Source organism: Streptomyces sp. ISL-98 (genome assembly GCF_018614055.1).
In the GTDB taxonomy this organism is placed as follows: Bacteria; Actinomycetota; Actinomycetes; order Streptomycetales; family Streptomycetaceae; genus Streptomyces; species Streptomyces spiramyceticus.
The window spans coordinates 168,470-224,973 of the sequence record NZ_JAGGPB010000001.1; the positions used below are offsets into that span (position 1 = coordinate 168,470).

Consider the following 56,504-nt stretch of genomic DNA (forward strand, 5'->3'; position numbering starts at 1 on the left):
GTGTTGATCTTCTCGCCGCGGAACATGGCGTCCCGCAGCTCCGCGACCCCGGCCCCGGCGGCCAGCTCGCGCAGCAGCCTCAGCGTCTCGTCCGTCACCAGGTGCTTCGAGTAGTCGAGATAGAGGTCGCCGACCTTCAGGGTGTACTCGCTGCCACGCTCGGGACCGGCGGCGAACAGTTCTCGCAGATGCGTCTCGCCCAGCTGCTCACGGTGCTTGCCCAGTGCGGTCCACTCGGGCATCCGGTTGAGCCTGGTGCGGCTTTCTGCGTTCATCTCGGACATCAGCCCACTTCTTCTCGTACCTGCGTACTTGCCCTATGCCCCCTGGCATCCCCAACCTAATTGATCTGAACGCGAAAGCGGTCCGGCCGGACGCCCTGAGGCGTCCGGCCGGACCGCAATTCCTAGATCTCGCCGCGCAGTTTCGCGAGCGCCTCGGCGAGAATCGCCTCGCCGTCCGCGTCGCTGCGCCGTTCCCGTACGTACGCGAGGTGCGTCTTGTACGGCTCGGTGCGCGGCGGGTCCGGCGGATTGTCCCGGTCCTGGCCGGCCGGGAACCCGCAGCGCGGGCAGTCCCAGTTCTCCGGAACCTGTGCGTCGCTGGCGAAGCTCGGCTGCGTCTCGTGCCCGTTCGAGCACCAGAAGGAGATGCGGAGGCGGGGCGCGGACTCGCCACGCTCGGCCTCACCCATCGGCCCCGCTCCGACCCGGCTTCCCCGGATCGCGTTGCCACTTGCCACGGTCGTAACTCCCTGCGTGATGGTGCTCGAAGATGCCCCAGTCTACGTAAGGCCCAACGCGCGTCCAGTGATTGGAGTTACACCCCATCCGAGAACGCGGAACGGATGACTCAGCTGTCCAGCTTCATCAGCAACGCAAGAACGACAATGCACGCGAACCACAACAGACCGACTACCACCGTGATGCGGTCGAGGTTGCGCTCGGCGACCGAGGAACCACCGACGGACGACTGCATGCCACCGCCGAACATGTCGGAGAGACCACCGCCCTTCCCCTTGTGCATCAGAACCAGCAGCATCAGCAGCGCGCTGAAGACGATCAGGGCGATCGAGAACCCCATAACCACGGCTGGACCAACTTCCTCGGACTTCGGACTTCGCGAACGGACGACGGGGGCCGGACGGCTGCTGCACAGCCACCACGGCCCCCGCCAGGGTACGACGGATCGGCCCTACGGCCTACTCACTGGTCGCGGAACCGGACGATCTTGACGAACTCGTCGGCGTCCAGCGCCGCGCCGCCCACCAGGGCGCCGTCGACGTCGGGCTGCGCCATGATCGCGGCGACGTTTCCGGCCTTGACCGAGCCGCCGTACTGGATGCGGACCTTGTCGGCCAGCTCCTGCGAGTACAGCTCCGCGAGACGGCCGCGGATCGCCCCGCAGACCTCCTGCGCGTCCTCGGGGGTGGCGACCTCGCCGGTGCCGATGGCCCACACCGGCTCGTACGCGATCACGATGGACTCGGCCTGCTCGGCCGGGATGTCCTTCAGGCCGCCGTCGAGCTGCGCGAGCGTGTACTCGACCTGATTGCCCGACTTGCGGATTTCGAGGCCCTCGCCGACGCACAGGATCGGGGTCAGGCCGTGCCGGTACGCGGCCTTCACCTTGGCGTTGCAGAGCTCGTCGGTCTCGTTGTGGTACTGCCGGCGCTCGGAGTGCCCGACGGCGACGTACGTGCACTTGAGCTTGGCCAGCATCGCGCCCGAGATCTCGCCGGTGTACGCACCGGAGTCGTGCGCCGAGAGGTCCTGGGCGCCGTACTTGATCTTGAGCTTGTCGCCGTCGACCAGGGTCTGTACGGACCGCAGGTCGATGAAGGGCGGCAGGACCGCGACCTCGACCTCGTCGTAGTCCTTGTCGGCCAGCGCGAAGGCGAGCTTCTGGGTGTGGGCGATGGCCTCGAGGTGGTTGAGGTTCATCTTCCAGTTGCCCGCCATCAGCGGGGTGCGCCCTTGAGTAGGAGCAGTCATTGCGGGTCAGTCCTCCAGTGCGGCGAGGCCGGGAAGCGTCTTGCCCTCGAGGTATTCGAGGCTGGCGCCGCCACCGGTCGAGATGTGGCCGAATGCGTTCTCGTCGAAGCCCAGGATGCGGACGGCAGCGGCGGAGTCGCCACCGCCGACCACCGTGAAGGCGGAGCTGTCGACGAGGGCCTGGGCAACCGCCTTGGTGCCCTCGGCGTAGTCGGGGTGCTCGAAGACGCCCATCGGACCGTTCCAGAAGACGGTGGCCGCGTCGGCGAGCTTCGATGCGTACAGCTTGCGGGTCTCGGGACCGATGTCCAGACCCTCCTGGTCGGCCGGGATGGCGTCCGACGCGACGGTCGTCGGGTTGGCCGGGGCCTTCGTCTTCAGGTCCGGGAATTCCGCGGAGACCAGGACATCGACGGGGAGCACGAACTCCACGCCCTTCTCCTTGGCGCGCTTCAGGTATTCCAGGACCGTCGGGATCTGGTCCTTCTGGAGCAGCGAGATGCCGACCTCGTGGCCCTGGGCCTTGAGGAAGGTGTACGCCATGCCGCCGCCGACCAGGATGCGGTCGGCCTTCTCCAGCAGGTGGTCGATCACGCCGAGCTTGTCGGAGACCTTGGCGCCGCCGAGGACCACGACGTACGGGCGCTCGACGTCCTCGGTGAGCTTCTTGAGGACGCCGACCTCGGTGGCGATGAGGCCGCCCGCGGCGTGCGGGAGGCGGGCCGGGAGGTCGAAGACCGAGGCGTGCTTGCGGTGCACGGCGCCGAAGCCGTCGCCCACGTACACGTCGGCGAGCTCGGCCAGCTCGTCGGCGAACGCGCCGCGCTCGGCGTCGTCCTTCGAGGTCTCACCGGCGTTGAAGCGGAGGTTCTCGATGACGGCGACCTGGCCGTCATCGAGGCCCGCGACGACGGCCTTGGCGGACTCGCCGACCGTGTCGGTCGCGAAGGCGACCTCGGCCTTGAGGAGTTCACCGAGGCGCGCGGCGGCGGGGGCGAGGGAGAAGGCCGGGTCCGGGGCGCCCTTCGGGCGGCCCAGGTGCGAGGCGACGACGACCCGGGCGCCCGCGGCGGCGAGCTTCTCGATCGTCGGCTGGACGGCGCGGATGCGGCCGTCGTCGGTGATGGTGGTGCCTTCGAGCGGCACATTGAGGTCGGCGCGGACGAATACCCGCTTGCCCGCGACCCCTTCGGCGAGAAGTTCGTCGATCGTCTTCATCTTTTTACTGGACTCCTTGGAGACAAAACACGTGACAGGGCCCGGACAGCGCCGCGTTGCGCTGCCCGGACCCTGTGCTCACATCGAGGTGCCTGCCGTACGGATCAGAGCTGGCTGCCGACGAAGACCGTGAGGTCCACAAGGCGGTTGGAGTAGCCCCACTCGTTGTCGTACCAGCCGATGACCTTCACCTGGTTGCCCTCGGCCATGGTCAGCGAGGAGTCGAAGGTGCAGGAGGCCGGCTCGTTGACGATGTCGGAGGACACGATCGGGTCGACCGTGTACTCGACGATGCCCTTGAGCTCGCCCTCCGCGGCCTTCTGGAAGGCCGTGTTGATCTCGTCCTTGGTGACCTCGCGCTCCAGCGTGATGACCAGGTCGGTGACCGAACCGGTCGGGACCGGGACGCGCATCGCGATGCCGTCGAGCTTGCCCTTGAGCTGCGGAAGGACCAGCGCGGTGGCCTTGGCGGCACCCGTGGTGGTCGGGATGATGTTCTCCGCGGCGGCGCGAGCGCGACGCAGGTCGGAGTGCGGGAAGTCCAGGATGCGCTGGTCGTTGGTGTACGCGTGCACCGTCGTCATCAGGCCCTTGACGATGCCGAAGTTCTCGTCGAGAACCTTGGCCATCGGCGCCACACAGTTCGTGGTGCAGGAGGCGTTGGAGATGACGTGGTGGTTCGCCGGGTCGTACTTGTCCTGGTTGACGCCCATCACGATGGTGATGTCTTCATCCTTGGCCGGAGCCGAGATGAGGACCTTCTTGGCGCCACCGGCGATGTGCTTCTCGGCATCGGCCTTCTTGGTGAAGATGCCGGTCGACTCGATCACGACGTCGACGCCGAGCTTGCCCCACGGAATGTCCGCCGGGTTGCGCTCGGACAGCACCTTGATGGTGTGTCCGTCGACAGTGATGGTGTCCGCCGTGTGCGAGACGTCGGCCTTGAGACGGCCGAGGATGGTGTCGTACTTCAGAAGGTGTGCCGTGGTCGCAGTGTCACCCAGGTCGTTGACAGCCACGATCTCGATGTCCGCACCCTGCTCCAGCAGCGCCCGGAAGTAGTTGCGCCCGATGCGGCCGAAGCCGTTGATGCCTACGCGGATCGTCACGAACCGATCTCCTCGTTGGTACGCCGGGTTTCGACGCCGGCGAGATGTATGGGATGTCCCCGACCGGTTCCGACCCTACCCCTCCGTGGACCTCGGGGTGACATCGAGAGGGCCGTGACGCGGTCCGGCGACCCCTACTCCCCAGTAGGAGTACGGGCCGCCGGGCCTCGGGGGCCTTGCCGGCTCCAGTCACTCAGAGTCAGCGCCGGAGCGAACTCAGCGCCTTCCCGATCAGTGCTGACCGGTCCCCGGCGCCGGGCACATGCTCCAGGCCGAAGCCGAACAGCACGGTGTCATGTGTCGTGACCGCCGCATAGGACTTGAACAGCTCACCCGACCGGGCCCAGTCGCCCCCGGCAGCGGGACTGCCCGCCGGTGCTCCCGGGACCGTCCAGGCCCCCAGCGAGGTCTCGAAGCCCTCGCTCTCCTTGTCGGCCCCGCCGACGGTCAGGCGCGCGTCGTCGACGAAGACGCCGCGGCCGCCGCTGCCCGGGTCGGTGATGGAGCTCAGCGACAGCTCGACCTTCTTGCCCGCGTAGGCGCTGAGGTCGAAGGAGACCTGCTTCCAGCCGCCGGAGGAGCCGGTGAAGCTGTTCCAGGCTCCGCTGGTGCCGGTCGCCCTGCAGCCGCCCGCCTCCAGGGTGAGGTAGTGCTTCAGGAAGGGGTGGCCATTGATGAAGTAGCCCTGGTCGCACTCGGCCGGAACGGCGGTCTTGGTGGCGCCGCCGGCCTCAGGAAGGGTGGTCCAGTCCTCGGCGCCCGTTGTATGGGCCTCCAGGACGGCGTGGTCGTAGGCGGTCTCGGTGTTCCAGTTGAGGGCGAGGCGCAGCTGCGGCTTGTCGGCCGCGCTCACGCCGGTGAGGTCGATGGTGCGGGTGAGGCGCTTCCAGTCGTTGTCCTCGTGCGAGGCAGCGCCCATCCAGTCCCCTGCGTACGGGGCGTACGGATTGATGACGCCGGTGTACCGGCCCGCCTGTGCGCTCCGGAACTGCGGGAACTGCGCGGGCGGCAGCGTGTCCGACGTGACGGTGTACGCCCCGGGCGCGTCCAGCGGGTTGCCGGGGGCGCCTGTCAAGGTGCTGTCCGCCCCCGCGAGCGGTCCGGTGCCGGTGAATCCGGTGGCGCCGGTCCCGTTCGTACGCCCGTAGGCGCCGAGGTAGTACTGGCTGAAGTCGTTGGTGGTGGCCGGTCCGACGACCGCGTTGCCGCCCGCCAGTTCACCGGCCTCGATCAGCTTTCCGCCCTCGTTGAGGAAGCCGCGTACGGCCAGCTGAGTGGGGCCTGTCGGCGCCTTGACGCCCGTGTAGTGGACGGCCGTACGGAAGTGGGAGAGGACGCCGAGGGTGTGCGGGGCGCCCTGTGCGGCGACGTCCCAGACCGCTGCGGTACGGCCGTTCGCCTTGAGGGCGTCGACGTACGTCTGGGCGTGCTGGGCGGGTGCGCCCTCCTCGGCGATCACCAGGGTGTCGGCGCGGGGGCGCTCGGCGACGGTGTAGGTGAAGTGCTCGCTGGACGTGCGCTTGCCTGCCTTCGTACGGCCGCTGAACCAGACCTCGACCTTGTCGCCCGGATCGGCGCCCTCGACCTCGGCGCGGTACTCGGCGAACCAGAGGCTGTCTTCGCCGCCGTAGGTCTCGCCGCCCTTCCAGCGCTCCAGGTCCTCGTCGTGCGTACGGCCGCCGTTGATGCGGTAGTTGAGCTCCTTTCCGCGGACCGACTTGCGGGCCGTGACGGCGACGCTCTGGTCACCGCCGCGCGCGTAGGAGGTGGTGAAGGGGTCGACGGTGAAGTCGGGGGCGGCCATGCCGACGGAGGACGACGGCTGGTCGGGGTGGGCGGCGGTCTCGGCGACGGAGAGCGCGAAGGGGATGTTCTTGGCGAACTCCGCCTGGATCAGCTTCTCGTCGTCGGGGAAGTTGAAGCCGGACTGACAGTCCTCGGGCTTCCACCGGTCGTCCGGGTCGATGTTCGACGCCGTCTGACAGGTGGTCATCTCCGGGGTGAACATCATGGTGCCGTTGATGTTGGACGCGTGGCCGTCGGCCTCACCGTTGGTGGTGTAGAGCTCGGAGGAGACCTGGGGGTGATAGCCGGGGACCGCGGGGTTCTCGGGCGTACCGGCGAGGGCCTTGTAGAGCACGTCGTCGGGGGTGGGCGTCGCGACCTGCCAGCCCACGCCGTAGAGGATCAGCTCGGCGGCGGAGTGGTAGTTGATGCCGTATTCGAAGCCGATGCGCTTCTGGAAGCGGTCGAGGACCTGGGTTTCGGGCTCGGACATGGGGGAAGCGCCGCGGTAGGTGGCGCTGGCGGGGTTCGGGGACGAACCCTCGTTGTCGTAGCCCCACTTGTAGGCGAAGTTGCGGTTGAGGTCGACGCCGTCGCTCGGGGTGTACTTGCCGTCGGCGTCGATGTCGCGCATGTTCTTGCGCCACAGGCGGTCGCCGGCCGGGTCGTGGGTCCAGTCGTAGCCGTCCGGGTTGGCGGAGAGCACGAACCACAGCTCGGTGGAGTCCACGATCTTCGTGATGCGGCGGTCCTTGCCGTACTGGTCCAGATAGTGGTGCATCAGCCGCCGGGTCATCTCGGGGGTGATCCACTCGCGGGCGTGCTGGTTGGACAGGTACAGCACGGAGGGCTTGGCGCCGTCCTTGGTCTTCCTGGCGCCCTTGGTGAGCTTCAGGGCGAGGATGTCCTTGCCCTGGAGGGTCTTGCCGATGGAGACGACCTTGGTGAGGCCGGGGTGCGCCTGGCCGGTCTTGACGATCTCCTCCTGGAGATTGCCCTTGCCTCTGTACGGGCGGTAGACGCCGTCGCCTGCGGCGGCGATGCGCGCCTCGGTCTTCGCCGAGACCTTGCGCTCCGTGACGTTCTTGACGCCCTTCTTCGCCAGGTCGGCGGCCTGGGCGTCGGTGAGGAAGAGCTCGACGCGCGCCGTGCCCTTCTCGGGGGCCCGCTCGCCCATTTCGTGGGCGTCCTGGCCGGCCGCGAGGAGCAGGGGTATCTGCTCCTTCGTGACATCGGCGTTGTAGACCTTGACTGCATCCGTGCCGGCTTCGGCCCCCTTCTCCGAATTGGCCGCTCCGGTCCCGCCCGCCCCCTCGGCCTGAGCCACCGGTGCCACAGCCACGCCGCCGAGCAGCAATGCGCCCGCTGCGAGGATCGATCTCGCTCTGCGTCTCATGAGCCCCCCTTGCTGTTGTCTGCCACGTAAGTGAACAGACGCCAGGCTCATGACAGTTCATGGTCATGTCAATAGCACGTGAGGGGTACGAAAAACCGCCGCCGACGTCCCAAAGGGACGCCGACGACGGCACGTTGAGCGAGCGAGCGGACTCAGCCGACCAGGCCGTCCGCCATTTCCTCGGTGATGGTGGACTCCGTACCGGGAATGCCCAGGTCCTGCGCCCGCTTGTCGGCCATCGCCAGCAGACGGCGGATACGGCCCGCGACCGCGTCCTTCGTCAGCGGCGGGTCGGCCAGCGCGCCCAGCTCCTCCAGCGAGGCCTGCTTGTGGTCCATGCGCAGGCGGCCGGCGGCGGCTAGGTGCTCGGGCACCTCCTCGCCGAGGATCTCCAGCGCGCGGCCCACCCGGGCGCCCGCGGCGACCGCGGCCCGTGCGGAGCGGCGCAGGTTCGCGTCGTCGAAGTTGGCCAGGCGGTTGGCGGTGGCACGGACCTCACGGCGCATCCGCCGCTCCTCCCAGGCCAGTACGGACTCGTGCGCGCCGAGGCGGGTCAGCAGGGCGCCGATCGCGTCCCCGTCCCGTACGACGACACGGTCCACGCCCCGGACCTCGCGCGCCTTGGCCCCGATGGAGAGCCTGCGGGCGGCGCCGACCAGGGCGAGGGCGGCCTCGGGGCCCGGGCAGGTCACCTCCAGCGAGGACGAGCGGCCCGGCTCGGTGAGCGAGCCGTGCGCGAGGAACGCACCGCGCCAGGCGGCCTCGGCGTCACATGTGGCGCCGGAGACGACCTGCGGGGGCAGACCGCGGATGGGCCGGCCCCGGCCGTCGACCAGGCCGGTCTGGCGCGCGAGCTGGTCGCCGCCCGCCACCACCCGTACGAGGTAACGGGAGCCGCGGCGCAGCCCGCTCGGTGCCATCACCACCAGCTCGGAATGGTGTCCGAAGATTTCGAGAATGTCCTTCTTGAGCCTGCGCGCCGCGAAGCTCACATCCAGCTCCGCCTCGATCACAATCCGGCCGCTCACCAGGTGCAGCCCGCCCGCAAACCGAAGAATCGCCGAGACCTCCGCCTTCCTGCAGCAGGTCCGGGTGACGGGGAGCCGGGAGATTTCGTCCTTCACCGCTGCCGTCATCGCCATGGGCCGATCCTTCCATGCATCCGAAAAATACGGTCGTACGCGGCGGCCAACAGCTCCGGGTCGTGCTTCGGAGAGCCATCGGGCGCGGCGACCGGCGCCAGCTCGACCGCGGCACCGAGCCGCTTGGCGGCATCGGCGAGGGACTCGCGGTCGGGCACGGCGGCCTTGTCGGCCAGCACCACGTCCAGGGCGAGTTTAGGGGCGTGTCGTCCCAAAACCTCCAAATGACGCTGCGGAGAGAAGCCATCGGTTTCTCCGGGTTGCGGCGCGAGGTTGAGGGACAGGACCCGGCGGGCCTTCGTCTCGATGAGCGCGTCGAGCAGCTCGGGCACGAGGAGGTGCGGGATCACGGAGGAGAACCAGGAGCCGGGACCGAGCACCACCCAGTCCGCGTCGAGGACCGCCGCGACGGCCTCGGGGACCGCCGGCGGGTCGTGCGGGACGAGGTGCACCGACTGCACCTCGCCCGGGGTGAGCGCCACGGTCGCCTGGCCCCGGACCGTGTCGACGTGGTCCGGGCGCTTGGGGTCGTGCCCGCGTACGAGCGCCTGGAGCTCCAGCGGCACGGCGGACATGGGCAGCACCCGGCCGTGCGCGCCGAGCAGCTTGCCGACCAGGTCGAGGGCCTGCACATGGTCGCCGAGCTGCTCCCACAGGGCGACGATCAGCAGATTACCCACGGCATGGTCGTGCAGGTCGCCGCGGCTGGAGAAGCGGTGCTGGATGACGCGGGACCAGGTCTGGCCCCAGTCGTCGTCGCCGCAGAGCGCGGCGAGCGCCTTGCGGAGATCACCGGGCGGCAGCACGCCGAGCTCGTCGCGCAGCCGTCCGCTGGAGCCGCCGTCGTCGGCAACCGTGACCACGGCGGTCAGGTCGCCGGTGATCCGGCGCAGCGCGGTCAGCGACGCGGACAGGCCCATGCCGCCGCCGAGGGCGACGACCTTGGGCTGGGCGCCCCGTTTGCGGAACGGCCGCGTGGGGTCGCTGCCGCGCAGCCGCCGCAGGCGGAGATTGCGTCCGGTCACTCGCGCCCCATGTCCCGGTGGACGATGACGGTCTCGACGCCTTCGGAGGAGAGGCGGGCGGCCAGCTTCTCCGACATGGCCACGCTGCGGTGCTTGCCGCCCGTACAGCCGACGGCGATGGTCACGTAACGCTTGCCCTCGCGGCGGTAGCCGGACGCGATGAGCTGGAGCAGCTCGGTGTACTGGTCGAGGAACTCCTTGGCACCCGGCTGGTTGAAGACGTACCCGGAGACCTCTTCGTTGAGGCCGGTGAAGGGGCGCAGCTCCGGGACCCAGTGGGGGTTGGGCAGGAAGCGGCAGTCGACGACGAGGTCGGCGTCGACGGGCAGGCCGTACTTGTAGCCGAACGACATGACGGTGGCGCGCAGCTGCGGCTCGTCGTCGCCCGCGAACTGGGCGTCCATCTTGGCGCGCAGCTCGTGGACGTTGAGGCTGGAGGTGTCGATGACCAGGTCGGCGTCGCCGCGCAGCTCGCGCAGCAGGTCGCGTTCGGCCGCGATGCCGTCGGTGATCCGGCCGTCGCCCTGGAGCGGGTGGGGTCGGCGTACGGATTCGAAACGGCGTACCAGGGCGTCGTCCGAGGACTCCAGGAAGACGATGCGCCGGGTGACCTCCTTGGCGTCCAGGTCGGCCAGGGACTCGCGGAGGTTGTCGAAGAACCGTCTGCCGCGTACGTCCACGACCACGGCGATACGGGCGACATTGCCCTGCGAGCGGGCTCCGAGCTCCACCATGGTGGGGATCAGGGCGGGCGGCAGGTTGTCGACGACGAACCAGCCGAGGTCCTCCAGGCACTTGGCGGCGGTACTGCGGCCCGCTCCCGACATGCCGGAGATGATCACCAGCTCGGGGATGGCCGGCTCGGTCGCCTCACCGTTGTGGCCGGTCTCACCGTTGTGGGCGGTGTCACCGGTTTGGCCGGTGTCACCGATCTCTCGGGGCTCCCCGGTCGTGCCCGTACTCACGTGTGCTCCGTCTCCGTCGTGCTCAGTCATTCCTGCTGCCCCCGTTCCGGCGGGGAGGCCGCGGGTGCGGCTCCCGCGGTTCCCGCAGCTTCCTCGTCGTTTTCAATGATCTCTCCTGTCGCCGTGTTCACGGCGGGTGCGGCCGGTGCCGCCTGTGCGAGGGCCGCGGCGACGGTCTCGGCCGTCTTGCGGCCTATCCCCGGTACCTCGCAGATCTGGTCGATTGTCGCGGATCGCAGCTTTTTCACCGAACCGAAGTGCTTGACCAGGGCCTGCTTGCGTGTCTCGCCGAGGCCGGGGACCTCGTCGAGCGGACCGGCCCTGAAGCGCTTGGCGCGCTTGGTGCGCTGGTAGCGGATGGCGAAGTCGTGGGCCGTGTCGCGGACGCGCTGCAGGAGGTAGAGGCCCTCGCTGCTGCGGGGCAGGACCACCGGGTCGTCGTCGCCGGGCAGCCAGACCTCTTCGAGGCGCTTGGCGAGGCCGCAGACGGCGATGTCGTCGATGCCGAGCTCGTCGAGGGCGCGCTGGGCGGCGGCCACCTGGGGCTGTCCGCCGTCGACGACGACGAGCTGGGGCGGGTACGCGAAACGCTTCGGCCTGCCGTCGTCCTCCACCTGCGGCTCGGCAGGCACCTCCGTGGCCCCGTTCGCCTCGATCCACTCCCCCGTCCTCTCCTTCTCCTGGAGATAGCGCTTGAAGCGGCGGGACAGCACTTCGTGCATGGACCGGACGTCGTCCTGGCCCTCGAAGCCCTTGATCTGGAAGCGGCGGTACTCGCTCTTGCGGGCCAGCCCGTCCTCGAAGACGACCATGGACGCCACCACGTCGTCGCCCTGGAGGTGGGAGATGTCGAAGCACTCGATGCGCAGGGGGGCGGAGTCCAGGTCGAGAGCCTGCGCGATCTCCTCCAGGGCGCGGGAGCGGGTGGTCAGGTCGGACGCGCGCTTGGTCTTGTGCAGGACAAGGGCCTGCTGTGCGTTGCGCTGGACCGTCGCCATCAGGTCCTTCTTGTCGCCGCGCTGCGGGATGCGCAGCGACACGTTCGAGCCGCGACGGTCGGCGAGCCACTGGGACACCGCGGTGCTGTCCTCGGGGAGGGCCGGTACGAGGACCTCCTTGGGGACGGCGTCGCCCTGCTCGTCGCCGTACAGCTGCTGGAGCGCGTGCTCGACGAGGCCCGCCGTGTCGACGGCCTCGACCTTGTCGGTGACCCAGCCGCGCTGGCCGCGCACCCGCCCGCCGCGTACGTGGAAGATCTGGACGGCGGCTTCCAGCTCGTCCTCGGCGACCGCGACCAGGTCGGCGTCGGTGGCGTCGTTGAAGACCACCGTGTTCTTCTCCAGGGCGCGGCGCAGGGCCCCTATGTCGTCGCGCAGGCGGGCCGCCTTCTCGTACTCCATCTCCTCGGCGGCCTCGTGCATCTGCTGCTCGATGCGCTTGAGGTACGTACCGGTGCGGCCGGCCATGAAGTCGCAGAATTCCTCTGCCAGTTCGCGGTGCTCCTCGGGGGTGACACGGCCGACGCAGGGCGCGCAGCACTTGCCGATGTAGCCGAGGAGGCAGGGGCGCCCGGTCCTGGCGGCGTTCTTGAAGACACCGGCGGAGCAGGTGCGTACGGGGAAGACACGGAGCATCAGGTCGACGGTCTCGCGGATGGCCCAGGCGTGTCCGTACGGACCGAAGTAGCGCACGCCTTTCTTCTTGGGGCCGCGCATGACCTGGACCCTCGGGAACTCCTCGTTGAGGGTCACGGCGAGGGACGGATAGCTCTTGTCGTCGCGGTACTTGACGTTGAAGCGGGGGTCGAACTCCTTGATCCAGGAGTACTCCAGCTGGAGCGCCTCCACCTCGGTGGAGACGACCGTCCACTCGACGGACGCGGCGGTCGTCACCATGCTCCGGGTGCGCGGGTGGAGATTGGCCAGGTCCTGGAAGTATGAGGAGAGGCGCGGGCGCAGGCTTTTGGCCTTCCCGACGTAGATCACCCGGCGGTGCTCGTCGCGGAATTTATAGACCCCCGGCGAGTCGGGGATCTGTCCCGGCTTGGGGCGGTAGCTGGAGGGGTCGGCCATGTCACACACCCTACTGGCGGGCAGTGACAGTGCGGGGTCGCCCGGGGGTGGGAGGTGTGTGCGTGGGCCTCCCTCCCACCCCCTGGCCGCTACCCGCTCTGGGCTGTGCGGCGGCGTATCCGGAACGCGGTCGTGATCAGGGCCAGGGCGGCGATGCCCCCGGCGCCTGCGGCCAGTGGGGCGACGAGCGACGGCTCGGGGGCGGCTGTGGCGGCAGCCTTTGTCGCGTAGCCGCCGGCCTTGCCCTTCTTCGCGTACGCCGAACCGGGGAGCTTGTCGCCGTACGCCTTCTCGACGCGGGCCTGGTAGGCGGCGAGCGTGGTGCCGTCGGCGCCCACGGCCCGTACCGCGTCCTCGTCCAGAGGCAGCACGCGCGCCTTGCGCTGCACGTACCAGGCGTCGGTCTGCGGCTCGTGGAAGACGGTGCCGCCGGGGAGCTTGCGGGCGCCCTGTGCGGCGTAGCGCGTCTCGTCGTCGCCGGTGGCGATGTTCACCACCTGCCAGGAGCTGTCGTTCTTGGGCACCATCCACAGGGATGCCTTCTGGCCGTCGGACGAGACGGCCTTGCCCGCCAGGTACTCCAGCCGCGCGACCGGGGCGCCCTTGCGGCCCGCGACGAAATCGGGGGCGAGGGTGTAGACGGGCACGGTGCCGGCGTCGACGCGGGGGTCGGCCGCCGCCCTGGTGACCGCGCCCTCGCGGGCGAAGAAGCGGGCCAGGGTATCGAGGGTGGCGGGGGCCGCTGCCGCCTTGTGTGCGGCGGCGCGGTGCTCGGCAGAGGGGGCGGAGGGAACGGCGGGAGGGGTCGGGTTCTCGACGGCGGTGGCCTGTGGGGCGAGGCCGAGGAGGAGGGTGGTGGCGGCCGCGGCGACCATCGCCCGCGAGAGCGCCCGGGTGGCGTGTCCGGTCATCGCTGTCACGCCCCTATCCGGTAGAGCGAGTGGGTCCACGAGAAGGAGTTGTTGTTGACGTACCAGCTGTGGGAGGCCCAGTTGTAGCGGTCGCTCGTGGCCCATGGATCGCCCCAGTAGACCCAGCTGTTGGCGGTGTCGTAGCCGTAGATGACGTGCATGTGGCCGCCGCCGCTCTGCCACTGGATGCGGGTCTCTATGGGCCGGTCGGCGTTGACCTCGGTCTGCACGGTCGGGTAGCGGAGCCAGCCTGTGACGTACGAACCGGGGTTGATGCCCGCCCATGCGAGACCGTTCTGGACGTTCCCGAGGGTGGCCTGGTTGTTGGGGCATTCGGTGCCTTGCTGGCGGCCGAAGGCGGCGTTGCAGAACTGGTTCTGGCTGTAGTTCCTGCCGAACCAGGCGGCGATGGTGTTGCCGCCTGCCGCCCAGCACCAGTTGGTCTTCTGCTGGGCCTGCATGGTGATGTTCAGGCGCTTGGAGGCGAGCGTCACCGATGGGTTGTCGGTGGCGGTCGTGGTGGTCGGGGTGACGGTGGTGGTTGCGGCGGCGGCTGTCGCGGTTGTGGCGGGCACGCTGAGCAGGGCTGCGGCGATCCCGGCGGCGAGGGACAGCCGTCTCTTTCGGTTACGCATCGCGTTCCTCCCGAAACGGGGGGTGGGGGGTGATTGGAGGAGCGCGTCCGGACGCTGTTGAAAGGAGCATCAAGTGTTGTCGGGGACTGGTCAACACGCTTGAATGCGGGGTGGCGCAGTGCTGTGAACGGTGTGGCCGCGGTGTGAACGCCCCCGCCCGCCCAACCTGGCCGAAAATCCCCGCAGGCGCACCGTCGCGCCGGCTCCTCGTGAACGTTCACTGGAGGAATCCGATGCCGCAGATCCTGAAGCCGGGGACGGACACCGTGGGCAGTGCGGGCACCGCAGGCACTGCTGAGACCGCGGGCCGCCCTGCACAGGCCGATCTGGAGCAGGCGCTGCACACCGGCCCCTTCCACCTGGCCCTGCGCGCCGCCCTCGCGGTGCGCGGCCTGCCGCTGCAGCGTGTCCAGCACCACCTGGCGAGCCGTGGGATCAAGGTCGGTGTCACCAGCCTCAGTTACTGGCAGCAGGGCGCGCGCCGCCCGCAGCGCCCCGAGTCACTGCGGGCCGTACGCGCCCTGGAGGAGCTGCTGAAGCTGCCCGGCGATTCGCTGATCCGGCTGCTCGGCACAGAGGGCTCGCGCGCAGACGGGGAGCGCCCCACCGCGCGCTCGTACCGCACCCTTGTCGAGCCCTCCGACGCCCTGGAGCAGCTGCTCGCCGAGCTGGAGTCCCCGGCCGACGGCGGGCTCCACACCGTCGGCCACCATGAGCGCGTACGGATCGGAGCGGCGCGGGAGCTGCTGGGGCGCGAGTCGCAGCATGTCGTACGTTCCCACCGGGACGGCATCGACCGCTATCTGGCCATCCACCACGGGGATCCGGGGTGTGATCCGGGGCGGGTCGTCGTGCGGGCCGGGGAGAACTGCCGGACCGGGCGTGTGCGGTGGGACCAGGAGACGGGGGTTCTCGTGGCCGAGCTGCTCTTCGACGCCCGGCTGAGGGCCGGTGAGACGTACCTCTTCGGTTACGCCGTCGAGGACGGCACCGGCGGCCCCAGCAGCGAGTACGTCCGCGGCTTCAGTTACACCGGCGGCCAGTACGTACTCCAGGTCCGCTTCGACGAGCGGGCGCTGCCGGTGCGGTGCCGCCGCTTCACGCAGACCTCGGCGGGCGCAGCGCGCGGTGCCCGGAAGGACCTGACGCTGAGCGGACGGCACGGGACGGTGCACCTGGTCGAGCAGGGGGTGCGGGCCGGAATCCTCGGAATCGACTGGGACTGGGAGTGACGTCAGGCCTTGGGACCGGCCTTCGAACCGCCCTCCGGGTTGGCGACCAGCTTGCCGCCCTGGACCTTGACCGGGATGGCGGGCAGCGGCACGGTCGCCGGGCCCTGCAGCACCTCGCCGGTCGCCACATCGAAGAGGCTGCCGTGGCAGGGGCAGTTGCCCACGTCCTTCTCGATCTTGTCGAGGACGCAGCCCGCGTGCGTGCACTGCGCGCTGAACGCCTTGAACTCGCCCTTGGCCGGGCAGCTCACGAGGATGCGCTGCTCGCGGTAGAGCTTGGCGCCACCGACCGGAACCTCGTCCGCCGCGCCCAGGTCCACGGGCGTGCTCGGCAGCGGCTTGGCGTGGCCGAGCTTCGATTCGGTGGAGCAGGCCGCCACGCCCAGTCCGGCCGCGCCGGCGAGGACGACGCCCTTCAGCACGGTACGGCGGGGGGCTGGCTGGCCGGACATGCGGTCTCCACTGGTCAGAGGGTTCGGTGACAGACCCGACGATACCGGCGGAGATCGGAGCCCCTCGCGCGGGCTGTCGTAATCGAACGGCGATGGGTTACGTTCTGGCCCGTGATCGTCGTCGCCGGAGAGTCCCTGATCGACCTGGTGCCGCAGGGGCAGGAGGCGGGCCCGCTGGCCCCGCTGCTGCCGCGCCTGGGCGGCGGACCGTACAACACCGCTGTCGCGCTGGGCCGGCTCGGCGCCCCTGCCGCGTTCTGCTCGCGCATCTCGACGGACGGCTTCGGCGAGGCTCTCGTCGACGGGCTGCGGACGGCCGGGGTGGACACCTCGCTCGTCCAGCGCGGTCCGGAGCCGACGACGCTGGCGTTGGCGACGCTGGGCGCGGACGGGTCGGCCGGATACGGCTTCTACGCGCAGGGCAGCGCGGACCGTCTCTTCGAGCTGCCGCCCGAACTTCCGTCGGAGGTACGCGCATTGGCGCTGGGCACGTGTTCTCTGGTGCTGGAGCCGGGGGCGAGTGCGTACGAGGCGCTGCTGCGGAGGGAGGCGGGGCGCGGGGTGTTCACCCTGCTCGACCCGAACATCAGGCCCGGCCTGATCCCGGACCCGGACGCCTACCGGGCCCGCTTCCGGAGCTGGCTGCCGTACGTCACGCTGCTGAAGCTGTCGGAGGACGACGCGGAGTGGCTCGGCGGGGCCGTGGAGGAGTGGCTGGCGGCCGGCCCTGCGGCGGCGGTGCTGACGCGGGGCGCGGGCGGGCTGGCGGTACGGACGCGGGCCGGGGTGAAGGCCGACGTCCCGGCGGTACGGGTGGCTGTCGCCGACACGATCGGCGCGGGCGACACGGTGAACGCAGCGCTGCTGCACCGGCTTTCGGGCCACGGTGCGCTGTCGGCGGACGCCCTGGATGCGCTGGGAGCGGGCGCCTGGGCCGACACGCTGGGCTACGCGGCGAAGGCGGCCGCGATCACCTGCTCGCGCCCGGGAGCCCAGCCACCGTACGCAGCGGAACTCACCCCCTGACGCACGCTGCGCGAAGCTTTTCCCCTACCCGCCCTTCCCGGCTGTGGCACCCCCAGAAGGGCGTCCGGGGCCTGCGGGCTTGCCACCCCCATTCGGCGGCAGCCGCAGAATGTCACAGCGGAAGGGGCGGGGCGGGGAACAAGCCCGCCGCAGGCGCCCAACGAACGCGACCCCCCACCCAGGGTCGGGTGAGGGGCCGCAGCAACTACGTACCGGGTGAGGCTCAGCGGGAACGGGTCGCCTTCGCCGGGGCCTTCTTGACCGGCGCCTTCGCCGTCTTCCGCGAGGACGCCGACTTCGCCGCCACCGCCTTCTTGACCGCGACCTTCTTCGCCACCGCCGCCGCCTTCTTCACCGGCGTCGCGTCGCTCACCCGGTCGCCCAGGATGTCCCGGAGGAACTTGCCCGTATGGCTGGCCGGTACGCCCGCCACCTGCTCGGGCGTGCCCTCGGCGATGACGAGACCGCCGCCGTTGCCACCCTCCGGGCCCATGTCCACGACCCAGTCCGCCGTCTTGATGACGTCCAGGTTGTGCTCGATGACGATCACCGAGTTGCCCTTGTCGACCAGTCCGGACAGGACCGAGATGAGCTTCGAGATGTCCTCGAAGTGCAGACCCGTGGTGGGCTCGTCCAGGACGTACACCGTGCGCCCCGTGGACCGCTTCTGGAGCTCCGAGGCGAGCTTCACGCGCTGCGCCTCACCGCCCGACAGCGTCGGCGCGGACTGACCGAGCCGGACGTAACCGAGACCCACCTCGGTGAGCGTCCTCAGGTGACGGGCGATCGTCGGTACGGCCTCGAAGAAGGCCAGGGCCTCCTCGATCGGCATGTCCAGCACCTCGGCGATGGACTTGCCCTTGTAGTGGACTTCCAGGGTTTCCCGGTTGTAGCGCGCCCCGTGGCAGACCTCGCACGGGACGTACACGTCCGGCAGGAAGTTCATCTCGATCTTGATGGTGCCGTCGCCCGAGCAGTTCTCGCAGCGGCCGCCCTTGACGTTGAAGGAGAAGCGGCCCGGCAGATAGCCGCGCACCTTCGCCTCCATCGTCTCCGCGAACAGCTTCCGCACGTTGTCGAAGACGCCGGTGTACGTCGCCGGGTTCGACCGGGGCGTGCGTCCGATCGGCGACTGGTCGACATGGACCACCTTGTCGACGAGGTCGTCGCCGTCCACCCTCGTGTGCCGCCCCGGCACCGTGCGGGCGCCGTTCAGTTCGCGCGCAAGGTGGGTGTAGAGAATGTCGTTGACCAGCGTCGACTTTCCGGACCCGGAGACGCCGGTGACGGCCGTCAGGACGCCGAGCGGGAACGACACGTCGATGTCTTGCAGGTTGTTCTCGCGGGCGCCGTGGACGGTCAGCCGCCGCGTGGGGTCTATCGGGCGCCGGATGTCCGGCATGGCGATGGCCCGCTTGCCGACCAGGTACTGACCGGTGATCGACTCGTCGTTGTCCAGCAGCTCCTTGAGGGAACCGCTGTGCACGACCCTGCCGCCGTGCTCGCCCGCACCAGGGCCGATGTCGACGACCCAGTCGGCCACCTTGATGGTGTCCTCGTCGTGCTCGACGACGATCAGGGTGTTGCCCATGTCGCGCAGCCGGACCAGCGTCTCGATGAGGCGGTGGTTGTCGCGCTGGTGCAGGCCGATGGACGGCTCGTCCAGGACGTACAGCACGCCGACGAGGCCGGAGCCGATCTGGGTGGCGAGCCGGATGCGCTGCGCCTCGCCGCCGGACAGGGTGCCGGCCGCGCGGTTGAGCGACAGATAGTCGAGGCCGACGTCGACGAGGAACCTCAGCCGCTCGTTGACCTCCTTGAGCACGCGCTCGGCGATCTTCTTGTCACGGGCGTTCAGCGTCAGCCGGCCCAGGAACTCGGCGCATTCGCTGATCGACATGGCGGCGACCTCGGCGATGGACTTCTCCATGACCGTGACCGCGAGGACCAGAGGCTTCAGGCGTGTGCCGCTGCAGGTCGGGCAGTGCACCTCGCGCATGTAGCCCTCGAAGCGCTCCCGGCTGGAGTCGCTCTCGGCCTCGGAGTGCCGGCGCTTGACGAACGGCACGGCGCCCTCGAAGGACGTGGTGTACGCCCGCTCGCGCCCGTACCTGTTCCGGTAGCGGACCTCGATCTGAGTCTTGTGGCCGTGCAGCAGGGCCTTCTTCGCGCGCTGCGGCAGGCCCGCCCACGGGATGTCCGTACGGAAGCCGAGGGCGTCGGCGAGGGCGCCGACCAGGCGTGCGAAGTAGTCCTTGGTATGCCCGTGGGACCACGGGTTGATCGCGCCCTCGTCGAGGGACTTCTCCTCGTCGGGGACGATCAGGTCCGGGTCCACCTCCATGCGCGTGCCGATGCCCGTGCAGTCCGGGCAGGCGCCGAAGGGCGAGTTGAAGGAGAAGGAGCGGGGCTCCAGCTCCTCGAACGACAGGTCGTCGTACGTGCAGTAGAGGTGCTCGGAGTACATCCGCTCACGCTCGGGGTCGTCGGCGGGGAGGTCGACGAAGTCGAGGATGACCATGCCACCGGCCAGCCCGAGGGCGGTCTCCACCGAGTCGGTGAGCCTGCGCTTGGCGCTGTCCTTCACCGTCAGGCGGTCGATGACCACCTCGATGGTGTGCTTCTCCTGCTTCTTGAGCTTGGGCGGCTCGCTCAGCTGGATGGTCTCGCCGTCCACCCGCGCACGGCTGTAGCCCTTGGTCTGGAGATCGGCGAAGAGGTCGACAAACTCGCCCTTGCGCTCACGCACGAGCGGCGACAGGACCTGGAAACGGCTGCCCTCGGGCAGCTCGAGCACCTTGTCGACGATGGCCTGCGGCGACTGGCGCGCGATGGGCCGGCCGCACTCGGGACAGTGCGGCTTGCCGATACGGGCGAACAGCAGTCGGAGGTAGTCGTAGACCTCGGTGATGGTGCCGACCGTGGACCGGGGGTTGCGCGAGGTCGACTTCTGGTCGATGGAGACCGCGGGCGACAGGCCCTCGATGAAGTCCACATCGGGCTTGTCCATCTGGCCCAGGAACTGCCGGGCGTAGGAGGAGAGCGACTCGACGTACCGGCGCTGCCCCTCGGCGAAGATCGTGTCGAACGCGAGGGAGGACTTGCCCGACCCCGACAGCCCGGTGAACACGATGAGGGAGTCACGCGGGAGGTCGAGCGAGACGTTCTTGAGATTGTGCTCGCGAGCGCCACGAACGATGAGACGGTCGGCCACGCCGGTCCGCACCTTTCTTGTAGAGAGGCAGAGTGGACAGAGCCCCCGGTTCTTCAGACTACGGGGGTAACCACACCGATCTTGTATGGATTCCTGGATGCCTCTGACGAGCGTATAGCACGTGCATTCGATTTACGGCCATCACCAAACGGCTTCACCCGATCGAGTGGCCGGACTATCGTCGGGCCCATGAACGATCACGTGCGCGACCTGGCCTCTGTACGCGAAGCAACCGACCGGCTCCTCGCTGCGACGGGCAAACTGGACAACGCCGCTGTGGCGCAACCGTCACTGCTCCCCGGCTGGACCCGCGGTCATGTACTGGCCCATCTCGCCCGTAACGCGGACGCTCTCGTGAACGTCCTGACCGGCCTGCCCATGTACGCGAGCGCCGAAGCCCGCAACGCCGACATCGAGCGCGACGCCCCCCGCCCGCTCGCCATACAGCTGGACGACGTACGCGACAGCGCGGCCCGCTTCCAGGAGGCCGCCGCTTCCCCCGCCGACTGGAACCGTACGGTCGCCCTGCGCAACGGCGTGACGGACTCGGCGTCCCGCATCCCCTTCCGCCGCCTGATCGAGGTCGAGCTGCACCATGTCGACCTGGGCATCGGCTACGAACTGGAAGACCTGCCGGAGGACTTCACGGGGCGCGAGATCGCGTTCCTCACCGACCGCTTCGCCGGAAACCCCGACGTGCCCGCGACACTGCTGACGGCCACCGACGGACAGCAGTGGCGCACGGGCCGCGCGGAGGGCGACCCCGTGTCGGTCACCGGCTCCGCTCCCGACCTGCTGGGGTGGCTCGCGGGCCGCCGTAACGGCGCCGGGCTCGAAACCGCCGGAGCCCCGCTGCCCGTGCTGCCGCCGCTATAGGCTGAACCCATGACGTACAGCGGAGCGGTGAAGGTCGGCGGTCCTGCGGCGGTGCACGAGCTCACGGACCTGATGATCTCCAAGGTCGCGGTCGGGTCCATGGACAACAACGCCTACCTCCTGCGCTGCCGGGACACCGGCGAGCAGCTTCTGATCGACGCGGCCGCCGAGCCGCAGACCCTGCTCCGGCTGATCGGCGCCGACGGCATCAGGTCCGTCGTCACCACCCATCGCCACGGCGACCACTGGCAGGCCCTTGCCGAGGTCGTCGAGGCGACCGGGGCCCGTACGTACGCGGGCAAGTACGACGCCGCGGGGATCCCCGTCCCGACCGATGTCCTGCTGGAGGAAGGCGACACCCTCCAGGTCGGGCACGTCACCCTCTCCGCGGTCCACCTGGTCGGCCACACTCCCGGCTCCATCGCCCTCGTCTACGACGACCCGCACGGGCCCCCGCACGCCTTCACCGGGGACTGCCTTTTCCCGGGCGGGGTGGGCAACACGTGGAAGGACCCGAAGGCCTTCGCGAGCCTGATCGACGACGTCGAGAAGAAGCTCTTCGACCGGCTGCCCGACGAGACCTGGATCTATCCGGGGCACGGTCACGACACCACCCTCGGCAATGAGCGCCCACACCTGCCGGAGTGGCGCGAACGCGGCTGGTAGGCCGGGTCCCCCATCGGGTGACGTGCGCCCCTGCCGGCCGCTCCGACTGCTTCCGTACGCCCCGTAACCGCCGGTAGGGGCGGGTAGTTGTGGCGGCATGCGTGATCAACCACCTCCCTCCATGGCCCGCCTCGCCACCGCCTCGCTCGCCGGAACGGCAATCGAGTTCTACGACTTCTTCGTCTACGGGACAGCCGCCGCGCTCGTCCTCGGGCCGCTCTTCTTCCCGACGTTTTCACCACTCGCGGGGACGCTCGCGGCCTTCGGCACGTTCGGAGTCGGCTTCATTTCACGGCCGCTCGGATCTGTCATCTTCGGACACATCGGCGACCGTTACGGTCGCCGTCCTGTCCTTTTCGCCTCACTGTTGCTCACCGGAATCGCGACCGTCGCGGTCGGCTGCGTACCGACGTACGGATCGATCGGCGTGGCAGCGCCTGTACTCCTGCTGGTGCTGCGCTTTCTCCAGGGCCTGGGACTGGGCGGCGAGTGGGGCGGCGCCGTGCTGTTGACCGCAGAGCACGCCCCTGCCGACCGGCGCGCGCTGTGGGCCAGTTTCCCGCAGGTCGGCCCCGCCGTCGGCTTCCTGCTCGCCAACGGCGTGATGCTCGCCCTCTCGGCCGGCCTGACCGACGCGCAGTTCGCGGCGTGGGGATGGCGCGTGCCGTTCTGGGCGGCGGGCCTGCTGGCGGCCGGCGGACTGCTGCTGCGTACGTCCCTGTCGGAGACGCCGCAGTTCAAGGAACTCGCCGCCACGGGCGAGCGCGCGAGTGTGCCGCTCGCCGAGGTCGTACGGGGGCACTGGCGGCTGGTCCTGCTGACGGCCGGTGCCCTAGCGGTCGGCTACGCCGTCTTCTACGCCGTGACGACCTGGTCCCTCGCGTACGCGACAGAGCGGCTCGGTGTCAGCCGTACGGTGATGCTCACCTGCATCATGGCGGCCGTGGCGATCAAGGGCGCGGTGACACCGTTCGCCGCGATGCTCGGTGACCGCTACGGGCGCAAGCCGTTGTGCCTGTTGGGCTGCGCGGCGACCGCGTTGTGGATGTTCCCGATGATCGCGCTGCTGCAGACCGCCGAGCCGCTGCTGATGTTCCTCGGCTTCCTGGGCGCGATGCTGGCGTTCATCACCATGTTCGCGGTGGTGGCCGCGTATCTGCCGGAGCTGTACGAGCCGAGGGTGCGCTGCACGGGCGCGGCCGTCGGCTACAACCTGGCGGGGGTGCTGGGCGGGGCGCTGACCCCGCTCGTCGCGACAGCGGTGGCACGCGGCGACGGGCCGCCGTGGGGTGTCGCCGCGTATCTGACCGCGATCGCGCTGCTCAGCCTGGGGTGTTTCGCGCTGCTGCCGGAGACGAGGCCGGTGCCTGCGGCGACGCCGGAGGCCGCGACGGCCTGAAGCTGCGGGACCGCACAGGCTGCGGCCGTACAAGCAGAACACCGGCCGACGCGGACGGAATTGCTCCGCTCGCGCCGACCGGTGCCGGAAGTGCGGTCAGGACTCGACGCTCTCCTTGTCGGCGGTCTTGTCAGCCGCCTCGGCTGCCTCCGCCGCCTCCGCTGCCTCGCGCTGTTCCGTCTTCTTGTTGGCGATGAGGCTGGTGATCGTGGTGACGATCAGCACGCCGCAGATGACCGCCAGCGAGAAGGGGATGGAGATCTCGGGGACGTGCACCCCGGACTCGTGCAGAGCGTGGAGCACCAGCTTCACGCCGATGAAGCCCAGGATGACCGACAGGCCGTAACTCAAGTGGACCAGCTTCTTGAGCAGTCCGCCGATGAGGAAGTACAGCTGCCGCAGCCCCATGAGGGCAAAGGCGTTGGCGGTGAACACGATGTACGGGTCCTGCGTCAGGCCGAAGATCGCGGGGATCGAGTCCAGCGCGAAGAGCACATCGGTGGTGCCGATGGCGAGCATGACGACCATGAGCGGCGTCAGGATGCGCTTGCCGTTCCGCTGGATGAAGAGCTTGGTGTCGTAGTACCTGTCGGCGACACCGAAGCGGTTCTCGATCGACTTGAGGAGGCGGTTCTCCTCGAACGCCTCTTCCTCCTCCTCGGCACGGGCCTCCTGGATGAGCTTCCAGGCGGTGTAGATCAGGAATGCGCCGAAGATGTAGAAGATCCACGAGAAGTTGGCGATGACCGCGGCGCCTGCCGCGATGAATATCGCTCGCAGGACCAGGGCGATCAGCACGCCGACGAGCAGGACTCGCTGCTGGAGGTGGGACGGCACCGAGAACTTCGCCATGATCAGGACGAAGACGAAGAGGTTGTCGACGCTGAGCGATTTCTCGGTGATGAAGCCGGCGAAGAACTCTCCGGATGCCTGGGCGGTGCCGAACACCAACAGGCCGAGCCCGAAGAGCGCGGCCAGGACGATCCAGACGACCGTCCAGGTTCCGGCTTCCTTGATCGACACGTCATGGGGCTTGCGCCCGATGAGGAAGTCGACAGCGATCAGGGCGGCCAGACCGAGAATGGTCAGCACCCAAAGGGTCAAAGAAACGTCCACTGCGCCTCCGGCAGATAGCTACGGCAACTCGTTCAGCGTCGTCGCTGCCGGAGGTCTCTTCCACCCGAGCGCGGTTCACGCGCCCCTGGGCCGACGCCCCGGGACCGATGGCGGTCCGTATTGACGGGTACGTCGCAGTCGGGAGTACTCCCCTCCGCTCCACACACGGTACAGGAATGGCCAAGAAAAGGTAAAGGAAAAGGTAAAGCACTCCCAAGAGTGCAGGTCAGCGTCCCAGTGAACGCCTCGCCGCAGCCACCTGTGCGAGCACCTGACGCACCACCTGGCTGCCCGCCGGCGGCAGTTGCGGCTCGTACGTCCACGCGTGGCCGACCCATGGGTCGGCCAGGTGGTCGTCGGGCACCGGAGTGACGCGGAGGAGCGCGCGCCACAGTGGGTCGAGCACCGGTCCGTACGCGCTCGCGTCCTCGCGGTCGGCGACCATCATGAGATGCACGCCCACGGACGGGCCCTCGTCCGCCAGGTAGCGCAGCTGGGTGACCGCGCGGTCGTCGAAGCCGTGCGGGAAGTCATTGACGATCAGGAGCTGCTCGGCCGTGTCCAGGTCGGGCGGAAGCGCGTCGGCGGCGCCGCCCCGGATGGCCATCTGGACCAGGTCCACCCGCTCCGTCAGCTTGGCCAGCACGGCGGTCACTCCCTGCACGCCGGCCGCGGGCGGCGCGGCGAGCACCCCGGACTCGGTCAACGGGGCCAAAGCAAGCGCGCCCGAGCCGGCCGGGTCGATGACGTGGACCGTGAACTCGCCCGCCGGGTAGGCCGCCAGCAGGCGCGCGGCGTGCGCGACGGCGGTATCCATGGCGGCGCTGCGCAGCTGGTCGGACTCCATCATCAGGGCGGCCTCGGATCCGGACCGGCCGCTGTCGATCCACAGCCCGCGCTCCAGCGGCAGCCGTACCAGCATGGGGATGCGCAGGTCGGGGCTCTCGGGCAGATGCAGATCGCCGACGCGCAGCGCCATCGGGATCTCCATGGGGACCCGGTAGCCGTGCCATGCCGGGTTGCTCCAGGCGGCGAAGGCCGGCGGCAGGGCGGGCTCGACGACCTCGGCCTCGGCGACGAGTTGTGCCATGTCCCGCTCCAGGACCGCGCGGGCCTGATCGACGAGCTGGTCGTGCTTGGCACGGGCCGCCTCGCGGGCGGTGTCGCCCGCCGTGCCGATCCGGCTGCGCGGGTCGGAGAGGACCTTGTCGAGCTCCTGCTCCAGGCGGGATTCGGCGAAGTCCACCGCGCTGCGGTACGCCGCGGTGGTGCGGGCCAGGTCCTCGAACATGCCCCACACCTGGTTGTACAGGCGCTCTTCCATGGACCAGCCGGTCGCGTCGCCCGCGACGGGCTGCGGGGCCTGGCCCGGCGGGGCGGGTGGCGCGGTGGGGGGCGGCGGCGGGGGCGCGGTGGTCCGGCGGCGCGGGTGGGCGTAGTCGATGGGGCCTACGGAGGCCTGCGGAGGGGTGTCTTCCGAGGCATTCGGGGGTTCCGGGGCGTTCGGAGCTCCGGGCACCGGCGACGACGACGGGGTGGCGGACTGGGCGTCCCGCCCTGCGGTTCCGCCGACCGTCCGGTCCTGGGCGCCGGTCGTCCGGGAGGCTGTACGCCGCGTCCGGTCGTCGTCCGGGGTACGGGGCGGGGGCGCCGCGACGGAGCGGGCCATGCCGCTGCTGACGGCGTCCTGGATGGCGGCGGCGAGCTCGTGTGCCTGCGGGAGGCCCTGGTCGCCGAGCATCTCGGCGAGCCCGCCCGCGTAACCCTGACCGACCGCGCGCACCTTCCAGATGCCCTGACGACGGTAGAGCTCCAATGCGACGACAGCGGACTCGCTTTCGAGCCCCGTGACGGTGTAGCTGGCGGCCTCGGAGCCGTCGAGTCCGGTGACAGAGACGAACGGGGCGGCGAGGGCGCCGAAGCGCGCCGGGCCGCCCACGCCCACAGGGAGGGCGAGCAGGACGCTCACCCGGTGCACGGAGTCGGGCAGGGCCCCGAGATCCACGGCGAGCCGGTGATCGGCTGCGGCCTGCTTGGACACTTCGAGCCCGGGGAGGTTCGGCGAGCCGGGGTGGGCGACCCACTCCGTGCCGCGTACGGTGCCCTGCTCGTCGCCGAGCGTGGCACCGGCCACGATCGGCTTGCCGGCCGACACCCTGATCTCCAAACGGGCCTGGGGCAGCGGGTGGTTCTGCCCCCGGACCAGCTCGGCCGTCATCGTGTGTCTCCCCCGTGTCGAATCAAGTGTCGGATCGAAAGTCGAATCAAGTGATGCAGCTCCCGGCGGCACGATGCCTCCGGGAGCTGCGCGTACTGAATGTCCTGCCTAGAGGTGCGGCAGGATCGACGGCATCAGGTCCTGGAAGGTGCGGCCGTTGGCCGGGTTACCGAGGGCCGTCATCTGCCAGCCGGTACCGGACCTGTGCACCTTGGCCATGATCTGGGCGGTGTACTGGCCGCCGCCGTCGAGCGTGTAGCGGGCCATTTCCTGGCCGTTGGTCTCGTCGACGATGCGGCAGAACGCGTTCTGCACTTCCTGGAACGTCTGGCCGGTGAAGGAGTTCACCGTGAAGACGATCTGGTCGATGTGGACCGGCACGCGCTGGAGGTCGACGAGGATCGACTCGTCGTCGCCGCCCTGACCGGCGCCGCCGACCAGGTTGTCGCCGGTGTGCTTGACCGAGCCGTCGTCGCTGACGAGGTGGCGGAAGAAGACGACGTCGACCGGCTGCTTGTCCGCGAAAAGCACCGCCGACGCGTCGAGGTCTACTTCTCGTGTGCGCGAGCCGAACAGACCGCGACGAGGCGCCGCCTGCCAGCCCAGCCCCATGCGCACAGCGGTCAGGGTTCCCCCGTCGCTCTTCTGCAGGCTGATGGCCTGACCCTTGGTCATGTTGACCGTCACGCGCTGTCCCCTCTCCACAAACACAACCACCGCCCGTGTGTGCGGCTGCCCAGCACCCTACGCAGTCGTGCCGGGACTGCCACAGCCCAGGGGTAATTTGTGTCGGTCCTGAAACACACCAGGTGCCGCCCCGTCAGGCCTGCCCCGCCTCCCTCATCTGCCGCAGCTCCTTCTTGAGCTCGCCGACCTCGTCACGCAGTCTCGCTGCCACCTCGAACTGCAGCTCCGCGGCCGCGCCCCGCATCCGCTCGGTCATCTCCTCGATGAGCACGGCCAGTTCGGCGGCGGGCCGGTCGGTGAGCGTCTCGCTCTTCTTGCCCGCCTTGCCTCCCTTGACCGCCTTGGCGCCTAGCACCGGCACCGGGGCCTTGGCTCCCTTGCCGTCCTTCGACTGCCGGTAACCGGAGCCCAGGAGCTGCTCGGTGTCGACCTGCTCGCGGGCGATCGTGGCGACGATGTCGTTGATCTTCTTGCGCAGCGGCTGCGGGTCGATCCCGTTCTTGGTGTTGTACGCGATCTGCTTCTCCCGGCGCCTGTTGGTCTCCTCGATGGCCTTCTCCATCGCCGCGGTGACCTTGTCGGCGTACATGTGGACCTGGCCGGAGACATTGCGCGCCGCGCGGCCGATGGTCTGGATCAGAGAGGTGCCGGAGCGCAGGAAGCCTTCCTTGTCGGCGTCGAGGATCGCCACCAGCGACACCTCGGGCAGGTCGAGGCCTTCGCGCAGCAGGTTGATGCCGACCAGCACGTCGTACTCACCGGCGCGCAGCTCGCGCAGCAGCTCGACGCGGCGCAGCGTGTCGACGTCGCTGTGCAGATAGCGGACCTGGATGCCCAGTTCGAGGAAGTACTCGGTGAGGTCCTCGGCCATCTTCTTGGTGAGCGTGGTGACCAGGACCCGCTCGTCCTTCTCGGTGCGCTTCCTGATCTCGTGCACCAGGTCGTCGATCTGGCCCTCGGTGGGCTTGATGACGACCTCGGGGTCGATGAGGCCGGTCGGGCGGATGATCTGCTCGACGAAGCCGTCGGAGCGGGAGAGTTCGTACGTCCCGGGGGTCGCGGAGAGGTAGACCGCCTGTCCGACGCGCTGCTGGAACTCCTCCCACTTCAGCGGCCGGTTGTCCATCGCGGACGGCAGCCGGAAGCCGTGCTCGACCAGGGTGCGCTTGCGGGACGCGTCGCCCTCGTACATGGCGCCGATCTGGGGCACGGTGACGTGCGACTCGTCGATGACGAGCAGGAAGTCCTCGGGGAAGTAGTCGATGAGGGTGTGCGGCGCGGTGCCGGACTCGCGGTCGTCCATGTGCATCGAGTAGTTCTCGATGCCGGAGCAGCTGCCGATCTGGCGCATCATCTCCAGGTCGTACGTGGTGCGCATGCGCAGGCGCTGGGCCTCCAGCATCTTGCCCTGCTTCTCCAGCTCGGCGAGCCGCTCCTCCAGCTCCTTCTCGATGCCCCGGACGGCCTTTTCCATGCGCTCGGGTCCGGCGACGTAGTGGCTGGCCGGGAAGACGTACAGCTGCTGGTCCTCGCTGATGATCTCGCCGGTGAGCGGGTGGAGCGTGGAGAGTGCCTCGATCTCGTCGCCGAACATTTCGATGCGGACGGCCAGTTCCTCGTAGACCGGGAAGATCTCGATGGTGTCGCCGCGGACCCGGAAGGTGCCGCGCGCGAAGGCCACGTCGTTGCGGGTGTACTGGATGTCTACGAAGCGGCGCAGCAGCTGGTCCCGGTCGATCTCCTCGCCGACCTTGAGCGACACCATGCGGTCGACGTACTCCTGCGGCGTACCGAGGCCGTAGATGCAGGAGACGGAGGCGACCACGATGACGTCGCGGCGGGTGAGCAGCGAGTTCGTCGCGGAATGACGCAGCCGCTCGACCTCCTCGTTGATCGAGGAGTCCTTTTCGATGTACGTGTCCGACTGCGGGACGTACGCCTCGGGCTGGTAGTAGTCGTAGTACGAGACGAAGTACTCGACGGCGTTGTTGGGCAGGAGCTCGCGGAACTCGTTCGCCAGCTGGGCGGCGAGGGTCTTGTTCGGCGCCATGACGAGCGTGGGGCGCTGGAGCTTCTCGATCATCCAGGCGGTGGTCGCCGACTTGCCGGTGCCGGTCGCACCGAGCAGGACGACATCCTTCTCACCTGCGCGAATGCGCCGCTCCAGCTCGGCGATGGCCGCCGGCTGGTCACCGCTGGGCTGGTAGGAGCTGACGACCTCGAAGGGCGCCACCGTACGTTCGATCTTGGAAACGGGCCGCATGCATCCACCGTACGACCAGGCACTGACACTCACGTGGCGATCACGGCGGATCAGCGACGGTCAGCGGCGCTGCGAGGTTTCGCGGGCCGGCCGCGGGACGCCGACTTCGGCGGGGCGCTGCCAGTCGGGGCGGCCCGCGACCAGCAGCGGGTCGAACATCACCACGACGCCGGCGAGTACCAGGAACACCACCGGGCCGATCAGCATAGGGGCGAGGAGCATGGTGGACGGCTGCCCGCCGGAAGGGCCCGTGGATCCGTGCAGGTGGACGCTGAGCGCCGCCATGCCCGTGTAGTGCATGCCGCTGACCGCGAGGCCCATGACGAGGCTGGCGCCCAGGCTCGGCAGGAAGCCGCGTATCGATACGGCGGCCCAGAGCGCGGTGGTGGCCGCGACGACTGCGATCACCACGGAGAGTGCCACGGTGGGGGTGTCGTACAGAAGCTGCCCGCGCAGGCGCATTCCGGCCATGCCGAGGTAGTGCATGGACGCGACGCCCAGGCCGGTGATCGTGCCGCCGGTGACCAGGGCCATCGGGGTGGCCCCGTGGAATCCGACGATGAAGACGCCGATCCCGACCATCACTATGGCGACGCCCAGGCTGGCGAACGTCAGGGTCGTGTCGTAGCTGACCGGGGTCTCTTTGACCGCGAAGCCCATCATCGCGATGAAGTGCATGGTCCAGATGCCCGAGCCTATGGCTGTCGCACCGAGTGCGAGCCAGGCGGTCTTCCGGGTGCGCCCGCCCATGAGGGACCTCGCAGTGCAGCGGAGTCCGAGGGCGCCTCCGAGGCACGCCATGAGGTACGCCGCGACGGGGGTGACGAGCCCGTAACTGAATCCGTCCACAGTGCCCTGCATGCGCTGTATGCCCTTCGACCTTGCCCGCTGGGTGTCCGAGCCCGACTGGTGGTACGGAAGCCCTGGTTCGGGGCGAGAGTAGGCCGAACCGGGTGATCCGCACACGCTTTCTCGGCAAATTATCGACTCGGAGACTGACACGTGACTCCACGCGGGCGGTTTCGTTCATTTCGTGGCCATCCTTCGCCTGTCGAAAGTTAGCCGATCACTGTCACTCTCGGAGCGCCTGTGATCACTCAATGCGAGGAGTCCCCTGTGTACGCACGCACCGTCTCGGCCACGGCCGCCGCGCTCCTGGGCGTCACCGCACTGCTGCTGCCCGGCTCCGCCACCCAGGCCGCCGCTCCCGCGACACCGGCCTGGAGCAACGACGGGCCCGCCGTCATCGCCCACCGGGGAGCCTCCGCGTACGCGCCGGAGAACACCCTGGCGGCGATCGATCTGGCCGACCGGATGGGCTTCGCGTGGGTGGAGAACGACGTTCAGCGGACCAAGGACGGCGAGCTGGTGGTCGTCCACGACGACAGCCTCGCGCGGACCACGAACGTCGAGCAGCTCTTCCCCGGCCGGTCACCGTGGAAGATCAAGGACTTCACCGCGGCGGAGATCGCCACGCTCGACGCGGGCAGCTGGTTCGGATCCGATTTCGCGGGCGCGCGCGTGCCGACCCTGAAGCAGTACGTGAACAGGGTCGAGCGCAACCACCAGAAGCTCCTCCTGGAGATCAAGAAGCCCGAGCTCTACCCGGGCATCGAGAAGGACACCCTGCGCGTGCTCGGCCGGGAGGGCTGGCTGAACCGTCATCACGTCAAGCACAAGCTCGTCATCCAGAGCTTCGGCGCGGACAGCGTGAAGGCCGTCCACGCGCAGCGGCCCGACATCACGACCGGCTTCCTGGGGACGCCGGCTGTCGCGGACCTGCCGAAATACGCGGCGTTCACCGACCAGATCAACCCCACGCACACGTCCCTCACGGCCGACTACGTTGCCGCGGTTCACAAGCTGAAGGGCGCGCACGGCAAGCAGCTCAAGGTCAACACGTGGACGGTGAACACCACGGCGGCCGCGGTGCGCGTGCATGACTTCGGCGTCGACGGGATCATCACCAACAACCCCGACGTCGTACGGGACGCGGTCGGCCGGTAGCGATCCACGCCCGACTGTCAGTGCCCGGTCGTACGGTGGTGCGCATGGACAGCGATGGGCAGTTCGTGGAATGGGCCGTCATCGACAGCGGCGGCGCCGGTATCGGGCCGCTGCTGCTCGCCGCCACCCGTGAGGGCCTGGTGAGCGTGGTCTTCCATGCCGGTCCAGCGGTCCGGGAGAAGGCGCTGGAGCAGCTGCGGACGCGTCTCGGCGCCGAGGTGACCGAAGCGCCGGGATCCGTCCGGCTGGCCGAGCCCATACGGCAGTTGGCGGCGTACTTCGCGGGCGAGCTGCGCGACTTCGACCTGCCGCTGGACTGGTCGCTGACGTCCGGCTTCAACCGGCAGGTGCTGCGCGAGCTGGCAACCGGCGTTCCGTACGGCACGGTCGTCGGGTACGGCGATCTGGCGGGGCGGGTGGGTCAGCCGGGGGCCGCGCAGGCGGTGGGTGCGGCGATGGGGTCGAACCCGCTGCCCGTGGTGGTGCCCTGCCACCGGGTGGTGGAGAGCGACGGCGGCCTAGGCGGGTTCGGCGGCGGCCTGGAGACCAAGCGGGCGCTGCTGGCGCTCGAAGGGGTGCTGCCCCAGCCGCTGTTCTGACTCCGCCGGGCTCTCCAAGCTCTGCCGGGCCTTCCTGAGCTTTCTCAGTTTCGCCCGCCCGTAAGGACTGGCACACTGCGGCGGTGACTACCACGCCTGCCGCGCCCCAGCCCGGATCCCACGCCTTTCTCGCCCGCCTGCCGATCGGCGAGAGCCTGCCGATACCCGACGACTCACTCGTGACCTGGGACATCTTCCCCCTGGAGGGCGAGATGCGGGTCAAGCCGCTCCAGGCGCCCGTACTGCCCGAGCCGCCGCGCAACGGCGAGGACGGCCCCGAGGGCTGTGAGGTGTGTGACGAGCCGCTGGAAGACGCACTGTGGGCGGACGAGCAGTGGCGGGTGGACGCGGCGACGGATCCCTCCGGGCTGCCCGCACTCGTGAAGCTCAAGCCGCGCGGTCACTACGACCTGTTCGATCTGCCTCCCGAGCGGGCCGCGGAGATCGGGCCGATGCTGCAGCGCGTGGAGCGCGCGATCATGTCGCTGGGCGGCGTCGCGCGCGTACACATCAACAAGTGGGGTGACGGCGGGGCCCACTTGCACTTCTGGCTGCTCGGCCGCCCGGCCGGAATGATGCAGCTGCGCGGCACCGTGCTCTCCATCTGGGACGACCTGCTCCCCAGCGTCCCCGACGAGGAACGGCATCTGGCGAACCGGCGGATCGCCGCGGCGCTCGCCACCGACGGCGGAAAGGCGTACGCACTGTGACCACGACCGGCAAGGCCACCGGCAAGGCGAGCAGCACGGCAAGCGCGGCAGCGGCCCCGCCCGGTCCGGAAGCGCTGCGGACACTTCAGCGGCGTACGTCGGCCGTGCTCGTCGTGAGCCAGATCCTGGGCGGCCTCGGCGTCCCCATCGGCATCGCCCTCGCCCCCGTACTGGCGACCGAGGTCAGCGGCACCGAGGCACTTTCGGGACTCGCCCCGACGGCGTCCGTCGCCGGTACGGCCCTGCTGTCGATCCCGCTGGCGGCCCTGATGACCTCGCGCGGCCGCCGCCCGGGGCTTGTCCTGGCCTATCTGATCGGGGCACTCGGCGCGGGACTTGTGGTCCTTGCCGCCGTCATGGAGAACTTCCCGCTGCTGCTGCTCGGCATGGCCGGGTTCGGTGCGGCGTCCTCGGCCAACCTCCAGGCACGTTTCGCCGCCGCCGATCTGGCCGAGCCGGACCGGCGGGCCCGCGCGATCTCGACGGTCGTATGGGCCACGACGATCGGCGCCGTCCTCGGCCCCAACATCGCGGCGCCCGCGGGCCGCGGCTTCGCCGGGACCTCCATACCCGTGACGGCGGGCCCGTTCGTGTGGGCCGCCGGAATCTTCCTCGTCACCGGACTCGTGGTCGCCGTCCTGTTGCGCCCCGACCCGCTCCTCACCGCCCGAGCCCTGGCACCGCAGGAATCACAGTCGGCACAGAGCCGCTCGCTGCGCGCCGGCATCGAGGCGGTCGCCGCCTCGTCGCGGGCCAGGCTCGCCCTTGTGACGGTGGCCGTCAGCCATACCGTGATGGTTTCGATCATGGTGATGACCCCGGTCGACCTGGGCCACCACGGCGCCGATCTCGAACTGGTCGGCCTCGTCATCAGCGGTCACATCGCCGGCATGTACGCGTTCTCGCCGGTCATGGGCTGGTTGTCCGACCGCATCGGCCGCCTCGCGGTCATCGGCCTCGCGGCCGGCCTGCTCTGCTTCGCCGCCCTGCTGGCCGGCACGGCGGGCCCGAGCCATGCCCAGACCGCCGCAGGCCTCTTCGTCCTCGGCCTCGGCTGGTCGGCGGGTCTCGTCTCGGGCTCCGCCCTGCTCACCGACTCGGTGCCGCAGCCCGCCCGTGCCGCCGTCCAGGGCCTGTCCGACTTGACCATGAACACGGCGGCGGGCATCGGCGGTGCGGCCGCCGGCCTGATCGTCTCGCAGGCGAGCTACGGCTGGCTCAACGCGATCGGCGCCTGCCTGCTGCTGCCGATGGCCGCGCTCGCCCTGCTCGCCACCCGTCGCCCCGCGGAGTCTGCGGAGTCTGCCGAGTCTGCCGAGTCTGCCGAGTCTGCCGAGTCTGCCGCTAAAGGCTGATGTGGTAGGCCTTGCGCAGCGTCTCGTGCACGGTCCAGGTCGTACGGTCCCCCTCGCGCAGCACACACGCGTCACCGGGCCCGATTTCCAGGGTGTCGCCGCCGTCGACCTCGACGGTGGCGCGTCCGCTGACCACCACGAAGAGCTCGTTGGCCTCGGTGTCGGTGACCACACCGGGCGTGATCTGCCAGATTCCGCGCAGCTGCTTGCCGTCGGGCGACTCCCACAGCACCTTGCCCGTCACCACCGGTTCGCCGGAGACGATCTGCTCCGGATCGACCGGCTCCGGCTCCAGCTCGGCGTCCGGAATGTGCACGGCAAAGGAAGCGGGAACTTGATCAGTTGTCGTCATGGCGCGTCACCCTAGCCGGGAGTCCGACGGCCGCGCGTACCGCCCCTCGCCTGGGAGAAAGCCCGTTGTCAGTGGTGGCCTCTACTTTGGGATCAGTGGAGATCGGCCACCTCGGCCGGTCCTTGGGGAGGGGTGTGCCATGTCGCGAGAGACCACGTATCTGGAGCTGTCCCAGGAAGATGGCGGCGCGCACAAGTTCTACGAGGTGACCGTCGACGGTACGACAGTTGCCGTGCGATACGGGCGGATCGGCGCGGACGGACAGCGGCAGACATCGACCTTCCCGAGCATCGAGAAGGCGAAGGCCGCGGCTGCGAAGAAGGTCGGCGAGAAGGTCCGCAAGGGGTACGCGACGGCGGTACAGGGGCAGCGCCCGGCCCGCTCGGTGACACGGCGTCAGGTGACATCGGCGCCCTCGACGGCACGCGCGACGGCTCCGGTGCTGTGGCGCTTCCGTACGGGCGCGACGGCTCTGGGCATCCACATCGAGGAGGACCGCTGCTGGGTGGGCAATCAGCGCGGAGATGTCTACACGCTGGGTCACGACGGTGAGGTGCTGGCCAGGTATCAGCTGCCGGATGGCGTGAAGTGCCTGGTCGCGGACGACTTCTGGATCTACGCGGGCTGTGACGACGGCCGGGTGTACGACCTGTCGTCCAAGCTGCCGTTCGCGGCGTACGAGATCGCGGAGGACGTCGACATCTTCTGGCTGGACATCCACGAGGGCGTGCTGAATGTCGCGGACCGCAGTGGCGGGCTGACCGTGATCGACCACGAGGACGAGTTCCAGTGGTCGCGCCGCTCGACCGGTGGCAGTGCCTGGATGGTGCGGGCGGACGAGGACGCGGTCTACCACGGTCACACGCGCGGTGTGACGGCCTACGCGACCGACGGCAGCGGGGAGTTGTGGCACACCGCAACGACGGGGAATGTCCTGTTCGGCTGGCAGGAGGACACCGCCGTGTACGCGGGCACCGGCAGGCGCGTCGTCGAGCGGCTGAACAAGAGGTCCGGCCGTATCGAGGCGACGTACCGGTGCGACGCCTCGGTGTACTCCTGCGCCACTTCGCCCGGCGGCCGCTACGTCTTCGCGGGCGACTCGTCCTCGTCGGTGTACTGCTTCGACGCGGACGGCACCCGGCTGTGGAAGCTCGGCACGGGCGGCGGCTCGGCCCTGTCCATGCAGTACCGCGGCGAGAAGCTGTACATCGTCACCACCGACGGCTCACTGGCCTGCATCGACGCGAGCGAGGCGGCAATCTCGGCCGCCCAGTCCGGCTCGGTGCCGGTCGCCCTGGACATCAAGCAGGCCGCGGCACTGCCCACTTACGTGCCGACGGCAACGGTCGCCACGGTCAGCGCCATGCCTGCCCCTGGGGCTGGTGTAGTCGTCGAGTGCATCCAGGAGGCGGGCGGCCGACTGCGAGTCCACGTGGTGTCGGAAGGCTATGAGCCGTCCTGGAACGTCCAGTTCCCGCGTGCCATCCGGCAAGCAGGCGCCCGCTATGTCGTGGACGCTCTGCACACGTCGCAAGGTGGCTTCTACCGGGTGCGTGGCGAGATAAAGCGCCTGGTCTAGCTCACTCGCCCAGGCTCAGCCGTCCGGCTCACTCGTCCGGCTCACTCGTCCGGCTCAGTCCTCATAGTGGCGGGCCTCAATGATGTTCCCGTCGGGATCGCGGAAGTAGAAAGAGCGGGAAGCGGCTCCGCGGGCCCCGAAGAGCTTGTGGGAGTACGGACTGACGGGGACGCCCCGGTCCTCCAGCCGGCTGCGCAGGGCGTCGAAGGCCGGCTTGTCCATGGCGAGGCAGACATGGTTGACCGGGTGTCCGGCGCTTCCTTCGGCGCCGGGAGGGGCGTTCATGGACCCGGCCATGGTGAGCGGAGCGAGGTCGAGCAGGGAGCCGGCGGAGATCCGCACGGAGGGGAAGGACACCTTGCCCTCCGCGAACTCGGCCGTACGCACGCCGGTCAGGCCGACGGCCTGCTCGTAGAACTCCACCGAGGCGAGGGGGTCGCTCACCCACAGCACAACGTGATCGAGGTGTGTTTCCGTCATCCGAACAGGCTGAGGTGCGAGGGCGGCCGGAGACAAGGGACGCGCCGGGGCACGTTTGCGGACGCGTCCGATGCGCCAGGAATTTGGGCATGCCTGACACCACGCTGCTGCTGTCCGAGGAGGTGCGGGACGCGCTGGAGCGGCGTAGTCCCGTTGTCGCCCTGGAGTCGACGATCATCGCGCACGGTCTGCCGCGCCCGCGCAACCTGCGCGTCGCGGAGGAGCTTGAGGAGGTGGTACGCACGGGCGGGGCCGTTCCCGCCACCGTCGCGGTCCTGGACGGCAGGGCGCATATCGGCCTGGACAAGGCGCAGTTGGAGAGCGTCGCGAACGACGACACGGTGCGCAAGCTCGGCCACCGCGATCTCGCACCGGCCCTGGCGGCGGGCGCTAGCGGCGCCACGACCGTGTCGGCGACGGCGTTCCTGGCCGCCCGGGCCGGCCTGCGCGTCTTCGCCACGGGTGGGCTCGGCGGCGTACACCGGGAATGGACACAGACGCAGGACGAATCGGCGGACCTGGGGCTGCTCGCGCGGACCCGGATCACGGTGGTGTGTGCGGGCGTCAAGTCGATCCTGGACGTTCCGGCGACGTTGCAGCGACTGGAGACCCTCGGTGTCGGCATCCTCGGGTACGGCACGGAGCACTTCCCGGGCTTCTATCTGAGCAGCTCGGGCGAGCCGGTCGACTGGACAGTGCGTACGCCCGGCGACGTGGCGGCGGTGATGCGTGCCCAGGACGCGCTCGGCGGTTCGGAAGCAGCACTGATCGTCGCCAACCCCGTACCGGAATCCGAGCAGCTCGACCCGGCGCTGCACGACCGGGTGCTGGCGGAGGCGCTGGACGAGTGCGGGAAGCACGACATCGTGGGACAGGCCGTGACGCCGTTCCTGTTGGACTACTTGGCGCGGGGCACCGAGGGGGCGTCTCTGGAGGCCAATTTGGCGGCGGTGCGGGGGAACGTACGACTGGCGGCGCGGATCGCGGCCGCCTGGGCGGATGTGTGACTGCGGGGGTCAGCGGGCGCGTGAGCACGAGTGGAGGTGGGACGGGCGGTTGGGGTGGGAGTGGGGGCGAAGCGCTGCTGGTGGTCGGTGATGTGGTCACCGATGTCGTGGCCCGGCACCGCGCACCGCTCGCGCCGGGGACAGACACAGCGGCCGACATCAGGACACTGCCGGGCGGTGCGGGAGCCAATGTGGCGTGCTGGGCGGCGCACGAGGGGCTGGTGGACGTACGGATCCTGGCGCGGGTCGGCACGGACTCGGGCGACTGGCACGAGGAGCAGCTCCGGCGTGCCCGCGTGCACGCTCAGGTCGTACGCGACGACGAGGTGCCGACCACCACCGTCATCTCGCTGGTCGACGCCACCGCCGAGCGCACGTTCCTCACCGGCAGCGGCGCCGCACTGCGCCTCTCGCCCGGGGACTGGTCCCCGTCACTGCTGGACGGCGTTGCTCATCTCCACCTGTCGGGGTATCTGTTCTTCGCCGATACGAGCCGGGAGACGGCCCTGATCGCGCTGCGGGCGGCCCGGGAGCGGTCGGTGACGGTGAGCGTGGATCCGGCGTCCGCTGGGTTCATCGCCGGGATGGGCGTGGGGCGATTCCTGGAGGCGTTGGCGGGGGTGGACGTACTGCTGCCCAACACCGACGAGGCCCGGCTGTTGACCGGGCTGCCGGAAACGGCCGACGCAGCGGCCAAGTTGAGCCGCCAGTTTCCGCTCGTCGCAGCCACCTTGGGCGCCGGGGGAGCGCTGGTCGCCGCGTCGGGCAGCGTGCGGGCCCGAGTTCCGCCCGCCTCGGCGAGGGCGGTGGATTCGACGGGGGCGGGGGACGCGTTCACGGGCGCCTTCCTCGCGGCACGCCTCGCCGGAGCGGACGAAGCGCAGGCTGCGGCGGCCGGGTGCCGGGCCGGGGCGCATGCGGTGACGGTGATGGGCGGGAGGCCACCGTTCCGGTGACGGCCTGCCCCGGCTCTGGCTCCGGCATCCGACCGCGAGCCGGAGGGCCCCTCGCCCTTCGGGCGTGTCCTCAAACGCGGGACGCGCCGGAATATCTGGAAGAGGCAGCCCCTATCCGCGGAGCCCCGTCCAGGCCGGATGCCGCGGATCGTCCGCCCGTACGACAACATCGGCGGCCTCCCCCGGCCCCACCTCCGCCTCGTAGCGCGCAAAGGCAGGCAGCGTCCACCTCTCCCCCTCACCGGTCCGGCGAGCCAACGCCCCTCCTGACAACCGCACATGCACCGTCAGGTCGAACGGAAACCAGTGCCCGAGCAGCAGCGGACCGTGCAGCAACAGCACACCGCCGGGCGGGAGTTGTACGTACGGGCTGCGCGTCGCCCGGTCGGTGACCGGGTCCCACAGGTCGGGCAGGACGCGCCCGGTTCCGTCCGGCTCCAGTGGCCCGAAGATCTCGCGCCGCAGAGCACCGGTGTCGAACCAGCCGTCGAAGTACGAGTCGGGGTCGCGCTTGCCGAACTCGTAGCGCAGCGAAGCGGGCCGCAGGAATCCTTCCGTACCGACGACGAGGACGGTACGGCCGCGCAGCCGCAGCGCTTCGGCGACGCGCTCGGCGATCTCGCCCGTGCGGGCGGGCGGGGCACCGTCGACGCCGGCCTTGAGCCACGCACCGCCCTCCGCCGGTTTCAGGCCGTCAAGGTGGTCAGCGAGGGCGTCGGCGAGCCGCGCCCAAGTGATCGCTTCGAATTGCACGGCGCCGCCACATCACCCGGGCAGAACAGGCGGCACGGGAGAGCCGGGCGAGAGGGGCCGGACGGGCGGCTCAGGCACCTCGGGCCCACCCGAACCGTCGAACCGGAACGGCACCCCGAACCGCTCGGCAAGCGCCCGCCCCACAGCCACCGCCTCCCCCTGCTCGGGCCACGGCGGCGCCTCCCCGTCGAAGTCGCGCAGGTCATCGCCGGGCCGCAGGTGCGCGAGGACATGCGGGTCCGCCGGACCAGCCTGATCCCCCGGACCCGCCGTCACCGCAAGCAGCCGCACAAACCGCCCCTGCGTATCCCCGTCCCAGTCCGCCTCGATGGCCACCACCGGCCTCGGCAGCGCAGCGACCTCGGCGGCCAGCGTCTCCAGATCGCGCAGCGGCGGCGGCCCCATCCGGCCGGCGAGCGCGGCACCCCGCTCGGCGATCAGCTCCTGGCAGGCACGCAGTCCCGGCCGCGGCGCGACGCCGGAGGAGCGGATGGCGAAGACGGCCTGGACCGACCGCCCCTGGACGACGAGTTCGTCGACGTTCTCGCGTACGGCGGCGGGCAGCGCGGCCCAGAGGTCGGAAGTCATGGAGCCGACCCTAACCGCAGCAGCCACCGAAGCCGCTTGACCTTGCCCTGTTCGCCGGCGCGGGCGCACGCGTGAGGAGGGTGGGGCCGCAGGCCGGAGCCGCTCGACGAGCCCCCCGCGCACCCCGGCATCCGTCCGCTGGTGGCCGACATCACGGACGACGCTGCGCCCGGGAAGATCGTCCGTACGGCGGTCGAGGAGTACGCCCGCCTGTCAGCCCCGGTCGCACTCCGGTGCGTCGGCATCGACGGAGAGCGGGCTTCCGGCGGGCAGCATGTAGGTCACGTACAGCACGACTGGTTCGCTCCCCAGATTGCGCCCGACGTGGCGGTGCTTTGCTCCGGCCGGCTCGACGAAGGACTTGCCCGCGGTCGTCGTCTCGACGGAGCAGTCGTCGAGCATCCGGGACAGCGTGCCCTGCTGTACGACGGCGATGACCTGGCCGCTGTGGTGGTGCCAGCCGGTGGTCCCGCCCGGTGCGATGGTGACGATGCGTACGACCACATCGGTGGGCCCCTTGGCCTTCACCTTCAGTGTTCCGGCGGAGGTGCCGGTGGCGAGCACCGTGCCGCTCACCCCGCTTCCGGGCGTCGCGATCGCGGCGGACGGCACCAGGCCGAGCGCTGCCACACACGCCGCAAGGATCATGCCCTTGCGTATCCACCCCTGCTGCGTGCTGCCGCTTCCCATGAACCTGAATCTGAAACCCATAGACCTCATCGGAATCCCTCCAACTCCCGGGCGCCACAAGGGGATTACGGCCTTCCGGTACGTTCGCCGCCCCACTGCCGCTTCGCCAAAATCGCCCTACCGTATCGGACGCCGCACTGCCCGTACGGCGCGTACGACACATCCGATACAGGTCAGCTCATTCCCCGCGCAGCGCGGCTGCCAGCGCCCCGTCCCCCTGCACTTGAATACGCCCGCCCCGTACGCCCTCCGCAACGGACAGGGCCCCGCCACTGACCGCCAGACAAGTGTCAGCGTCCATTTCGATGCGAGCGTCTGCCACGCCAGTCAGACCGGCGGGCCCGTCGCCGTACGCCGCCACCCCACCCTCTCCCCTCAACCGCACATGGAACTCCCCTTCGTCGAGCCGGACGTCGACAACCCCATCCACGCCCAAACCCTCCAGCGCCCGCATCAGCGGAATCGCGAACCAGTGCGCGCGCACAGCGTCCGTAGGCCGCCGCTCCTCCAGAGCGGGCGCTCCCCACTCCGCCAGCGCCCCTATCACCGGCAGCAAGCCACGCCCCCGCTCGGTGAGTTCGTACACGTACGCGGCGGCGGGCGGCGGCAGTCGGCGGCGGGTCACCAGGGCGTCGCGCTCCATGTCCTTGAGGCGGGACGCGAGTACGTCCGTACTTACGCCGGGCAGATCGGCGTGGAGGTCGGTGTAGCGGCGGGGCCCCGCCAGCAACTCCCGGACGATCAGCAGGGTCCAGCGGTCGCCGACGGCGTCGAGGGCTCGGGCGGCGGGGCAGTACTGGTCGTAACTCCGGCGGCGTGTCTCCGTACGGCGTGGTGGCATGCGAAGAGTCTATTCAAATTGTTGGACTTTCCAAGCGGTTACTTGGTAAAACCAAGTAACACCGAGCAGCACCACTTCTGGGGAGGCGCACCGCATGGAGTTCCGGCAGTCGAGCAAACTCAACGAGGTCTGTTACGAGATCCGCGGCCCGGTGATCGAGCAGGCCAACGCCCTTGAGGAGGCGGGCCACAGCGTCCTGCGCCTCAACACAGGCAACCCGGCGCTCTTCGGCTTCGAAGCGCCGGAAGAGATCGTCCAGGACATGATCCGGATGCTCCCGCGGGCACACGGCTACACCGACTCCCGCGGAGTCCTCTCCGCCCGCCGCGCAGTAGCGCAGCGCTACCAGGCCCTCGGCCTGCCAGATGTGTCGGTCGACGACATCTTCCTCGGCAACGGCGTGTCCGAACTCGTCTCCATGGCCGTGCAGGCCCTGCTCGAAACCGGCGACGAAGTCCTGATCCCCGCCCCCGACTTCCCCCTGTGGACCGCCGTAACCACCCTCTCCGGCGGCAAAGCCGTCCACTACCTCTGCGACGAGTCCGCGGACTGGTATCCGGACCTCGACGACATGGCGTCAAAGATCACCGACCGCACAAAAGCTGTCGTCATCATCAACCCCAACAACCCCACCGGCGCCGTCTATCCGCGCGAGATCATCGAAGGAATCCTGGACCTCGCCCGCCGCCACCAGCTGATGGTGTTCGCCGACGAGATCTACGACCAGATCGTGTACGACGACGCCGTCCACCACACCGCGGCCGCCCTCGCCCGCGACCTGGTCGTCCTCACCTTCAGCGGCCTGTCGAAGTCGTACCGCGTCGCCGGATTCCGCTCGGGCTGGCTGGTCGTCACCGGCCCCAAACAGCACGCGAAGAGTTACCTGGAGGGCCTGACGATGCTCGCCTCCATGCGCCTGTGCGCGAACGCCCCCGCGCAGTACGCCATCCAGGCGGCGCTCGGCGGCCGCCAGTCCATCCACGAGCTCACCGCCAAGGGCGGGCGCCTGAACGAACAGCGCGAGGTCGCGTGGGCGAAGCTCAACGAGATCCCCGGAGTCTCGTGCGTCAAGCCGAAGGGCGCCCTGTACGCGTTCCCGCGCCTGGACCCGAAGATCCACAAGATTCACGACGACGAGAAGTTCGTCCTGGACCTGCTCCTCCGCGAGAAGATCCAGGTCGTACAGGGCACTGGCTTCAACTGGCCGCGCCCTGACCACTTCCGCATCCTCACCCTCCCGTACGCTGACGATCTGGATGCGGCGATCAGCCGTATCGGCCGCTTCCTGAGTGGATACCGCCAGTGACACCACCACCGCCAGTTACGTCCCCCCTCTGCCCCACCTGCCACATCCCCATCCAGACCCAGTTCGCGTCCCCGGACCTGATCGAGCAGATCGTGTACGGCGGCCTGGACCCGGCGTCGGACCCGGCATGGGAGTCCTCGGGCGCGGCAACGGTGGAGGAGTACGCACGGTGGTGCGGCCACTTGTGCGGCATGGCGTGCCTGCGCATGGCGCTGGGCCCCGGCGCCCCCTCCCTCTTCGCGCTCCGCGACGATGCGCTCGAGTACGGCGCGTACACGGACCACGAGGACGACACGATCCAGGGCCTGGTCTACGCCCCGTTGGCGAAGTACGCAGAAGAGGCACACGCGCTCCCCGCGACGGTCCACCGCCACCTGACCCCGCCCCAGATCCTCGAACTGCTGGACGCGGGCCGGACGGTGATGGCGTCGGTCCACTACGAAATCCGCAACCCGGACCGCGAGGCCCCGGGCCGGGGCGGCCACCTGGTCCTCATCACGTCCCGCACGCCGGACGGCAACGGCGTCCACTTCCACAACCCGTCGGGCACAACGCCGGACACCCGCGCCGCGAACCTCCCCCTCACGACCTTCGAGCGCTTCTTCGCAGGCAGAGGCATGTCGTTCGGCGCAAGGCGGTAACCCCATGGGCACAGCCATGATCGCCGTCATAGGCACGCTGCTCGGTTCGGTGGCGACGTACTACTTCCAGCGCCAGGCAGCGGAACGAACCGCCGCCCTGACCCGCGCCGAGCAGCTCCGCCAGGAGCGGATCTCGACGTACAGCGCCTTCGCCGGCGCGCTGGTGGACTACCGCCGCGCCCAGAACGACCGCTGGCACCGCAAGGCCGAAGCGCCGGACAGCGCCGACGCCAAGAGTTCGCGCTTAGAGTCGTACGCACAGCGCTCGGCCGCCCGACAGGCCCTGATCCGGGTACAGCTGGTCTGCGCGGACAGGGAGTCCGTCGAGCTGGCCCGTACGGCCTTCGAGTTGACGCACTGCATGCACGAGGCACCGAACGAGGCGGAGCGCGCCAGGCGCTCGGAACAGGCGGACGAGGCCCTGGCACGATTCATCGAGGCGGCGGCCCCGAGCGTCCGCTGACACGCCATCACCCCCGGCGTAAAATCCCCCCATGGACCTGGTGGTGATCGAACCACTCAAACAGCGGCACTGTGCCGAGTGCCACCAAGGCCCCCTACGCTTCCACATCCTCGAATTCAACGCCGTCATCTGCCTCGACTGCGCGGACCTGGCCCACCTGGTCTACCTCCCTCGGGGCAACGCGGCCCTGACACGCAGAGCCCGCGAGGCCAGCTCGCTCTGGGCGGTGGTCATCCGCCACAGCAGACGCCGTAAGCGATACGAGCGCCAGGGCCTCCTGGTCGAGGAAACGGCCCTGGCCCGCGCTGAATCGGCCTGCCTGGCGGACGCCGACTCCCGAGCCCGTCGCCGGGCCCGCGACGCGACCCGTCGCGCGGCCGAGGACGTACGTTTCACCGCCACCCTGACGGCAGAAATCCTCCGCCTCTACCCGTCCTGCCCACCACAACGCGCCCGCGCGATAGCAACCCACGCTTCGGAACGCGGCAGCGGCAGGGTGGGCCGCAGCGCGGCGGGCCGGGCCCTGGACGAGGCGGCGATAACGGCAGCGGTGCGGGCCGCAGTGCGGCACGAGGACACGGAGTACGACGCGCTGCTGATGGACGGCGTACCGCGGAGGAAGGCGCGGGCGAGGGTGGCGAGCGCGATAGAGGCGGTCCTCGCGGCCTGGCAGGACGAGCCATAACTCCGGTCCCTGTCCCTGTCCCTGTCCCTGTCGGCCACGATGCCTACCGCTGGCAGACCGTCCGGAGCGAACGCCTCCTCGTCGCTGTACCCCCACACCGTCACCTTCGCAGTGCGCGTGCTCGGCGTCCCTCCCCGTCCTGCGCGGCACTGCCTGTCCAAGCCATGGTGCGGCGGCTGGAAGACGTCTGGTTGTGGGCTGTACCGCTCCCTCATAGTCTCCATTGCGAGGGAGAAGGGCAGGGAAGAGACGCGCAGTTGAACCGTCCAACCACGAGAGGCGATTGCCCGTGACCGAACAGTTCAATGTGCACCACCCCATCCTCAAGCGGATGTACTCCCTCGACGGAGACGTCCAGGAACGCACCGGGATTTACGACGACTGGGCGGGCGCCTACGACAAAGACACGATCTAGGGCCTGGGCTATCTCGGGCCGGCCCTGGCTGCGGACAGAGTCACGGAACTCGTGCCGGCCGACACTCCGCTCCTGGACGCCGGGTGCGGAACGGGGCTCGTGGGTGGTGAGCTGGTGCAGCGCGGCTTTTCGACGCTCGATGGAGTCGACCTGTCGCAAGGCATGCTCAACATCGCCCGCAGTAAAGGCATCTACCGGCAGCTGGAGATCGCCGACATCACTCGGCCCCTGCCCTTCGACCCGGGCAGCTACGGGGCTGTCGTCTGTGTCGGCACCTTTACCGCCGGGCACGTGGGGCCCGAAGGGATCGATCCGCTCGTCGGCGTCGCCCGGAAGGGCGGGTACGTGGTCATGACCGTGCTCACCCAGATCTGGGAGAAAATGGGCTTCAGTACGCACATTGATCAGTTGCAACGGCGCGGTACCGTCCGCGTCGTCGATGAGCAGGTCGATCGGACATACCACACCAAGGAACACGTAACCTGCCGAGTTGTCGTCCTCCAGGTCGTGTGACACCACCCCTGGCCACCGCCCGTCAGCCCTGCCAGATGCAGGTGTGGCGGTGGCGGGTCGGGGGGTGGTCGAGGTCCTCGGCTGTTGTGGGGGAGGTACGAAGTTCCTTGCGGGCGCGGGTGGCGAAGAGGCGGAGGGCCGCTCGGGCGCGGGACTCGTGTTCGCGTTGGCCTCGGATCGGGGTGCCTGCGGCGCGTGGGTACTCGTAGGACGCGAACGTGCGCATCCTGCGGCTAGGGGTGGGGCGGCGGCCTGTGCGGAGGGCCTTGGACAGGTCCGCGTACGAGTAGCGGAGGTCCGTGAGGGTGTGGGCCGTCCACGGGCCGCCGGAGCCCCTCGACCACCAGCTCGTTTTGCGGTGCTTCAGGGGGGTGTGGTGAGTGGTACGGGACATGGGGACCTCTGGCTCCGGGCCGCCGGTCGTTCCGGCGTGGCCGTGCTAGAAGTCGGCGGCGGTGAAGCGGCCGTATCGCTTGGTGCGTATGCGCATGCGCGCAGACTGGCGGGTACCGGCTGTTGTTGTCGAGCACTTTATGTACGCCGCCGCCCTCGACCTGCCCGGGTGCACGGCGAGCGACCGTTAAAGAAGGGCCGCCTCGGCGGTCAAGTCCCGGTACGCGCGTCCCAAACACCTCCCACCATGGAGACGCCCTTCCCCTACAGTTCGGCGGCGAGTTCGTCGATCAGGCGTCGCAGTGGGCGGCGGTGTCGGCGCACCCACTGGCGGCGATACGGAGGGCGGCGGGACGGCCGCACAGATCGGCGAGCCGGGCTGCCGCCTCGCGCTCTGCTGCCAGCCTCGGGTCGCTGACGATGCGGTGCAGCAGGCGTACGGCGTACTGCTCGTCCAGCGGCGCGAGGGAGGAGGGCGTCGCCCTCGATGCCGTACAGGCGGCTGTGGCTGATGACGACGGCTACGCTGCCGGCGGAGGACGGCAGCGTCCGGGCAGCGCTCACACAGTCCGCGGTACGAGGGTTCCGACTCTGGCCTGCCCACTCACAGCGTTCCGCGTCTCGTCGACCACCGGGACCACGGACCGCTCTAGGGGCGGGCACCGGCTATCGTGGCGCGGCTGGCGGCGAGAAGGAAGGGGGTGGGGTGGTCCGTGGGTGAGGTGAGGCTGCGGGTGCCTGTGGGGCCGGATGCCTGGCGGTGGGTTACGCGGGACGGCGGCAAGCGTGTGCTCTTCGTTGCCCACAACGTGACCTCGGCGACGCGGCTGCTCGATGTGATGCCCCTCTTCGACGACGATTTGGGCGTGGAGTGCCTTGCCACGTGCACCGGGTCGTCACCGTTCCTGGACGGGGTGCCTGAGTTGCTTGCATCGGCCGGGCTGCCCGTGCTGCCGTGGGAGCAGGCCAAGGAGGCGGATGCCGACCTGGTGGTGAGTGCGAGCTACGGCGGCGAACTGCACGCGCTTCAAGGGCAGTTGGCCGTACTGTCGCACGGCGTTGGATACAATAAGAGGGATACCGGATACCGGATACCGGATACCGGATACCGGATACCGGATGGCCGGGTGACGAGGGGCAGGTTGCTCCAGCGCCCGTCTTCGGTCTTTCTCCCGAGTGGCTGCTCCACGACGGCAAACCCATCGCCACCGCCACCGTCCTCTCCCACCCTGAGCAGCTCGACCGGCTCCGCCTCACCTGCCCCGAAGCCGCCCACACCGCCGCACTCGCCGGCGATCCGTGCTTCGACCGGATACTCGAGGCTGTCCCGCGCAGGGAAGCCTTCCGGCGGCGCTTCGGCGTCGGACCCGGTCAGCGGCTCGTCGTTCTGAACTCGACCTGGGGGCGCCGGTCGCTCTTCGGCAGCGACGAGCTGTCGTGGCTGCTCACGGAACTGGTCGGTGCCCTGCCTGCCGACGAGTACCGCGTGTGCGCCGTCCTCCACCCAACATTTGGCACGGCCACGGGCCCGGCCAAGTACGGCGCTGGCTACGCACGGCCCAGGACTCCGGGCTCCTGCTCGTGCCTCCCCTGGGCGCGTGGCGGCAGGCCCTCGTCGCCGCCGACTGCGTCATCGGCGACCACGGTTCCGTCACCTATTACGCCGCCGCCCTGGGCACGCCCGTCCTCCTCGGGGCGTTCCCCGAAGACGACCTCGATACCGCCTCGCCTGTCGCCGAGTTGGGACGTATCGCGCCAAGACTGCACCCGTACGAGCCCCTCTGCCCACAGCTGGACCACACCCTCGCCGGTCACATTCCCGGGCGCTACGACGTTCTCGCCGCCCAGACGACCTCCGCTCCCGGCGAGTCCGCCGGCCTGCTGCGGCAGATGTTCTACGACCTGATGGGAAGGTCGGAACCGGAGCGGCCTGCCCTGCTGGAGCGACTGGGTCTGCCCGACGCCGACGTGGTGCAGGTCACCGAGCCCCTCCGCGTGCTGACCCAAGTGAGGACCGATGTGCGGAACAGCGCATCTCAGACGCAGGCGCCCGAGATCTCGGTGACCCGGTACATCGGCCACTCACCCGCCGGTCCCGACGCCCTGTACGGCCCGTCCGACGCCCACACCGCCGTACACGAGGACACCCGCGACCCGACCCGCCTCGCCCTCGCCGACCTGGTGCTGGGGTACGCCCCAGAGCATCCCGCCGCCTGGACCGCCGACGCGCTGCGGCAGCGGCCGTACGCCGCCATGGCAGTGGCCGTGACCGGCACGGACCACTGCCTCGTGCGCACGGCCGACGGACGTCTGGTCGTGCTCAATGCCCGGTCCGGGCAGGACAGTTGTCCGGATCCGTGCGACCCGGCCGTCTACGCGTCGGCGCTCTACGCATGGCTGGAGAGCGGCAGGACCGTCGACGAACTGGCCGTCGGCATGACGGTGGTGACGGGCCGGGTCCGCCACCACATCACGGTCGACGTCGCTCCTACCCCACCGACTCGGTGATGTCAGCCGTCAGCCATCAGCATCCAGAGCCTCCAGCCGCGCCCGAACCTCTGCCGCGCCGGGCGCCCCCGTCCGCTCATGGAGGGCGAGCGCCTCGCGCAGGAAGCGGCGTACGTCCGCCGGATCCGCCGCGGCGCGCGCCCGGAGCTCCGCGATGTCGGCCTGCTGGACCACCGCCTCCTCCGCCGCCATCTGCGCAGCCGCGAGGGCCAGCCATTCCTCCGCCTGCTCGGGCCGCCCGGCCGCCAGGGCCGTCTCGCCGAGGCTGGTCAGGACCCTCGCCTCGTTGTACGGGTCTGGCAGCGCCCGCATCAGACCCTGGGCCTGCGTCAGTTGCGCTGTCGCCTCCGCATGGCGGCCCTGGCCTGTCAGGGCACGGCCAAGATGGTGTTCCAGTAGGGCGAGGGCCCGGGGGGCGGTGGACAGGGCCTTGGCACGTCGGAAGCAGTCGGCCGCCTCCTCGTACTGCTGCTGGTTCAGCCTCAGCAGGCCGAGCGACTCAACGGCCGTCGCCTCGCCCTGCGCATGTCCTGCGCGGCCGTCCGCCTCGGCCGCTGCCGTGAATTCGCGTTCCGCGTCGGCGTATTGGGCGATACCCAGGTACGCGAAGCCGAGCTGGGCGTGCATGCGCCCCTCGGCCTCCGGTATGTCCGGGCAACGGGCCGCCGCCTTCCCCCCCCCAGCCGGTGGGTGGCGATCCACTCCTGGTGGAAGCCCTGCTTCAGGTACAGACTCCACAGCGTCTCGCACAGCTGCCAGGTCAGCTCGTCGTGACCGTACTCCGCCGCCGTACGCACCGCTTCCTCCAGGTTCTCGCGCTCCGCGGCCAGCCAGGTCAGCGCCTGCGCGGGCGACGGGAACGCGGGCGCGGGGACGAGGCGCGCGTACGCAGGACCCAGATGCCAACCCCCGGGATTCACACAGGCGTCGGCAGCCGCGCCGGCATCGACGTAGTGGAGCAGCAGGCGTCGTACGGCCGCCGCTGACCTCGCCGGGCCCTCCTCGCACAGGGCACGCTGCTCGGCGTGGGACCGGATCAGGTCGTGGAAGCGGTAGCGGCCGGAGGCGGTTTCGCCGATGAGGTGGATCTCCGCGAGCTCCTCGAGCAGCAAGGCTGCCTTCTGCTGCGGTACGCCGATGAGCGCGGCGGCGGCCTGGGCGGTGAGCGTCGGCCATGGGCGCAGGGCCGCGAGGCGGTAGAGGCGGGCCGCATCCGGCGACAGATCCGCGTACGAGGCGTCCGCGATGCCGGTCAGGGGCTCTTGATCATCCGTGTCCTGCCCGGCGTGGTCTGCCATGCCTCGCTCCATGCCCTGCCCCATGGCTCGCTCCATGTCCTGCCGCTGCTTCTCCCAGGTCAGATGGGTCCGTACGGCCATCCGCTCGGCCGCGATGCACAGCGCGAGCGGCAGTCCACCGCAGTGTCTCGCCACTGAGTCCGCTCCCGTCATGTCGCGGCCGGGCGCGACACGGGCGAGGAGCTGCTCGGCGTCATCGGCCGTGAACGGGCCGAGTTCGATGTGGTGCGCTCCGCGTTCCCGTATCAGCCGGCGGAGCCGGTGGCGGCTGGTGACCACGGTGAGCGAGCCGGGTGCGGTGGTGAGCAGGGGCAGCACCTGGGCGACGGAATGCGCATTGTCGAGGACGGTCAGGATGCGCTGGCCGGCGGTCAGGCTGCGGAACAGGTCCGCCCTGTCCTCCTCGTCGGCCGGGATCCAGCGTCCGTCGATGCCCAGCCTGCGGAGGAAACGGTTCAGGACCGCGGACGGAGCAAGGGCGGTGGCGGTGTTGTCGCCGCGCAGGTCGATGTGGAGCCGGGGCCGTCGTAATGCCCGCTCAGCGACGCCGCCCAGTGCAGGGCGGTGGCCGACTTGCCGATGCCGCCGGGGCCGGAGAGTACGACGAGGTCCGGTACGTCGGCCCTCTCCTCCAGCAGGGCTGCGAGACGGGCGAGTTCGCGGCGCCGGTTGGTGAAGTACCGGGTGGGAGCGGGTAACTCGCGCGGCACGGGCCAGCCCGGAATACGGACAGGCGCCGGGGCTTCGTGGAAGGTGACGCTGCCGATGTGCTGGGCCTGCACGCTGTGGCCGTACACGGTCCCGCCGAGCTCATTGCGTACGCTCGCCTCCGCCGCCAACTCGGCGTCCATCAGGCCCCCTTCAGTCGGCACGTACTACCACCACCGGCCAGGAACACTACCTCCGCACCTGGCACGCAGTCAGGCGCACTGAGGCGCAACCGCGCACAGTGAGCCCAGCGGGCACAGTCACCGGCATGCGGTCAGTCGTCGAGCAGCTCCGTCAGCGCGCCCACCGGGTCCTCGTCCGGGGTGCCCGTCGGCCACCAGTCGTCCGTGCCGGGGTCCGATTCGTACGGGTACCAGCGGTCGTCGTGGCCCAGGCGCAGCTGTATGCCGCGTTCCCCGTCGCTGAGGCGGTTGCGGTGGGGGCGCAGGCGGGGGAGGTCTGCGGCGGCCAGGGCCGGGCGGGCTCGGTCGAAGGGGCCTGCCGGGGGGTCCCAGGGCGTTTCGAGTACGGACAGGCCGGTCAGGCCGCCCTGCTGCCAGGCGGCCACCGCGCGGGCCAGGTCGGTCGGGGTGCGGCCGGTGGCGGATGCGAGGCGGGCGTACAGCGTGCGGGTCGCGGCGGTGAGGCCCGAGCCGGGCTGGGCAGCGGCGAGGCGCACCGCGTCCTGCCAGGGGGTGAGGGTGGCGATGGGGTCCGTGCCGGTGGTGAGGAGGGTGTGGGCGCGGGCTGCGGCGTCCGTGACGAGGAGGTCCAGGGCCAGCGGGTCGGGGGCGCCGCGCGTGCCGGGGTACGCGCCGGAGGCGTGGCCGGCGTGCGGGGGGACCGGCAGCGGGCCCGGGAGCGGTGGGAGCGTACGCGGAGTCAGGGCGGTGGCGGCCAGGACGCCGGGGAAGGGCGGCGGCGCGGGCTTCTCGCGGGCGGAGTGGGCGGCGTTTCGGCGGGCGAGGTCGTCGAGCAGGTCACGTTCGGCCCGGCCGCGCATGACGAACAGGACGAACGGGTCGGCGTCCAGGAGGCGGGCGGTTTCGTAGCAGAGGGCAGCCGCGTGCTTGCAGGGGTGGCCGTGGTCCGGGCACGAGCAGGACGGGATCAGGTCGCCGGGGGCGGGCAGCAGGCCAACGCCCACCTCGGCCGCCGACTCCACCAGGGAGTGCGGCATGTCCTTGTCGAGCAGGGCCGCCATGTGCGCGGGATCGGCCGCCGCCATGGTCAGGAAACGGTCCCAGTCTTCGTCGGAGAGCACCTGCAGGCGGATTTCCGTACGGTACGGGCGGGGGCGGCTGCCTCGTACGTACGTGATGATCCGGCCCGGCGTGACGCTGATCGCGCCGACGTTTCCCTCACTGGCGTACGTACGGCCGCGGGCGAGGCGGGCGGGGTCCAGCGAGAGCGCTTCGAGCGCCTCGATCCAGGCGTTGCCCCACCAGCTCGTACTCATGCCGACCTCCTCAGCGACACCAGGTCCGCCAGCTCTCGGTCGGTCAGCTCGGTCAGCGCTGCCTCTCCGCCGCCCAGGATCGCGTCTGCCAGCGCCCGCTTGGAGGCGATGAGTTCGGCGATACGGTCCTCCACCGTCCCCTCCGCGATCAGGCGGTGCACTTGCACCGGCTGGGTCTGGCCGATGCGGTACGCACGGTCCGTCGCCTGGTCCTCGACCGCCGGGTTCCACCAGCGGTCGTAGTGGATGACATGGGCGGCCCTGGTGAGGTTCAGGCCGGTGCCCGCCGCCTTGAGGGAGAGGAGGAAAACGGGGACCTCGGCGGACTGGAAGCGGTCGACCATTTCCTCCCGCTGGGCAATGGGTGTGCCGCCGTGCAGGAGTTGGGCGGAGACCGCGCGGGCCGCCAGGTGGTCCGAGAGGAGGCGGGCCATCGTCACGTACTGCGTGAAGATCAGGACCGAGCCGCCCTCGGACAGGATCGTGTCGAGGAGTTCGTCGAGGAGTTCGAGCTTGCCGGAGCGGCCCGTGAGGCGCCGCGTGTCCTCCTTCAGATACTGCGCGGGGTGATTGCAGATCTGCTTGAGGGAGGAGAGGAGTCTCATGATGAGGCCTCGGCGCGCGATGCCCTCCGACTCCTCGATGGCCGCCATGGATTCCCGTACGGCCGCTTCGTAGAGGGATGCCTGTTCGCGGCTGAGCGAGACAGGGTGGTCGGTCTCCGTCTTGGGCGGCAGCTCCGGCACGATGCCCGGGTCCGACTTCTTGCGGCGCAGCAGGAACGGGCGCACGAGGCGGGCGAGGCGCTCCGACGCCTCGTCGTCCTCGCCGCTCTCGACCAGTCGCGCGTGGCGGGCGCGGAACGCCTTGAGCGGGCCGAGCAGTCCGGGTGTCGTCCAGTCGAGCAGGGCCCACAGCTCGGAGAGGTTGTTCTCGACGGGGGTGCCGGTCAGGGCGATGCGCGCGGGGGCGGGGATGGTGCGGAGTGCCTTCGCCGTGGAGGAATACGGGTTCTTGACGTGCTGTGCCTCGTCGGCGACGACCATCCCCCAGGTGTGGGAGGCGAGTTGGGGCGCGCTGGTGCGCATCGTTCCGTACGTCGTGAGGACGAAGCCACCGTCGGCGCCTGCGCCGCCCATGTCGTGGAGGGTGCGGGTCGTGCCGTGGAAGCGGCGGACCGGGACGCCGGGCGCAAAGCGCGTGATCTCGCGCTGCCAGTTGCCCAGGAGGGAGGCGGGGCATACGACGAGGGTGGGGGCGCTGCGGGCTCGGCGGAGGTGGAGGGCGATGACCGTGATCGTCTTGCCGAGGCCCATGTCGTCGGCGAGGCAGCCGCCGAGGCCGAGGGACGTCATCAGGTCGAGCCAGGCGAGGCCGCGCAGTTGGTAGTCGCGCAGGGTGGCGTCCAGGCCGGGCGGCTGGGCGGCGGGCGGCGCGTCGGCCGTGGCGGCGGTGAGGCGGTCGCGGAGGGCGGCCAGGGTACCGACCGGGACTGCTTCGACCTGCTCGCCGTCGACCTCCGCGGTTCCCGTGAGGGCCACGGCGAGCGCGTCCACGGGCTCCAGCAGGCCCAGCTCACGCTTGCGTGCCTTGCGCACCAGCGCCGGGTCGACGACCACCCACTGGTCCCTGAGGCGGACGATCGGGCGGTGCGCCTCTGCGAGGGCGTCCATGTCCGCCTCGCTGAGCGGCTCGCCGCCGACGGCCAGCTGCCAGCTGAAAGCGAAGAGTTCCTGGGCGTCGAAGAAGGAGGTGCCGTCGGTCGCCGAACCGGGCGCGGGGCGTACGACTGCGGTGGCCGTGAGCGTACGGGCCAGCTCCCTGGGCCAGTGGACCGCGACGCCCGCGGCGGCGAGCCTGGCCGCTGCCGGGCCCAGCAGCTCGTACAACTCGTCCTCCGACAGCGGCAGTACGTCGGGGACCGGGCGCTCCAGGAGCCGGCCGAGCGGTGCCCAGACGCGCGCCGCGCGGCGCAGCGCGAGCACCGCGTCGATACGGGCGCGCGGGCCGAAGCCTTCGGTGCCGCCGCCGGCCCAGAGGGCGGCGGCGTCGATGACGTGCGTCGGGTCGGCCAGGCTGTGCACCTGGACCAGTGCCGTACCGGCCCGGCGCTGCTTCTCGGCACCGTCCGCCGACTCGCCCACCCTCTCGCCGGGCCCCTCCCCCGGTGCCTCGTCCGCCGCGCTGTCGAAGAGCTCGAACTGGGACAGGTCGAGACGCAGAGATACGCGCACCCCCGCGTCCACCCCGGCCGCGACCTCGGCCGCCCACTCGCGCAGGGCGGGCAGGTGCTGTGGCCCGCGCGCCGCGAAGGGGGCGCCCACTGCATGGGCCGCGGAGGGCGTACGCGGCAAGGTGTCCACGACCGCGTCGAGGAACGCCTTCACCAGCGCCTCGGGGTCGGGCAGCTGGAGGGGGGTCCGGCCCTCGAGCGGGACCGCGTACGCCTCGGCGGGCATGGCCGCGGCGATCGCCCGCACCTGCGCGATGTCGTCGGCGTCGAGCGGTCCGGCCCGCCAGGCGTCATGGTCCACAGCGGTCAGCCCCGGCAGCAGCCGGCCCCGCGCGGCGAGATGCAGGGCATGCAGCGCGGCCGCGCCCCAGCAGCGGGGAGCGGAGTGGGCGGCCGGGTCGTGACGGGCGCGGGCCAGCAGCGGCAGGGCGTCGGGGAGGGACAGGAGGAGGGCGGGGACGGTGCCGCGGCGCACTGCGGTGCCGGTGGCGCCGTGGCGGCGTACGACCGTGATCTCGGCGGCCGCGCCCGGCAGGGCAGGCAGGGGATCGCCCTCCGGGTCCCAGAGGGCGATCTTGCCGTCGCGCGGGAGCTCGGCGGGGAGGAATACCGCGGCGCGACGGGCGAGATTCGGGGCCGGTGAATGCCGGCGTGCGCTGTCCACCATGGTGTCCCCCGTCCCGCTCGTGCGCTTGTGTCCTATCAACGAGCGAGTCTACGGGCGGGGTCTGACAGCCGGTCTTGGTGAGGCGGCGGGGTGGGCGCGGGCGGCGCGACCTGCTGCGCTGTGTTCCCCTACCCTCCCCTTCCCGCTGTGACGATTTGCGGCTGCCGCCGCGCGAGGGGCTCCGCCCCAGACCCGCTCCTCAAACACCCGAGGGGCTGAATGATGGGCGGGGTGGGGGAAATCGCCGCAGGCAGGGCCGCCCAGAAGCCCGCTCCCCCGCCATGGCGAGGACGGGCGTCGGGGGCACCTACTCAGGCCCGCGCCCCGGCCGCACCGCCGCCCCGAAGTTCAGCGACCCCACCGACCTCGCCTGAACGACAGGGCCGTACTGCACTCCCCCAGTGATCGTGTTGTGTACGTCGCCCTCCCGCACCCCCGCCCCGCCCGCTGCCAGCTCGTCGAGTAGCGAACGCAGCTCCGCCGCGGCGGCAGGATCGGCCGCCAGCGTCCGGCGCAGGCGCGTACGCCACTCCGACTCCACGTCTGCGGCCACCTGCTCGTCACCGGCAGCCCGCGCCTCGGCCAGCTCGCCGCGCGAGACCTCCAGCTCGCCCTCGACCGTCTCCTCGTCGGCCGCCGCCCCGCCCCGCGCCCGGCGCGAGAGAAACGCGGTGACGCGCCCACGCGCGCTCGACCAGGAATCTGTCGCCATCTGCTGGACGAGTGCCGTGGCGCCCGCCGCCGCCAAAGCCATCAACTCGGCTTCCACCGCGCTCCTTTCACCGACGTCTGCTCCTCACACCGTAGAGGCTCAAGTCCCGCTAGGCACCGCGGCGTACCAGCGCCACAAGCTCCGCGTTGTGGTGACGGCGCCCCCAGGCGATGGCCAGGAGGGGGACCATCACGATCAGCGGCGATGCGGCGTACTCCCCGTCGAACACGACGATTTGAGTCACGAACGCCCCGGCCATCAGAGCACTGAGAGCGAGCGCCGACACACCGGACAGGACGGGTATCAGCAGCGCCACCGCCCCGGCCAGCTCCAGGCCGCCGATGAGGTACATGAACCAGTCTCCGAAGCCGATCTTGTCGAAGCTCTCCGCCGCCGAGGCGTGACCGATCAGCTTGGGGATCGCGCTGGGTACGGCGAAGAGCACGGCGAGCAGGATCTGGAGCCCCCGTAGCGTGAGGTGCGCGCGACGGCTCGGCGTTGGGCCGGTGAAGAACGAGCCGGTGGTGACGGTGGCGCCGGAGTGGGCGGCAGGGGCGGTCGTTGCCTCGGACATCGTGGTCTCCCAGGGGAATCGGTGCGCTGTGTGGTGTCCCAAGTAAGACCGCGCCGCGACTCACAACTCATCGCATCAGCGGCTCAGAGTTTTGACCGGGATCGCCGAGGGGCCCGCGTCGGACACGGCCCGGCGGGTATACGCCCCCGTGGAAGAAGAGGCGATCGTCATGCGCACTGGGAGTGAACCCGCGACCGCACGCAGTCCCCTGCGGATGCGCCTCGCGCTGAGCGTATGGGGCCTGATCTGGACCGTCGCCGGAACGGTGGCGTTCGCCTTCGCCGACCGCCCCGGCTGGGCCATCGCCTGCGGCTGCCTCGCCGTCGTGGTCACCGTGGACCTGGTCATGATCATCCGCCATATCCGCCAGGGCCCGCACTACCAGCCGGGTCGCGACGTCCCGCCGTACGATCCACCGGCGCAGGGCGGCGGCCACCGACCGTAAACAAGCGGTCGCCGCGCGGTCACTCGTCCGTTTCGAACCGCGCCGCCGCCAGGTACTCCGGCTTGGGGTCGAGGGCCGCCGCCAGCCGGAAGTGGCGCTTCGCCCGGTCGTCGCGGGCGGCACGCTCGTACGTACGCGCAAGGGCGAAGTGGGCGAAGGCGTTGTC

56 protein-coding genes (2 of these 56 running past the window's edge) are annotated in these 56,504 nt (G+C 70.1%); 20 read left to right on the plus strand and 36 right to left on the minus strand.

Annotation, left to right across the window (positions count from 1 at the left end):
• From pgi to J7I98_RS00875, 13 genes are all read right to left on the minus strand, one after another.
• Window positions 1-275: the beginning of a glucose-6-phosphate isomerase gene (gene pgi, locus J7I98_RS00815; protein ID WP_214915587.1), read on the minus strand. Its footprint begins 1,378 nt before the window's first position; only the first 275 of its 1,653 coding nucleotides appear in the window; its start codon is at window positions 273-275; its stop codon lies beyond the left edge, outside the window.
• Window positions 276-406: 131 nt separating this feature from the next.
• A complete protein-coding gene (locus J7I98_RS00820; RefSeq protein WP_214914466.1) occupies window positions 407-742 on the minus strand; it encodes an RNA polymerase-binding protein RbpA in 336 nt (111 codons plus the stop codon).
• 110 nt (window positions 743-852) lie between these two features.
• Window positions 853-1,083: a preprotein translocase subunit SecG gene (secG, locus tag J7I98_RS00825; protein WP_214914469.1), complete on the minus strand. Its 231-nt coding sequence runs from the start codon at window positions 1,081-1,083 to the stop codon at window positions 853-855.
• A 122-nt stretch (window positions 1,084-1,205) separates the two neighbouring features.
• Window positions 1,206-1,994 carry a triose-phosphate isomerase gene (gene tpiA / locus J7I98_RS00830; protein WP_214914472.1) on the minus strand — a complete coding sequence of 263 codons (789 nt, stop codon included), beginning with the start codon at window positions 1,992-1,994 and terminating at the stop codon, window positions 1,206-1,208.
• Between the two features lie 6 nt (window positions 1,995-2,000).
• Window positions 2,001-3,212 carry a phosphoglycerate kinase gene (pgk, locus tag J7I98_RS00835; protein ID WP_214914474.1) on the minus strand — a complete coding sequence of 404 codons (1,212 nt, stop codon included), beginning with the start codon at window positions 3,210-3,212 and terminating at the stop codon, window positions 2,001-2,003.
• 104 nt (window positions 3,213-3,316) lie between these two features.
• Complete coding sequence (gene gap, locus J7I98_RS00840; RefSeq protein ID WP_214914477.1) at window positions 3,317-4,321, minus strand: type I glyceraldehyde-3-phosphate dehydrogenase; 1,005 nt, start codon at window positions 4,319-4,321, stop codon at window positions 3,317-3,319.
• A 199-nt stretch (window positions 4,322-4,520) separates the two neighbouring features.
• Window positions 4,521-7,502, minus strand: coding sequence for a M14 family metallopeptidase (locus J7I98_RS00845; protein ID WP_214914480.1), 2,982 nt, complete (start codon window positions 7,500-7,502; stop codon window positions 4,521-4,523).
• Between the two features lie 152 nt (window positions 7,503-7,654).
• The gene (whiA, locus tag J7I98_RS00850; RefSeq protein WP_028813910.1) at window positions 7,655-8,644 is read right to left on the minus strand and encodes a DNA-binding protein WhiA; all 990 of its coding nucleotides are present in this window, start codon (window positions 8,642-8,644) and stop codon (window positions 7,655-7,657) included.
• Window positions 8,635-9,669 (minus strand): uridine diphosphate-N-acetylglucosamine-binding protein YvcK, encoded by a 1,035-nt coding sequence (gene yvcK / locus J7I98_RS00855; RefSeq protein ID WP_214914483.1) that lies wholly within the window; start codon window positions 9,667-9,669, stop codon window positions 8,635-8,637. Before yvcK ends, whiA begins: the two co-directional genes overlap by 10 nt.
• On the minus strand, window positions 9,666-10,664 hold the full coding sequence (gene rapZ, locus J7I98_RS00860; RefSeq protein ID WP_214914485.1) for an RNase adapter RapZ: 999 nt from the start codon (window positions 10,662-10,664) through the stop codon (window positions 9,666-9,668). Before rapZ ends, yvcK begins: the two co-directional genes overlap by 4 nt.
• A complete protein-coding gene (gene uvrC, locus J7I98_RS00865; RefSeq protein WP_214914489.1) occupies window positions 10,661-12,706 on the minus strand; it encodes an excinuclease ABC subunit UvrC in 2,046 nt (681 codons plus the stop codon). Before uvrC ends, rapZ begins: the two co-directional genes overlap by 4 nt.
• A gap of 89 nt (window positions 12,707-12,795) precedes the next feature.
• A complete protein-coding gene (locus J7I98_RS00870) occupies window positions 12,796-13,617 on the minus strand; it encodes a hypothetical protein (RefSeq protein ID WP_214915600.1) in 822 nt (273 codons plus the stop codon).
• Between the two features lie 5 nt (window positions 13,618-13,622).
• Window positions 13,623-14,252 carry a papain-like cysteine protease family protein gene (locus J7I98_RS00875; RefSeq protein WP_214914492.1) on the minus strand — a complete coding sequence of 210 codons (630 nt, stop codon included), beginning with the start codon at window positions 14,250-14,252 and terminating at the stop codon, window positions 13,623-13,625.
• Window positions 14,253-14,485: 233 nt separating this feature from the next.
• Between J7I98_RS00875 and J7I98_RS00880 the strand changes: the two genes are divergently transcribed.
• Entirely contained in the window at window positions 14,486-15,484 is a 999-nt protein-coding gene (locus tag J7I98_RS00880; protein WP_251019922.1) for a hypothetical protein, read from the plus strand.
• A 2-nt stretch (window positions 15,485-15,486) separates the two neighbouring features.
• Here the strand turns inward: J7I98_RS00880 and J7I98_RS00885 are convergent, their stop codons facing one another.
• Window positions 15,487-15,936 (minus strand): Rieske (2Fe-2S) protein, encoded by a 450-nt coding sequence (locus J7I98_RS00885; RefSeq protein ID WP_214914494.1) that lies wholly within the window; start codon window positions 15,934-15,936, stop codon window positions 15,487-15,489.
• Between the two features lie 111 nt (window positions 15,937-16,047).
• Here J7I98_RS00885 and J7I98_RS00890 point away from each other — a divergent pair, with 111 nt between their 5' ends.
• Complete coding sequence (locus J7I98_RS00890) at window positions 16,048-16,962, plus strand: carbohydrate kinase (protein WP_214914497.1); 915 nt, start codon at window positions 16,048-16,050, stop codon at window positions 16,960-16,962.
• Between the two features lie 223 nt (window positions 16,963-17,185).
• On the opposite strand, the gene uvrA is transcribed toward J7I98_RS00890, so the two are convergent.
• Window positions 17,186-20,176, minus strand: a complete 2,991-nt coding sequence (gene uvrA / locus J7I98_RS00895; RefSeq protein ID WP_214914500.1) for an excinuclease ABC subunit UvrA — start codon at window positions 20,174-20,176, stop codon at window positions 17,186-17,188.
• Window positions 20,177-20,365: 189 nt separating this feature from the next.
• Between uvrA and J7I98_RS00900 the strand changes: the two genes are divergently transcribed.
• From J7I98_RS00900 to J7I98_RS00910, 3 genes are all read left to right on the plus strand, one after another.
• Window positions 20,366-21,052 carry a maleylpyruvate isomerase family mycothiol-dependent enzyme gene (locus tag J7I98_RS00900; RefSeq protein ID WP_214914503.1) on the plus strand — a complete coding sequence of 229 codons (687 nt, stop codon included), beginning with the start codon at window positions 20,366-20,368 and terminating at the stop codon, window positions 21,050-21,052.
• A 9-nt stretch (window positions 21,053-21,061) separates the two neighbouring features.
• Window positions 21,062-21,718: an MBL fold metallo-hydrolase gene (locus J7I98_RS00905; RefSeq protein WP_214914506.1), complete on the plus strand. Its 657-nt coding sequence runs from the start codon at window positions 21,062-21,064 to the stop codon at window positions 21,716-21,718.
• A 121-nt stretch (window positions 21,719-21,839) separates the two neighbouring features.
• Entirely contained in the window at window positions 21,840-23,117 is a 1,278-nt protein-coding gene (locus J7I98_RS00910; RefSeq protein WP_214915609.1) for an MFS transporter, read from the plus strand.
• 96 nt (window positions 23,118-23,213) lie between these two features.
• Here J7I98_RS00910 and J7I98_RS00915 read toward each other — a convergent pair whose 3' ends face one another.
• From J7I98_RS00915 to J7I98_RS00935, 5 genes are all read right to left on the minus strand, one after another.
• The gene (locus tag J7I98_RS00915; RefSeq protein ID WP_214914509.1) at window positions 23,214-24,233 is read right to left on the minus strand and encodes a TerC family protein; all 1,020 of its coding nucleotides are present in this window, start codon (window positions 24,231-24,233) and stop codon (window positions 23,214-23,216) included.
• A gap of 226 nt (window positions 24,234-24,459) precedes the next feature.
• A complete protein-coding gene (locus J7I98_RS00920) occupies window positions 24,460-26,451 on the minus strand; it encodes a TerD family protein (RefSeq protein WP_214914512.1) in 1,992 nt (663 codons plus the stop codon).
• Between the two features lie 108 nt (window positions 26,452-26,559).
• Complete coding sequence (locus tag J7I98_RS00925; RefSeq protein ID WP_214914515.1) at window positions 26,560-27,138, minus strand: TerD family protein; 579 nt, start codon at window positions 27,136-27,138, stop codon at window positions 26,560-26,562.
• A 133-nt stretch (window positions 27,139-27,271) separates the two neighbouring features.
• Window positions 27,272-29,401: an excinuclease ABC subunit UvrB gene (gene uvrB / locus J7I98_RS00930; protein ID WP_214914518.1), complete on the minus strand. Its 2,130-nt coding sequence runs from the start codon at window positions 29,399-29,401 to the stop codon at window positions 27,272-27,274.
• A 60-nt stretch (window positions 29,402-29,461) separates the two neighbouring features.
• Entirely contained in the window at window positions 29,462-30,262 is an 801-nt protein-coding gene (locus tag J7I98_RS00935; protein WP_214914521.1) for an MHYT domain-containing protein, read from the minus strand.
• A gap of 255 nt (window positions 30,263-30,517) precedes the next feature.
• Between J7I98_RS00935 and J7I98_RS00940 the strand changes: the two genes are divergently transcribed.
• From J7I98_RS00940 to J7I98_RS00955, 4 genes are all read left to right on the plus strand, one after another.
• Window positions 30,518-31,408 (plus strand): glycerophosphodiester phosphodiesterase family protein, encoded by an 891-nt coding sequence (locus J7I98_RS00940; protein ID WP_214914524.1) that lies wholly within the window; start codon window positions 30,518-30,520, stop codon window positions 31,406-31,408.
• Between the two features lie 44 nt (window positions 31,409-31,452).
• Window positions 31,453-32,007, plus strand: coding sequence for a methylated-DNA--[protein]-cysteine S-methyltransferase (locus tag J7I98_RS00945; RefSeq protein WP_214914527.1), 555 nt, complete (start codon window positions 31,453-31,455; stop codon window positions 32,005-32,007).
• Between the two features lie 83 nt (window positions 32,008-32,090).
• Window positions 32,091-32,717, plus strand: a complete 627-nt coding sequence (locus J7I98_RS00950; RefSeq protein WP_214914530.1) for an HIT family protein — start codon at window positions 32,091-32,093, stop codon at window positions 32,715-32,717.
• Window positions 32,714-34,072: an MFS transporter gene (locus J7I98_RS00955; protein WP_374225050.1), complete on the plus strand. Its 1,359-nt coding sequence runs from the start codon at window positions 32,714-32,716 to the stop codon at window positions 34,070-34,072. The genes J7I98_RS00950 and J7I98_RS00955 overlap by 4 nt, the downstream gene beginning before the upstream one ends.
• Here J7I98_RS00955 and J7I98_RS00960 read toward each other — a convergent pair.
• Window positions 34,062-34,424, minus strand: a complete 363-nt coding sequence (locus tag J7I98_RS00960) for a cupin domain-containing protein (protein WP_214914533.1) — start codon at window positions 34,422-34,424, stop codon at window positions 34,062-34,064. The two genes, J7I98_RS00955 and J7I98_RS00960, sit on opposite strands and share 11 nt — an antisense overlap.
• 139 nt (window positions 34,425-34,563) lie before the next feature.
• Between J7I98_RS00960 and J7I98_RS00965 the strand changes: the two genes are divergently transcribed.
• Window positions 34,564-36,003: a WGR domain-containing protein gene (locus J7I98_RS00965; protein WP_214914536.1), complete on the plus strand. Its 1,440-nt coding sequence runs from the start codon at window positions 34,564-34,566 to the stop codon at window positions 36,001-36,003.
• A 54-nt stretch (window positions 36,004-36,057) separates the two neighbouring features.
• Here J7I98_RS00965 and J7I98_RS00970 read toward each other — a convergent pair whose 3' ends face one another.
• The gene (locus tag J7I98_RS00970) at window positions 36,058-36,483 is read right to left on the minus strand and encodes a VOC family protein (protein ID WP_214914539.1); all 426 of its coding nucleotides are present in this window, start codon (window positions 36,481-36,483) and stop codon (window positions 36,058-36,060) included.
• Window positions 36,484-36,572: 89 nt separating this feature from the next.
• Between J7I98_RS00970 and J7I98_RS00975 the strand changes: the two genes are divergently transcribed.
• Window positions 36,573-37,490, plus strand: a complete 918-nt coding sequence (locus J7I98_RS00975; RefSeq protein ID WP_214914550.1) for a pseudouridine-5'-phosphate glycosidase — start codon at window positions 36,573-36,575, stop codon at window positions 37,488-37,490.
• 20 nt (window positions 37,491-37,510) lie between these two features.
• Entirely contained in the window at window positions 37,511-38,446 is a 936-nt protein-coding gene (locus tag J7I98_RS00980) for a PfkB family carbohydrate kinase (protein ID WP_308377643.1), read from the plus strand.
• Between the two features lie 111 nt (window positions 38,447-38,557).
• Here J7I98_RS00980 and J7I98_RS00985 read toward each other — a convergent pair whose 3' ends face one another.
• The 4 genes from J7I98_RS00985 to J7I98_RS01000 form a co-directional block, all read right to left on the minus strand.
• Window positions 38,558-39,199: a uridine kinase gene (locus tag J7I98_RS00985; protein WP_214914553.1), complete on the minus strand. Its 642-nt coding sequence runs from the start codon at window positions 39,197-39,199 to the stop codon at window positions 38,558-38,560.
• Window positions 39,200-39,211: 12 nt separating this feature from the next.
• Window positions 39,212-39,787 carry a hypothetical protein gene (locus tag J7I98_RS00990; RefSeq protein WP_214914555.1) on the minus strand — a complete coding sequence of 192 codons (576 nt, stop codon included), beginning with the start codon at window positions 39,785-39,787 and terminating at the stop codon, window positions 39,212-39,214.
• A gap of 213 nt (window positions 39,788-40,000) precedes the next feature.
• Window positions 40,001-40,477, minus strand: coding sequence for a cupin domain-containing protein (locus J7I98_RS00995; RefSeq protein WP_214914560.1), 477 nt, complete (start codon window positions 40,475-40,477; stop codon window positions 40,001-40,003).
• 178 nt (window positions 40,478-40,655) lie between these two features.
• The gene (locus tag J7I98_RS01000) at window positions 40,656-41,318 is read right to left on the minus strand and encodes a helix-turn-helix domain-containing protein (protein WP_214914563.1); all 663 of its coding nucleotides are present in this window, start codon (window positions 41,316-41,318) and stop codon (window positions 40,656-40,658) included.
• A gap of 94 nt (window positions 41,319-41,412) precedes the next feature.
• Between J7I98_RS01000 and J7I98_RS01005 the strand changes: the two genes are divergently transcribed.
• From J7I98_RS01005 to J7I98_RS01025, 6 genes are all read left to right on the plus strand, one after another.
• Window positions 41,413-42,624 (plus strand): pyridoxal phosphate-dependent aminotransferase, encoded by a 1,212-nt coding sequence (locus J7I98_RS01005; RefSeq protein WP_214914566.1) that lies wholly within the window; start codon window positions 41,413-41,415, stop codon window positions 42,622-42,624.
• Complete coding sequence (locus tag J7I98_RS01010; protein ID WP_308377644.1) at window positions 42,621-43,265, plus strand: peptidase; 645 nt, start codon at window positions 42,621-42,623, stop codon at window positions 43,263-43,265. Before J7I98_RS01005 ends, J7I98_RS01010 begins: the two co-directional genes overlap by 4 nt.
• A gap of 4 nt (window positions 43,266-43,269) precedes the next feature.
• Window positions 43,270-43,728, plus strand: a complete 459-nt coding sequence (locus J7I98_RS01015; protein WP_214914569.1) for a hypothetical protein — start codon at window positions 43,270-43,272, stop codon at window positions 43,726-43,728.
• 31 nt (window positions 43,729-43,759) lie between these two features.
• A complete protein-coding gene (locus J7I98_RS01020) occupies window positions 43,760-44,413 on the plus strand; it encodes a DUF2293 domain-containing protein (protein WP_214914577.1) in 654 nt (217 codons plus the stop codon).
• A gap of 289 nt (window positions 44,414-44,702) precedes the next feature.
• Window positions 44,703-44,828, plus strand: coding sequence for a hypothetical protein (locus J7I98_RS42135; RefSeq protein WP_285437977.1), 126 nt, complete (start codon window positions 44,703-44,705; stop codon window positions 44,826-44,828).
• 51 nt (window positions 44,829-44,879) lie between these two features.
• A complete protein-coding gene (locus tag J7I98_RS01025; protein WP_308377645.1) occupies window positions 44,880-45,341 on the plus strand; it encodes a class I SAM-dependent methyltransferase in 462 nt (153 codons plus the stop codon).
• A 22-nt stretch (window positions 45,342-45,363) separates the two neighbouring features.
• On the opposite strand, the gene J7I98_RS01030 is transcribed toward J7I98_RS01025, so the two are convergent.
• Both J7I98_RS01030 and J7I98_RS42500 read right to left on the minus strand, forming a co-directional pair.
• Window positions 45,364-45,735, minus strand: a complete 372-nt coding sequence (locus J7I98_RS01030) for a hypothetical protein (RefSeq protein ID WP_214914583.1) — start codon at window positions 45,733-45,735, stop codon at window positions 45,364-45,366.
• Between the two features lie 1,026 nt (window positions 45,736-46,761).
• The gene (locus J7I98_RS42500) at window positions 46,762-47,238 is read right to left on the minus strand and encodes a hypothetical protein (RefSeq protein WP_308377646.1); all 477 of its coding nucleotides are present in this window, start codon (window positions 47,236-47,238) and stop codon (window positions 46,762-46,764) included.
• 77 nt (window positions 47,239-47,315) lie between these two features.
• Between J7I98_RS42500 and J7I98_RS42505 the strand changes: the two genes are divergently transcribed.
• Complete coding sequence (locus J7I98_RS42505; protein WP_308377647.1) at window positions 47,316-48,242, plus strand: hypothetical protein; 927 nt, start codon at window positions 47,316-47,318, stop codon at window positions 48,240-48,242.
• Between the two features lie 9 nt (window positions 48,243-48,251).
• Here the strand turns inward: J7I98_RS42505 and J7I98_RS40710 are convergent, their stop codons facing one another.
• From J7I98_RS40710 to J7I98_RS01060, 7 genes are all read right to left on the minus strand, one after another.
• Window positions 48,252-48,842, minus strand: a complete 591-nt coding sequence (locus tag J7I98_RS40710; protein ID WP_251019991.1) for a tetratricopeptide repeat protein — start codon at window positions 48,840-48,842, stop codon at window positions 48,252-48,254.
• Entirely contained in the window at window positions 48,725-49,858 is a 1,134-nt protein-coding gene (locus tag J7I98_RS40715) for a hypothetical protein (protein WP_251019923.1), read from the minus strand. The genes J7I98_RS40710 and J7I98_RS40715 overlap by 118 nt, the downstream gene beginning before the upstream one ends.
• 137 nt (window positions 49,859-49,995) lie before the next feature.
• Window positions 49,996-50,412: an ATP-binding protein gene (locus J7I98_RS40720; protein ID WP_251019924.1), complete on the minus strand. Its 417-nt coding sequence runs from the start codon at window positions 50,410-50,412 to the stop codon at window positions 49,996-49,998.
• A 110-nt stretch (window positions 50,413-50,522) separates the two neighbouring features.
• On the minus strand, window positions 50,523-51,707 hold the full coding sequence (locus J7I98_RS01045) for an SWIM zinc finger family protein (RefSeq protein WP_214914587.1): 1,185 nt from the start codon (window positions 51,705-51,707) through the stop codon (window positions 50,523-50,525).
• Window positions 51,704-54,607, minus strand: coding sequence for a DEAD/DEAH box helicase (locus J7I98_RS01050; protein ID WP_214914590.1), 2,904 nt, complete (start codon window positions 54,605-54,607; stop codon window positions 51,704-51,706). Before J7I98_RS01050 ends, J7I98_RS01045 begins: the two co-directional genes overlap by 4 nt.
• A gap of 307 nt (window positions 54,608-54,914) precedes the next feature.
• Window positions 54,915-55,376 carry a hypothetical protein gene (locus J7I98_RS01055; RefSeq protein ID WP_214914593.1) on the minus strand — a complete coding sequence of 154 codons (462 nt, stop codon included), beginning with the start codon at window positions 55,374-55,376 and terminating at the stop codon, window positions 54,915-54,917.
• Window positions 55,377-55,428: 52 nt separating this feature from the next.
• Window positions 55,429-55,893: a DoxX family protein gene (locus J7I98_RS01060; RefSeq protein WP_214914596.1), complete on the minus strand. Its 465-nt coding sequence runs from the start codon at window positions 55,891-55,893 to the stop codon at window positions 55,429-55,431.
• Between the two features lie 169 nt (window positions 55,894-56,062).
• On the opposite strand from J7I98_RS01060, the gene J7I98_RS01065 reads away from it, so the two are divergent.
• Window positions 56,063-56,338, plus strand: a complete 276-nt coding sequence (locus tag J7I98_RS01065; RefSeq protein ID WP_214914598.1) for a DUF6343 family protein — start codon at window positions 56,063-56,065, stop codon at window positions 56,336-56,338.
• 19 nt (window positions 56,339-56,357) lie between these two features.
• Here the strand turns inward: J7I98_RS01065 and J7I98_RS01070 are convergent, their stop codons facing one another.
• Window positions 56,358-56,504, minus strand: the end of a protein-coding gene (locus J7I98_RS01070; RefSeq protein ID WP_214914601.1) for a tetratricopeptide repeat protein. The gene runs 222 nt beyond the window's last position; the window shows 147 of its 369 coding nt (coding positions 223-369); its start codon lies off the right edge, out of view; its stop codon occupies window positions 56,358-56,360.

Excerpts from the sequence above, each read along its gene's own strand:
- secG (WP_214914469.1), bottom strand. The coding sequence starts at position 1,083 with ATGGGGTTCTCGATCGCCCTGATCGTCTTCAGCGCGCTGCTGATGCTG.
- tpiA (WP_214914472.1), bottom strand. The coding sequence starts at position 1,994 with ATGACTGCTCCTACTCAAGGGCGCACCCCGCTGATGGCGGGCAACTGG.
- pgk (WP_214914474.1), bottom strand. The coding sequence starts at position 3,212 with ATGAAGACGATCGACGAACTTCTCGCCGAAGGGGTCGCGGGCAAGCGG.
- J7I98_RS00845 (WP_214914480.1), bottom strand. The coding sequence starts at position 7,502 with ATGAGACGCAGAGCGAGATCGATCCTCGCAGCGGGCGCATTGCTGCTC.
- whiA (WP_028813910.1), bottom strand. The coding sequence starts at position 8,644 with ATGGCGATGACGGCAGCGGTGAAGGACGAAATCTCCCGGCTCCCCGTC.
- rapZ (WP_214914485.1), bottom strand. The coding sequence starts at position 10,664 with ATGACTGAGCACGACGGAGACGGAGCACACGTGAGTACGGGCACGACC.
- uvrC (WP_214914489.1), bottom strand. The coding sequence starts at position 12,706 with ATGGCCGACCCCTCCAGCTACCGCCCCAAGCCGGGACAGATCCCCGAC.
- J7I98_RS00870 (WP_214915600.1), bottom strand. The coding sequence starts at position 13,617 with ATGACCGGACACGCCACCCGGGCGCTCTCGCGGGCGATGGTCGCCGCG.
- J7I98_RS00875 (WP_214914492.1), bottom strand. The coding sequence starts at position 14,252 with ATGCGTAACCGAAAGAGACGGCTGTCCCTCGCCGCCGGGATCGCCGCA.
- J7I98_RS00880 (WP_251019922.1), top strand. The coding sequence starts at position 14,486 with ATGCCGCAGATCCTGAAGCCGGGGACGGACACCGTGGGCAGTGCGGGC.
- J7I98_RS00885 (WP_214914494.1), bottom strand. The coding sequence starts at position 15,936 with ATGTCCGGCCAGCCAGCCCCCCGCCGTACCGTGCTGAAGGGCGTCGTC.
- J7I98_RS00900 (WP_214914503.1), top strand. The coding sequence starts at position 20,366 with ATGAACGATCACGTGCGCGACCTGGCCTCTGTACGCGAAGCAACCGAC.
- J7I98_RS00905 (WP_214914506.1), top strand. The coding sequence starts at position 21,062 with ATGACGTACAGCGGAGCGGTGAAGGTCGGCGGTCCTGCGGCGGTGCAC.
- J7I98_RS00910 (WP_214915609.1), top strand. The coding sequence starts at position 21,840 with ATGGCCCGCCTCGCCACCGCCTCGCTCGCCGGAACGGCAATCGAGTTC.
- J7I98_RS00920 (WP_214914512.1), bottom strand. The coding sequence starts at position 26,451 with ATGACGGCCGAGCTGGTCCGGGGGCAGAACCACCCGCTGCCCCAGGCC.
- uvrB (WP_214914518.1), bottom strand. The coding sequence starts at position 29,401 with ATGCGGCCCGTTTCCAAGATCGAACGTACGGTGGCGCCCTTCGAGGTC.
- J7I98_RS00935 (WP_214914521.1), bottom strand. The coding sequence starts at position 30,262 with ATGCAGGGCACTGTGGACGGATTCAGTTACGGGCTCGTCACCCCCGTC.
- J7I98_RS00945 (WP_214914527.1), top strand. The coding sequence starts at position 31,453 with ATGGACAGCGATGGGCAGTTCGTGGAATGGGCCGTCATCGACAGCGGC.
- J7I98_RS00960 (WP_214914533.1), bottom strand. The coding sequence starts at position 34,424 with ATGACGACAACTGATCAAGTTCCCGCTTCCTTTGCCGTGCACATTCCG.
- J7I98_RS00965 (WP_214914536.1), top strand. The coding sequence starts at position 34,564 with ATGTCGCGAGAGACCACGTATCTGGAGCTGTCCCAGGAAGATGGCGGC.
- J7I98_RS00970 (WP_214914539.1), bottom strand. The coding sequence starts at position 36,483 with ATGACGGAAACACACCTCGATCACGTTGTGCTGTGGGTGAGCGACCCC.
- J7I98_RS00975 (WP_214914550.1), top strand. The coding sequence starts at position 36,573 with ATGCCTGACACCACGCTGCTGCTGTCCGAGGAGGTGCGGGACGCGCTG.
- J7I98_RS00990 (WP_214914555.1), bottom strand. The coding sequence starts at position 39,787 with ATGACTTCCGACCTCTGGGCCGCGCTGCCCGCCGCCGTACGCGAGAAC.
- J7I98_RS00995 (WP_214914560.1), bottom strand. The coding sequence starts at position 40,477 with ATGGGAAGCGGCAGCACGCAGCAGGGGTGGATACGCAAGGGCATGATC.
- J7I98_RS01000 (WP_214914563.1), bottom strand. The coding sequence starts at position 41,318 with ATGCCACCACGCCGTACGGAGACACGCCGCCGGAGTTACGACCAGTAC.
- J7I98_RS01005 (WP_214914566.1), top strand. The coding sequence starts at position 41,413 with ATGGAGTTCCGGCAGTCGAGCAAACTCAACGAGGTCTGTTACGAGATC.
- J7I98_RS01015 (WP_214914569.1), top strand. The coding sequence starts at position 43,270 with ATGGGCACAGCCATGATCGCCGTCATAGGCACGCTGCTCGGTTCGGTG.
- J7I98_RS01020 (WP_214914577.1), top strand. The coding sequence starts at position 43,760 with ATGGACCTGGTGGTGATCGAACCACTCAAACAGCGGCACTGTGCCGAG.
- J7I98_RS01030 (WP_214914583.1), bottom strand. The coding sequence starts at position 45,735 with ATGTCCCGTACCACTCACCACACCCCCCTGAAGCACCGCAAAACGAGC.
- J7I98_RS01045 (WP_214914587.1), bottom strand. The coding sequence starts at position 51,707 with ATGAGTACGAGCTGGTGGGGCAACGCCTGGATCGAGGCGCTCGAAGCG.
- J7I98_RS01050 (WP_214914590.1), bottom strand. The coding sequence starts at position 54,607 with ATGGTGGACAGCGCACGCCGGCATTCACCGGCCCCGAATCTCGCCCGT.
- J7I98_RS01060 (WP_214914596.1), bottom strand. The coding sequence starts at position 55,893 with ATGTCCGAGGCAACGACCGCCCCTGCCGCCCACTCCGGCGCCACCGTC.
- J7I98_RS01065 (WP_214914598.1), top strand. The coding sequence starts at position 56,063 with ATGCGCACTGGGAGTGAACCCGCGACCGCACGCAGTCCCCTGCGGATG.